The following is a 57,671-nucleotide window of genomic DNA, read 5'->3' as shown; positions in this document are numbered from 1 at the left end:
CGGGCCCCGGTCCGGCGGCGCGAGCGGCACCGGCGCCCGTGGCCGCGCGGGTGCGCACGGCCACCAGGCATCCCACTCTGGGTGGAGTCACGCACACTCGGAGTCAGGAGATCTCATGCGTCGTCCCATTGCCCGCGCTCTGGCGGGAGCGCTGACCCTGGCGGCGGGAGCGGCCGCAGCACCACTGGCCCAGGCGCCGCACGCGGCCGCGGACAGCGTGGTGATCGGCGGCAAGCCGGTCAAGGCCGGCGAGAGCCCCTGGGTCGTGGCCCTCGCCAGCCGTGACCGGTTCGGGGGTACGCGGGGCGGGCAGTTCTGCGGGGGTGTCGTCGTGGCCCCGGCGAAGGTGGTGACGGCGGCCCACTGCCTGGGCCGCGACGTGCTGGGCGGCCCGGTCGAGTCGGTCGGCGACTTCCGGGTGATCGCCGGGCGTACGGAGCTGCGGGCGACCGACGGCCGTGAGATCGCGGTGCGCGGAGCCCGGGTGAACCCGGATTACGACCCGGTCAGCAACGCCGGCGACCTCGCCGTCCTGGAACTCGCGGAATCCCTTCCGGCGCACTACGTCCTCCCCATGGCCGGAGCGGGCCACACCGCCTACGCCCCGGGAACCGAGGCGGCCGTGTACGGCTGGGGCGACACCAGCGGCTTCGGTGACTACGCGTACGCGCTGCGTGCCGCGCGGGTGGGCGTGCTGTCCGACGAGGCCTGCGAGCGGGCGTACCCGGGAGACGCGAACGGGCAGTACCGGGCGGAATCGATGGTGTGCGCCGGCGAAGGCGACGGGGGCAAGGACGCCTGCCAGGGGGACAGCGGCGGGCCGCTGGTGGCTCAGGGGCGGCTCATCGGCCTGGTGTCGTGGGGGCGCGGCTGCGGACGGGCCGACAGCCCGGGGGTCTACACTCGCATCGCTCCGCTGGTCGACTTCGTGACGGCGCCGGAGAGCGGCGCGCAGCCCGCCGGGGTCCGGGACTCCCACTCCGACGCCACGAGGGCCTCCGGGACGGGTGCAGGGCCCGTGCGGGGCATCGCACGGAGTAGGGCACGTAGCCGCCGACCGTGATGGAGCGGCCCCGGGCCCGGATGTGAGGACGGGCGGCACCCCTGGGTCTCAGGAGTGCCGCCCGTCGACCGGCCTGGCCGGTCCTGGCTCGTCGGATGCGAGGAACAGGCTGTGTCAGCGGTCCTCGGGCTCGGCATGGGCAGCCGGAGCGGACGTGAGCCGCTCGGTCTCATCCTGTATTTCCGCGGCGATCTTCTTGAGTTCCGGCTCGAACTTGCGACCGTGGTGGGCGCAGAAGAGCAGTTCACCGCCGCTCAGCAGGACGACGCGCAGATATGCCTGGGCGCCGCAACGGTCGCATCGGTCAGCGGCCGTCAGCGGGGTCGCGGGTGTCAGAACAGTAGTCACGTCGCCTCTTCTCTAGCTCGACGAGCTGTCGTACCAGGGTCAACATCCAACCAGGCCGAAAACGTTCCCGCTCGCGGCTTTTCCTCGAAACTTCCTTCCGAAGCTGGCCGGCTGTTGCCGGTTGGCGGCGAAGGAGCCGTATTGCGTTGCTTTACGGTTTCGCGTTGTCAGTCGTGCGCTTGTCGCAGTTCCATCCTCCCCCAGCGGGAGCGCCAGGTTGTTCATGAGGACGTGCCCGAACACTAAATGGTTCATGCGCGGAAGGGAACGTGATGTTTCCTTCACCCCCACGGGGGATCGAACATCCGTGCGGACCTGGACTAGGGTGAGCAACGCGCACGGGTGGCGTTGCATCGGCTCTACCTGGCCTCGGTACCCTTCGACCGGCAACCGAGCCACCCCTGCGCCCCAGCGGGCCAGAAAAGAAATTCAGCGAGGAGCGAACTGCGTGACCGCCGACACGTCCGTGCCTTCCAGCGCGCTGCTGTCCGGAGCAGACCGGGACGGTTCCAACTACACCGCGCGGCACCTGCTCGTCCTCGAAGGGCTGGAGGCCGTCCGCAAGCGCCCCGGCATGTATATCGGCTCGACCGACAGCCGGGGCCTCATGCACTGCCTCTGGGAGATCATCGACAATTCCGTCGACGAGGCCCTGGGCGGGTACTGCGACCACATCGAGGTGATCCTCCACGAGGACGCCTCCGTGGAGGTCCGGGACAACGGCCGCGGCATCCCCGTGGACGTCGAGCCCAAGACCGGCCTGTCCGGCGTCGAAGTCGTCATGACCAAGCTGCACGCCGGCGGCAAGTTCGGCGGCGGATCGTACGCGGCCTCCGGCGGCCTGCACGGCGTCGGCGCCTCCGTGGTCAACGCCCTCTCCGCCCGGCTGGACGTCGAGGTGGACCGGGGCAGCTCCACGCACGCGATCAGCTTCCGCCGCGGCGTCCCCGGGATGTTCATCGAGCAAGGCCCCGACAGCCCCTTCGACCCGGCGAACGGCCTGCGCAAGGTCAAGCGGATCCCCAAGGGCAGGACCGGCACCCGGGTCCGCTACTGGGCCGACCGGCAGATCTTCCTCAAGGACGCCCGGCTCAACCTGGAGACGCTCTACCAGCGCGCCCGCCAGACCGCCTTCCTCGTCCCCGGCCTGACCCTGGTCGTCCGCGACGAGCGGGGCATCGACGGGGCGGGCAAGACCGAGGAGATGTTCCGCTTCGACGGCGGCATCAGCGAGTTCTGCGAGTACCTCGCCCAGGACAAGGCCGTCTGCGACGTACTGCGCCTGACCGGCACGGGCACCTTCAAGGAGACCGTCCCGGTCCTCGACGACCGCGGCCACATGACGCCCACCGAGGTCACCCGCGAGCTCGGCGTGGACATCGCCCTGCGCTGGGGCACCGGGTACGAGACCAACGTCAAGTCCTTCGTGAACATCATCGCCACCCCCAAGGGCGGCACCCACGTCTCCGGCTTCGAGCGCTCGGTCGCCAAGACCGTGAACGAGGTGCTGCGCTCGGCGAAGCTGCTGCGCGTCGCCGAGGACGACGTGGTCAAGGACGACGCGATGGAGGGCATGACGGCCGTCGTCACCGTCCGCCTCGCCGAGCCCCAGTTCGAGGGCCAGACCAAGGAGGTCCTGGGCACCTCGGCGGCCACCCGGATCGTCGCCGCGGTCGTCGCCAAGGAGCTCAAGGCCTTCCTGACCTCGACCAAGCGCGACGACAAGCAGCAGGCGCGCTCGGTGATGGAGAAGATCGTCGCGGCGGCCCGGACCCGGATCGCCGCGCGCCAGCACAAGGAGGCGCAGCGCCGCAAGACCGCGCTGGAGTCCTCCTCGCTGCCCGCCAAGCTCGCCGACTGCCGCAGCGACGACGTGGACCGCAGCGAGCTCTTCATCGTCGAGGGCGACTCGGCCCTCGGCACCGCGAAGCTCGCCCGCAATTCCGAGTTCCAGGCGCTCCTGCCCATCCGGGGCAAGATCCTCAACGTCCAGAAGTCCTCGGTTTCGGACATGCTCAAGAACGCCGAGTGCGGGGCGATCATCCAGGTCATAGGAGCCGGCTCGGGCCGGACCTTCGACATCGACGCCGCCCGGTACGGGAAGATCGTCCTCCTCGTCGACGCCGATGTGGACGGCGCGCACATCCGCTGCCTGCTGCTCACGCTCTTCCAGCGGTACATGCGGCCGATGGTCGAGGCGGGCCGGGTGTTCGCGGCCGTGCCGCCGCTGCACCGGATCGAGCTGGTCCAGCCGAAGAAGGGCCAGGACAAGTACGTCTACACGTACTCGGACAACGAACTGCGCCAGACCCTGCTCGAGTACCAGCGCAAGAACATCCGGTACAAGGACTCGATCCAGCGCTACAAGGGCCTCGGCGAGATGGACGCGGACCAGCTGGCGGAGACCACCATGGACCCCCGCTTCCGGACCCTGCGCAGGATCAACATCGGCGACCTCGACTCCGCCGAGACGGTCTTCGACCTGCTCATGGGCAACGAAGTGGCCCCGCGCAAGGAGTTCATCACCAGCTCCGCGGCCACCCTGGACCGCTCGCGCATCGACGCCTGATCCGGCGGGTACGCCTCGCACACCGCCGCTCTTCGCTCCATCACCTGAAGGAGTGAAGAGCGACGGGACATCAGTCCGGAAAGCGACCATTGAGCACATCCTTGTGAACACGCGGCCAATGCGGCAGCGGACAAGGAGAGTTCGGTGGACAAGCACGCAGGTCGTGATGCCGGAACGATCCGGCTGGACGACCCCTGGTACGACGCGCTGGCCGTCGGCTGGGGCGAGGGAGCGGACGCCTCCCCGTCCCACCCGGCCCCCGGCGGCCACCCCGCGCACGGCGCATCCGACATCTACCTCGAAGTGCAGCGCAGTGCCGCCTTCCAGGAGGTCCGCAGCCGCTACCGCAGGTTCGTCGTCCCCGCGACCGCCGGTTTCCTCCTCTGGTACGTCGCCTACGTGGTCGCCGCCACCGCAGCCCCCGGCCTGATGGCCCGGCCCGTGGCGGGCGCGGTGAACGTGGCCATGCTGGCGGGGCTCGGCCAGTTCCTCAGCACCTTCCTGCTGACCTGGGCCTACGCCCGGCACGCGCGGCTGCGCCGGGACCGGGCCGCGCTCGACCTGCGCTGGACCGTCTTCGAGCAGGAGCGCGGCCAGGAGCGGAACAGGGCGAAGGGGGCCGGCCGGTGACCACCGAGCACCAGACCCTCGCGCTGATCCTGTTCAGCGTGTTCATCGCGGTGACCCTGGGCATCACCACCTGGGTCAGCCGCAACCGGCACGGGTCGGCGGAGGAGTTCTACGCCGGCGGGCGACTGTTCTCCCCGATGGAGAACGGTTTCGCCATCGCGGGCGACTACATGTCCGCCGCCTCCTTCCTCGGCATCTCCGGGCTGATCGCCCTCTTCGGCTACGACGGGATGCTGTACTCGATCGGGTTCCTGGTCGCCTGGCTGGTGGTGCTGTTCCTGGTCGCCGAACTCGTCCGCAACTGCGGGCGTTTCACCCTCGCGGACGTGGTCGCCGCCCGGATGAGCGAGCGGCCCGTGCGCATCGCGGCGGGCACCTCCTCGGTGGTCGTCTCCGTGCTCTACCTCGTCGCGCAGATGGTGGGCGCGGGCAGCCTGGTGGGACTGCTGCTGGGGAGTTCGAGCGCCGCGGCCCGGACGCTCACGGTGATCGGCGTGGGCGCCCTGATGGTGGTCTACGTGTCCTTCGGCGGGATGCGGGCCACGACGTGGATCCAGATCGTGAAGGCCGTGCTGCTGATGGGCGGGGCGATCACCCTGACCGTGCTCGTGCTCCTGCGCTTCCACGGGAACATCGACCAGCTGCTCACCACCGCCGCCGACCGCAGCGGGCACGGGCTGCGCTTCCTGAGCCCCGGCCTCAAGTACGGCGGGGACTGGACGGCCCGCTTCGACTTCATCAGCCTGGGCCTCGCGCTGGTGCTGGGCACCGCCGGGCTGCCGCACATCCTGTCGCGCTTCTACACCGTGCCCACGGCCCGGGCCGCCCGCCGGTCGGTGGTGTGGGCGATCGCCCTGATCGGCGGCTTCTACCTGATGACCATCGTGCTCGGCTTCGGAGCGGCCGCCCTGCTGGGCCCGGACCAGGTACGGGCCTCCAACGCCTCGGGGAACACGGCCGTTCCGCTGCTCGCCGCCTTCCTCGGCGGCGGCGCCGGTTCCACCGGGGGCGCGGTGCTGTTCGCCTTCGTGGCCGCCATCGCCTTCGCCACCATCCTGGCCGTGGTCGCCGGGATCACCCTCGCCTCCTCGGCCTCCGTGGCGCACGACCTGTACGCCTCCCTCAAGCGGCGGCACGCCAGGCAGCGCAGCGAGGTGTCCGTGGCCCGGGCCGCGGCCGTCGGCATCGGGGCGGTGGCGATCGCGCTGGGGCTGCTCGCGCAGAACCTCAACGTCGCCTTCCTGGTGGGACTGGCCTTCGCGGTGGCCGCCTCGGCCAATCTGCCGGTGCTGCTGTACTCGCTCTTCTGGCGCGACTTCACCACGCGGGGAGCCGTCTGGGCGGTGTACGGGGGCCTGGTCCCGGCGGTCCTGCTGGTCCTCCTGTCGCCCGTGGTCTCGGGAAGCCCCGAATCGCTCTTCCCGGGCGTGGACTTCCAGGTCTTCCCGTTGCAGAACCCGGGCATCGTCTCGATCCCGCTGGGCTTCCTGGCGGGCTGGCTCGGCACCGTCACCTCGGGTGAGGAAGCGGACGAGCGCAAGCACGCGGAGACCGAGGTGCGTTCGCTGACCGGGGCCGGCGCGGTCTGAGCGCGTTCACGAGGCGTCGGACGGCCGCCAGGTGTAGCGGTGTTCGGGGCGGCCGGTTTCGCCGTAGCGCAGGGCGAGCGTGACCCGGCCGGTGCGGTCCAGCAGCTTCAGGTAGCGCTGGGCGGTCTGGCGGCTGATGCCCGCGCGGTCGGCGATCTGCTGGGTGGAGAGCGGGCCTTCGGCCGAGAGCAGGACCTGGCGGACCACCTCCGCGGTGGTGGGGGAATGGCCCTTGGGGAGGTCGTTCGGGGACCCGGCGGTGGCCAGGGCGCCGAAGATCCGGTCCACCTCGGCCTGTTCGGCCTCGCCGCCGGTCTCCAGGGTGCGCCGGAGCGTCCCGTACGCCTCCAGCTTCGTCCGCAGGCCGGCGAAGGTGAAGGGCTTGACCAGGTACTGGAGGGCGCCGAGGCGCATGGCGGCCTGGACGGTGGCCAGGTCGCGGGCGGCCGTCACCATGATCACGTCGGTGCGCAGGCCCCGTTGGCGCAGGCGGCGCACCAGGTCCAGGCCGTTCTCGTCCGGGAGGTAGTGGTCGAGGAGTATCAGGTCCACGGGATGGGCGGTGAGGAAGTCGAGGGCCTCGGCCGCCGAATGGGCCTGGGACGCGACCCGGAAACCGGGAACCTTCGCCACGTACGCCGCGTTGATCCGGGCAACGCGCATGTCGTCGTCGACGACCAATACGCGGATCGGGGTCTCGTTCATCGCAGGGCCTCCGGGAGTACGACGGAGAACTCCGCCCCTCCGTCCGCTGCCTCGCCGGCCCGGGCGCTGCCGCCCTGCCGTTCCGCGAAACGGCGCACGAGGGCGAGGCCCAGCCCGCGCTCGCGGTGAGCCTCGGGCTGTTTGGTCGACCAGCCCTCCGTGAAGATCTCCTCGCGGCGGGCAGCGGGGACCCCGGGGCCGCTGTCGCGCACCCGCAGCACGGCTGTGCGGCCCTCGGCGCTCACCTCCACCTCGACCAGGGGCGCCGTCGAGCCGGCGGCGGCGTCCAGGGCGTTGTCCACCAGGTTGCCGAGGACGGTGACGAGGCCACCCGGGTCGACCACGCGGTCGGGGAGGAAGCTGGTTCCGGCCAGCCGCAGAGGGACGCCGCGCTCCGCCGCGACGGTCGCCTTGCCCACCAGGAGGGCCGCCAGCAGGGGATCGCGCACCTTCTCGGTGACCTGTTCGGCGGTGGTGCGGTGCACCCCGGCGACCTCGGTGACGAACTCCGCCGCCTCCTGGTGCAGGCCCAGCTCCAGCAGGCCGAGGAGGGTGTGGAGGCGGTTCGCGTGCTCGTGGTCCTGGGCGCGCAGGGCCTCGATCAGGCCCCGGGTCGAGTCGAGCTCGCGGCCCAGGCGCTCGAGCTCGGTGCGGTCGCGCAGCGTGGCGACGGCGCCGCCGTCCTCGGTGGGCATCCGGTTGGCGACCAGGACGCGCGGGCCTTGGACGGTGACCAGGTCCCGGCCGGTGACGCGGCCCGACAGGACGTCGGCGGTGCGCCCCGTGCCCAGTACGTCGTCCAGCGGACGTCCGGCGAGGGAGGCGGCGGAGTCCGGCGTGAGGCCGAGCAGGCGGGCGGCCTCGTCGTTGACCAGCCGGATCCGGCCCTGCCGGTCCAGGGCGATCACGCCTTCGCGGATGGAGTGCAGCATCGCCTCGCGCTCGGCGAGCAGGCCGGCGATGTCGGAGAAGGCGAGGTCCCGGGTCTGCCGGTGGATCCTGCGCGACAGCAGGTAGGCGGCGAGTGCGCCCGCCGCGAGGGCCCCGCCCGCGTAGGCCAGCAGGCCGGGGATGGCGCCGAGCAGCCGGTCCTGGACGCTGTCGTAGGCGATGCCGACCGAGACGGCGCCGACGATCTCGCCGTCGGCGGCCAGGAGCGGCACCTTGCCGCGGGCCGAGCGGCCCAGGGTGCCCTCGTCGATCTCCATGACCTCGCGGCCCGCCAGGGCGTCGCTGGGGTCGGTGGAGACGGGCAGCCCGATCCGGTCGGGGCTGGGGTGCGAGCGGCGGATGCCGTCCAGGTCGAGGACGACCACGTACTCGGCGCCGGTGGCCCGGCGGATCCGCTCGGCCGAGGCCTGCACGGGGCTGTCCGCCGAGGCCCCGGAGTCCAGCAGGCCGGCGGACAGCGAGGGGTCGGCCGCGGCGCTCTGGGCGATGGCCAGGGCGCGCCGCATGGCCTGGTCGTCGAGCTGTGCGCTCAGCGGGGCCAGGAACAGCCCGGTGGCCAGCACGAGGACCCCGGCGGCGATGGCCAGCTGGGTCAGCAGGATCTGGGAGACGGCCCGTCTGGGCAGCCCGAGGCGCCGAGCGCTCATGAGGAGGAACCGCATGAGGAGCAACGGTAGGTCGGTTCCGGCGTAAGCGGAATGTGCATCGTGTACACAATTGCTTGACCCGGACTCCATGCCGACCCGGCTGTGGACCCGATGCCGCGGCCCGACCGTCGAGCCGCGTCCGTTACGGGATCGGCTGCGGCGGGCGCGGTCCCTGGTACTGCCCGCTCGGCCGCATCCGCAGCGGCCGCTCCTGGTACTCCTCCAGCGCGTGCGCGATCCACCCCGCCGTGCGCGCCACCGCGAAGACCGTCTCCCCGGCCTCCGCCGCCATCCCGCACGACACCGTCAGCACGGCCAGCGCCAGGTCCACGTTCGCGTGCAGCCCGCCCTGGCGGCCCATCACCGCGGCCACCTCGCGCGCCGCGGCCAGCGCGGGAGCCGCCTGCGGCAGGCCCTCCAGGCGGTCGAACAGCGCCCCCGCCCGCGGGTCCTCCCCCTGGTACAGCCGGTGTCCGAGCCCCGGGACCCGGCGCCCGGCCCGCAGGTACTCCGCCACCACCGGCGCGGCCCCGCCCCGCTCCAGCACCTCCACCAGCATCCGGTGCGCGAGCCGTCCGGCCGCTCCGTGCAGCGGCCCCTCCAGCGCGCCGAGCCCGGCCGACACCGCGGCGTACGGATGGGCCCGGGCGGACGCTGCCACCCGTACGGCCAGGGTGGAGGCGGCCAGATCGTGGTCGACCAGCAGCGCCAGCGCCAGGTCGAGGGCGGCCAGCGCGTCCGGGTCGGGCTCCTGCCCGGTGAGCCGGGACCACAGCTGCCGGGCGATGCGGGCGTCCCCCGCCCAGCGGGCCGGGCCCAGCACCGGCAGCGCGCCGACCAGCGTGGGGATCAGGCAGCGCGCGGAGCCCAGTACGGCCTCCTCGGACAGGTCGAAGCGCAGCGGGTCCGCGACCGCGGCGGCGGCGACGGCCACCCGCAGCCGGTCGACCGGCCCGCTGTGCTCGGGCAGGGCCGCCACCGCCCGGCGGGCCGCGGCGAGCGGCTCCGGGGGAGCGGTGAACCGCGCCCCGTGGGCGAGGCTCCCCGTCCAGAGCCACTCCGCCACCTCCTCGTAGCGGTACCGCGAGGCCAGGGCCACGGCGTCCACGCCCCGGAAGTAGTAGCGGTCGGACTCGATGAGCGTGAGGGCGGTGCGTACGGAGAGCTCCCCGGCGGGCGGGGCCGCCGCCTCGCGGCGGCTGCGCCGGGCCAGTTCCTCCACTTCGGCGGCGTCGAAGGTGCTGCCGCGGCCGACCTGGTCGCGCCGGCTGGTGAGCTGGCCCCGGCTGACGTACGCGTACACCGTTGCGGGCTTCACACCGAGCAGTTCGGCGGCCTGCCGGGTGGTGAGCCGTCGCTCTTCGTTCATGCACGCCAGCTTACATATGTTGATTCAATCAATATTGACATGGACGTTCTCAATCATCGATGGTCGGTGCATGAACACCACCACCGCTGCAGTGCCCCGCGGTCTTGCGGGAGTCGTGGTCACCGAGACCGAACTCGGTGACGTCCGGGGGCGTGAGGGCTTCTACCACTACCGCCAGTACTCGGCCGTCGAGCTCGCCGAGAGCCGGAGCTTCGAGGACGTGTGGCACCTGATGTTCCGCGGCGCCCTGCCCGCGGACGCGGCCCGGCGCGCGGCCTTCGCCGCCGAGATCGCCCCGCTGCGACGACTGCCCGCCGACGTGCGCGACGCCCTCCCCGCCCTCGCCCGGGCCTCCGCGCTCTCCGGACCGCTCGCCGGACTGCGCACCGCGCTCTCGCTGCTCGGCGCGTCCGCAGGATTCCGCCCGGTCTACGACCTCGACCCGGGCCGCCGGGCCGCCGACGCCCTGGCCGCCTGCGCCGCCGTACCGACCCTGCTCACCGCGCTGCACCGGCTGGGGCAGGGGCTGGAGCCGGTGGAGCCGCGCGACGACCTCCCGTACGCCGCCAACTACCTGTACATGCTGACGGGTCAGGACCCGGACCCGGTCAAGGCCCGTGCGATAGAGCGGTACCTGATCTCCACCATCGACCACGGATTCAACGCCTCCACCTTCACCGCCCGCGTCATCGCCTCGACCGGCGCGGACGTCGCGGCCTGCCTGACCGGTGCGATCGGGGCGCTCTCCGGCCCGCTGCACGGCGGCGCCCCGAGCCGGGCCCTGGACACGCTGGACGCCATCGGCACCGTGGACCGGATCGGCCCGTGGATCCGCGAGCGGGTCCTGGCGGGAGAGCGGATCATGGGCTTCGGCCACCCCGTCTACCGCACCGAGGACCCCCGCTCACGGATGCTGAGGGGCATCGCCCGCGAGTTCGGCGGACCCCTGGTGGAGTTCGCCGTCGAGGTCGAGCGCCAGGTCGAGCAGATCCTCGCCGAGCTCAAGCCGGGCCGCGAACTGCACACCAACGTGGAGTTCTACGCGGGCGTGGTCATGGAACTGTGCGGGCTGCCGCGCGAGATGTTCACCCCCACCTTCTGCGCGGCCCGCGTGGTGGGCTGGAGCGCGAACATCCTGGAACAGGCCACCGACTCGAAGATCATCCGTCCGGCCGCCCGGTACACCGGGCCCACCCCGCCGCAGCCGGTGCCCGCGCCGGCCTGACTACGATCGACCGGGTGAACAGCAGGCAGCCCATCCCCGTCGTCGTCCTCGCCGGATTCCTCGGATCCGGCAAGACCACCGTGCTCAACCACCTCCTCGCCCACCGCGCCGGCACCCGGATCGGCGTCGTCGTCAACGACTTCGGGTCGATCGAGATCGACGCCATGTCCGTGGCCGGCCAGGTCGGCGACTCGATGGTCTCGCTCGGCGGCGGCTGCCTGTGCTGCGCCGTCGACGGCAGCGAGCTCGACGCGTACCTGGAGAAGCTCGCCGCCCCCGAGCACCGCATCGACGTGATCGTCATCGAGGCGAGCGGACTGGCCGAGCCCCAGGAAATGATCCGGATGCTCATCGCCAGCGAGAATCCCGCCATCCGCTACGGCGGGATGGTGGAGGTCGTGGACGCCGCGGAGTTCGACGCGACCCGGTCCCGGCACCCGGAGACCGACCGGTACCTCGCCGTCGCGGACCTGGTCGTCCTCAACAAGACCGACCGGGTGGACGCCGCGGAGCGGGCCCGGATCGAGGGCCTTGCGGCCGCGCTGTGCGCCCCCGGCACCCCGATCGTCGGAGCCGCCCACGGGCAGATCGACCCCGAGCTGCTCTTCGACCGGCGGCCGTGGACCGAGACCCGCGGACAGCTCTCCTTCGAGGACCTGCTCGCCGAGGCCGGCGACCACGACCACGACCACTGCTCCCACGCCCATGCGGCGTACGAGAGCCACGAGTTCGTCTCCGGGCAGGCCCTCTCGCCGCGCCGGTTCATCGACTTCCTCGACCGCCGCCCGGCCGGGCTCTACCGGATCAAGGGCTTCGTCTACTTCGGCGTCCCCGGGCACCAGGAGAAGTACGAGGTCCACGCGGTCGGCCGGTTCCTCCGCTTCGCCCCGCGGCCCTGGGGGCGGGGCGAGCCCCGGCTGACGCAGCTGGTCCTGATCGGCTCCGGCACCGACGGCCCGGGCCTGCTGCGCGAACTGGAGGCCTGCCGCGAGGGGGCACCGCACGAACTGGGCCCCGAGAGCATGTGGGGGGTGCTGCGGTACGTGGCCCAGCCCGCGGAGCCGGAGTCCCCGGATCTGGAGTCCGCGGCTCAGGAGTCCGTGGCTCCGGGGGCCTAGGCGACCTCGACGCCGTACTCGCGCAGCAGGTCCTCCAGGCCGCCCCGGTAGCCCTTGCCGCCCATCACGAAGTCCCAGTCGCCGTTCGCCCGGTGCCGGAAGGACCCGAGGACGAGGGCGGTCTCGCCGGCCCGGCCGTCGGAGACCTCCAGCTGCCCGAGCTCCGAGCCGGCCGCGTCGAGGAGCCGGATCCGGGCGTCCGTGAAACCGGCGAGGTCGGCGTGCGGATCGGCCTCCGGGTCGATCGCCGCCACCAGGACCAGCCGGTCGGCCTCGCGGGGCAGGGCCTCGAAGGTGACCTCGAGCGCGGCCTTGTCGGGCGCCGTGTGCGCGCGGGTCCGCACCGAACCGTCGGGCGTCCGCTGGTTGTTGAAGAAGACGAAGTGGTCCTCGCTCAGCACCCGGCTGCCCGTGCAGACCAGCGCGCACACGTCGAGTGCGACCGCGCCCGTCCAGGACATGCCGAGCACGTTGTGGTCCGGGGAAGGGGCGGGCTCGGGTGCCCGCTGCGCCGGGATGCCCGCGTGGGCGCCGCCCAGCCGGCCGCGCAGCCCGTACTGGTGCAGCAGCTCCACGAGCTTGGCGCCGGGAACCAACTCCAGCGGCTTGCCGTTGGCAAAGGTGTACGACCCCGGCCCGAAGGACGCGGTGGTGACCAGCACCCCCTTGTTCGCCCCCTTGTCCTGGACCGTGCCGTACAGATCCCGTACCGCCGTGGGCGATACGGTGTTCCGGTAGCGCTTGACCTGCACCACGATCCGTCCGCCCGTGATCGGGGAAGGGTCGTTCGCCTCGATGTCCACCCCGCCGTCGCCCGACCGCTGGGTGGTCAGCGCCTCCATGCCCATCGCCCGGAAGAGCTCCGCCACCAGGTTCTCGAAGGCGATCGGGTCCATCTCGAAGAGATCCGGCTCGTCCTGGTCGCCGCCCGCGTGCCCGCCGTGGCTGACGACCCCGCCGCCGACCTCGTCGGGCCTGCGCCCGGGCCGTACCGCGGTCAGCTGGTCGGGCCGCGCCGACAGCTGCCCGCGCAACCCCTCCACCAGGCAGTCCACCGCGCTGACCTGCTCCAGGCGCAGCCCTTCGAAGGCGGAGCGGGCCGTCGAGAGCGTCGCGAGCACGAGCTGTGCCTCCCGGCCCGTCACCGGATCGTGGCCGTCCACGAAGCCGTTGACCACCACCGAGTCCAATACGCCGAACTCGTCCGCCGCGTACAGCTCGCGCACCACCAGCAGCACGCACTGCGCCAGCAGGTCCCGGTAGATCGCGCGGCGCTGCGTGGCCGGGCGGGCCGTCTCCTTGTCCTGGCCCGTGCTCGGCACGTACCGCACCGACTTGGCCTCCGGCACCACCGCGTACCCCGGCAGCTCCCAGTCCAGCACCAACTGGCGCGCCCCCGGGTCGTACGCGGCCGCCACCTGCCTCGGCAGCTGCTCGGGCCAGGCCGTGGACGCGTACAGGGCGGCCGAGAAGTACTCCACCACGGCCTCGGCGTCGCCGGTGCGCAGGGCCCCGGCCAGCGCGGTCAGGCCGGAGTTGTGGGCGCGGATCCCGGCCAGCTGTTCCGCGGCCCAGCGGTCGTACTGCTGCCGGTACGCCGCCACCTGCTGCTGCCGCTGCGCTTCGGCGGCGTGCGCGGCCTGCCAGGCCTGCGTGTAGCGGGCGTGTGCCTCGCGCTCGGCCTGCGCCCGCCGGTTCGAGCCGAGCGTCCAGCCGGCGCTCTGCTGCTGGAACTGGTGCAGCTGCGGCATCGGCACGGGGTGCGCCAGCGTGCCCGGATCGAAGGCTTCCAGCTGCTCGGACCGGACCAGCCCGGCCATCCGGAACGCCGGTGCCCGGCACCCCGCGGCCAGCAGCCCCTGAAGGGCGGCCACTTCCGCCTCGATCTGCTCCGTACGCCGCCGGGCCTCGGCCTCGCGGTACTGCCGGTCGGCGGCCCGCTGCTCCCGCCGCCGGCGCTCCGCCTCTCGCTGCTGGATCAGCTGCGTCTGCTGCATCCGGCGCTGGGCCTCCGCCCAGTCCCCGATCACTCCGCCCGAGCGACGACTCATCAGCTCTGTTCTCCCCGCCCCGCCCACCAGTGCCAAGAGGGAAAACACTAGTCGCCCTTGAGGCGGTACGTCCCCCCGTGGGGCGTACCGCCTCAAGGGCGGCTCCGTCCTACAGCGCGCCCCCGGCCAGCGCCGCCACGGACGCCGGCAGCGCGGCCCCGGAGCCGTCGCGGCGCGGGTCCACGGCCGGCAGCTCGGCCGGAGTGCCGTTCGCCGTCGCCGCCCGGACCGGCGCATTGCCCGCCCAGGCCAGCACCAGCACGTCCTCGCCCTTCAGGAACCGCTGGCAGCGCACACCGCCGGTGGCGCGGCCCTTGCGCGGGTACTGGTCGAAGGGGGTCAGCTTCCCGGACAGCACCGAGTCGTCCAGCGTCCCGTGCGAGCCCGCGACCGTGAACACCATCGCGTCCCGGCCCGGGTCGACGGCCGAGAAGTGGATCACCTTGGCGTTCTCGGAGAGCTTGATGCCCGCCATACCGCCCGCCGGACGGCCCTGCGGGCGCACCTGCGAGGCCGGGTAGCGCAGCAGCTGGGCGTCGTCGGTGAGGAAGACCAGGTCCTCCTCGCCCGTGCGCAGCTCGACCGCGCCGACGATCCGGTCGCCCTCCTTGAGGGTGATGACCTCCAGCTCGTCCTTGTTGGCCGGGTAGTCCGGCACGACGCGCTTGACCACGCCCTGCTCCGTGCCCAGGGCCAGGCCCTGCGAGGCCTCGTCCAGCGAGGTCAGGCAGATCACCTTCTCGTCCGCCTCCAGTCCGGAGAGGAACTCCGAGACCGGGGCGCCGCCCGCCAGGTTCGGCGCGGCGTGCGTGTCCGGCAGCTGCGGCAGGTCGATCACCGAGAGCCGCAGCAGGCGCCCGTACGAGGTGACCACGCCGACCTCGGCCCGGGCCGTCGCCGTGACCTGCGAGACGATCAGGTCGTGCTTGGCGCGGGCGCCGCCCTCCGGCTCGGGCAGCGCTTCGCCGGTCACGGTGCGCGCCAGCAGGCCCGTGGAGGACAGCAGCACGCGGCAGGGGTCGTCGGCGACCTCGAGCGGGACCGCGCCGACCGCCGTGCCCGCCGACTCCAGCAGGACCGTACGGCGCTCGGTGCCGAACTTCTTGGCGACCGCGGCCAGTTCCGTGGAGACCAGCTTGCGCAGCTCGGTGTCGGAGTCCAGGATCCCGGTCAGCTCGTCGATCTCGCCGGTCAGCCGGTCGCGCTCGGACTCCAGCTCGATCCGGTCGAAGCGGGTGAGCCGGCGCAGCGGCGTGTCCAGGATGTACTGGGTCTGGATCTCGCTCAGCGAGAAGTGCTCGATCAGCCGCTCCTTGGCCTGCGCGGAGTTGTCGCTGTCCCGGATGAGCCGGATGACCTCGTCGATGTCGAGGAGCGCCACCAGCAGGCCCTCGACCAGGTGCAGCCGGTCGCGGCGCTTGCCGCGGCGGAACTCGCTGCGCCGCCGGACGACCTCGAAGCGGTGGTCGAGGTAGACCTCCAGCAGCTCCTTGAGGCCGAGCGTGAGCGGCTGCCCGTCCACGAGGGCCACGTTGTTGATGCCGAAGGACTCCTCCATCGGCGTCAGCTTGTACAGCTGCTCGAGCACGGCCTCGGGGTGGAAGCCGTTCTTGATCTCGATGACCAGGCGCAGGCCGTGCGAGCGGTCGGTGAGGTCCTTGACGTCCGCGATGCCCTGGAGCTTCTTCGAGCCGACCAGGTCCTTGATCTTCGCGATGACCTTCTCGGGGCCGACCGTGAAGGGCAGTTCCGTGACGACGAGGCCCTTGCGGCGCGCCGTCACGTTCTCCACCGCCACCGTCGCGCGGATCTTGAAGGTGCCGCGACCGTTCTCGTACGCGTCCTTGATCCCCGAGAGCCCGACGATCCGGCCGCCCGTGGGCAGGTCCGGACCCGGGACGAAGCGCATCAGCGCCTCCAGGTCCGCCTGCGGGTAGCGGATCAGGTGGCGGGCGGCTGCGATGACCTCGCCGAGGTTGTGCGGGGGCATGTTGGTGGCCATGCCGACCGCGATCCCGGACGCGCCGTTGACCAGCAGGTTCGGGTAGGCGGCGGGCAGGGCGACCGGCTCCCGCTCCTGGCCGTCGTAGTTGGCGGTGAAGTCGACGGTGTCCTCGTCGATCGACTCCGTCATCAGCGACGTGGCGTCGGCCATCTTGCACTCGGTGTAACGCATCGCGGCAGGCGGGTCGTCGTTGCCGAGCGAACCGAAGTTGCCGTGGCCGTCGACCAGCGGCAGCCGCATCGAGAAGGGCTGGGCCATGCGCACGAGGGCGTCGTAGATCGACGCGTCGCCGTGCGGGTGGAGCTTGCCCATGACCTCGCCGACGACACGGGCGCACTTCACGTAGCCGCGGTCGGGGCGCAGACCCATCTCGTTCATCTGGTACACGATGCGGCGGTGCACCGGCTTCATGCCGTCGCGGGCATCGGGCAGGGCACGGGAGTAGATCACCGAGTACGCGTACTCGAGGAAGGAGCCCTGCATTTCGTCGACGACGTCGATGTCGAGGATCTTCTCCTCGAAATCCTCCGGCGGCGGGGTCTTCGTGCTGCGGCGGGCCATCGCTGCGCGGCTCCTTAACCAAGAATGGGTGTGCTGGGGGTCTGACGCGGACCATTGTGGCCCGAGGCACCGACAACCCGGACTCCGACCCCAGGGGGTGACCCGGGAACTTATCCGGTCGCCGACGCGCTTGCATACAGTGGCAGGTCTGACGGAAATCTCTGCATCGCGTATCGAAGGGACCACATGCCCATGGGTCACACGGCCACAGCCCAGGCCGGCTCCGGCGGCCTGACAGCGACCGAGCACCGGCTGGCCAACGGCCTGCGCGTGGTGCTCTCCGAGGACCACCTGACCCCGGTCGCCGCGGTCTGCCTCTGGTACGACGTCGGCTCGCGGCACGAAGTCAAGGGGCGTACCGGCCTGGCTCACCTCTTCGAGCACCTGATGTTCCAGGGCTCGGCGAACGTACCGGGCAACGGGCACTTCGAGCTGGTCCAGGGAGCCGGAGGCTCCCTCAACGGCACCACCAGCTTCGAGCGCACCAACTACTTCGAGACGATGCCGACCCACCAGCTGGAGCTCGCGCTGTGGCTGGAGGCGGACCGGATGGGCTCGCTGCTGGCAGCCCTGGACGACGAGTCCATGGAGAACCAGCGCGACGTCGTCAAGAACGAGCGCCGCCAGCGGTACGACAACGTCCCGTACGGCACCGCTTTCGAGAAGCTGACCGCCCTCGCCTACCCCGAGGGCCACCCGTACCACCACACGCCGATCGGCTCCATGGCCGATCTCGACGCCGCGTCCCTGGAGGACGCGCGCGCCTTCTTCCGTACGTACTACGCGCCCAACAACGCGGTGCTGTCGATCGTCGGCGACATCGACCCGGCGCGCACGCTCGCGTGGGTCGAGAAGTACTTCGGCACCATCCCGTCGCACGACGGCAAGCAGCCGCCCCGGGACGGTTCGCTGCCCGACGTCATCGGCCGCGAGCTGCGCGAGGAGGTCGTCGAGGAGGTCCCGGCGCGTGCGCTGATGGCCGCCTACCGGCTCCCGCACGACGGCACGCGCGAGTGCGACGCCGCCGACGTGGCGCTGACCGTCCTGGGCGGCGGCGAGTCCTCGCGGCTCCACAACCGCCTGGTACGCCGCGACCAGACGGCCGTCGCGGCCGGGTTCGGCATGCTGCGGCTGGCCGGGGCGCCCTCGCTGGGCTGGCTGGACGTCAAGACGTCCGGCGGGGTCGAGGTCCCCGACATCGAGGCGGCCGTGGACGAGGAGCTCGCGCGGTTCGCCGCCGAGGGCCCGACGGCCGAGGAGATGGAGCGCGCCCAGGCGCAGCTCGAGCGCGAGTGGCTGGACCGGCTGAGCACGGTCGCGGGCCGGGCCGACGAGCTGTGCCGCTTCGCGGTGCTCTTCGGTGACCCGCAGCTGGCCCTGACCGCCGTGCAGCGCGTCCTCGACGTGACCGCCGAGGAGGTGCAGGCCGTGGCCGCGGCCCGGCTGCGCCCGGACAACCGCGCGGTGCTGGTCTACGAGCCGCTGGCCGGCTCCGACGAGTCCGCCGGCAACGACGACGAGAACGAGGGGGCGGAGCAGTGAGCGACACCGCAGCCGTCACGATGACCTTCCACCCGCGCCCGCAGGCCGGGGAACCGCAGCCGTGGGCCTTCCCGGCCCCCGACCGCTCGGTGCTGTCCAACGGCCTGACCCTGCTGCGCTGCCACCGCCCGGGCCAGCAGGTCATCGCGGTCGAGGTCAACCTCGCCGCCCCGCTGGACGCCGAGCCCGAGGGCCTGGACGGCGTGGCGACCATCATGGCCCGCGCCCTGTCCGAGGGCACCGACAAGCACTCCGCCGAGGAGTTCGCGGCCGAGCTGGAGCGCTGCGGCGCCACCCTGGACGCGCACGCCGACCACCCGGGCCTGCGGGTCTCCCTGGAGGTTCCGGCATCCCGGCTGCCCAAGGCCCTCGGCCTGCTCGCCGAGGCCCTGCGCGCGCCGGCCTTCGCCGACGCAGAGGTCGACCGGCTGGTGCGCAACCGGCTCGACGAGATCCCGCACGAGCTGGCCAACCCGCAGCGCCGCGCCGCCAAGCAGCTCTCCCAGGAGCTCTTTCCGGCCAGCCTGCGCATGTCCCGCCCGCGCCAGGGCACCGAGGAGACGGTCGCCCGGATCGACTCCGTGGCCGTACGCGCCTTCTACGAGGCCCACGTGCGCCCCGCCACGGCCACCGCGGTGGTCGTCGGCGACCTGACCGGCATCGACCTGGACGCGGTCCTGGCCGAGACCCTGGGCACGTGGACGGGCAACACCGCCGAGCCGCTCCCGGTGCCGCCGGTGACCGCCGACGACACCGGCCGCGTGGTCATCGTGGACCGGCCCGGCGCCGTCCAGACGCAGCTGCTGATCGGCCGGATCGGGCCGGACCGGCACGACCGGGTCTGGGCGGCGCAGGTGCTCGGCACGTACTGCCTGGGCGGCACCCTGACGTCCCGCCTGGACAAGGTGCTGCGCGAGGAGAAGGGGTACACGTACGGCGTGCGCGCCTTCGGCCAGGTGCTGCGCTCCACCGCCGACGGCAGGGGCGCCTCCATGCTCGCCATCAGCGGCTCGGTGGACACCCCGAACACCGCCCCGGCGCTGGAGGACCTCTGGAAGGTCCTGCGCACCCTGGCGGAGGGCGGCCTGACCGAGACCGAACGGGACGTGGCGGTGCAGAACTTGGTGGGCGTGGCCCCGCTCAAGTTCGAGACGGCGGCCTCGGTCGCGGGCACCCTGGCCGACCAGGTCGAGCAGGAGCTTCCGGACGACTACCAGGCGCAGTTGTACGCACAGCTCGCCGAAACCGGCACCGTGGAGGCGACGTCGGCGGTCGTGGAGGCCTTCCCCGCGGACCGGCTGGTCACCGTCCTGGTGGGCGACGCGGCGCAGATCGAGGAGCCGGTGCGGGCCTTGGGGATCGGCCCCGTGAGCGTCGTCACCAACTGACGGCCGCCGCGCGGCCAACTGACCGCACGACAAGGGGCCCTGGCGGGCTTGTCCGCCAGGGCCCCTTTTGTCCGTTTAGTGGAGAGGTTGCTTTTATGTGGTGTGGCGTACGCAACAAAAGGGCGTGTCTGTTTGGCGATTGACTGATGATCCGCCTAGCGTCACCCGTGCTGTCCGTCAGTTGTACCCGCCGCATCCGCGGCACCGGACAGCGATCGCCGAGTCCCCGTCAGGCGCGAGCCTGGGGAGCCGGGGACCCACATCAGTCCCTGGGGTGAATCGGACCGCCTCGCAAGAGGAGGCCCGTAGGAGACCTTCCTGCTCCGAACCCGTCAGCTAACCCGGTAGGCGAGAGGGAAGGAAAGGATCAGCCCCTTCATGGCGTTTGGCAGTCGTGCCGCCGGTAAGCACCGTGGTTCCAGTCGTCTGAGCCGCAAGACCGCCGGCTACGCCGGCATAGCCGCCCTCGCCACCACTGGTGTCGTCGGCTCCCTCGCCGCCCCGGCCTTCGCCGCGGACAACGGCAACACCCACTCCGCCCCGGACAACGCGCTCGGCGCGGTCGTCGTCTCCGACGACCTCGCGGGTGACATCGAGGACCAGGCCGAGTCCCAGCGGCGTGCCGCCGAGCACGCCGCCGCCAAGGCCCAGGCCGAGGCGGACGCGAAGCAGCGGGCCGCCGAGGCCAAGCGCCTCGCCGAGGCCAAGGCGAAGGCCGAGCGCGAGGCCGCCGAGCGCGCCGCCCGCGAGGAGGAGCGCAAGCGCCTCAACACCTTCGTCTCCCCGCTCGACAGCTCGTACGTCAGCACGCAGTACAAGGCGGGCGGCGGCATGTGGTCCTCCGGCAGCCACACCGGCATCGACTTCCACGCCGCCTCCGGCACCTCCGTGCGCGCGGTGGGCGTCGGCGTCGTGGTCGAGGCCGGCTGGGGCGGCGCCTACGGCAACAACGTCGTGATCAAGCACAACGACGGTACGTACACCCAGTACGGCCACCTGTCCTCGCTGCGCGTCTCCGTCGGCCAGCAGGTCACCCCCGGCCAGCAGATCGGCCTCTCGGGCTCCACGGGCAACTCCAGCGGCCCGCACCTGCACTTCGAGGCCCGCACCGGCGCCGACTACGGCTCGGACATCGACCCGATCGCGTACCTGCGCTCGCACGGCGTCAGCCTCTGACCGCGCCCCACCGCTTCACCGAAGGCCCCGGCTCCCCGAGCCGGGGCCTTCGTGCTGCTGCGCCGGAAACATGTTTGTCATTTCCGGCCGCTCTCGGAAATTATCGTGTGTTGCAATAGAGTCGCAGCACGCGCAGGCACGGCTTGTATGTGTGCGGCCTGATGGCGTGGCAGTCGAAATCGGAAATAGCGGAGGTCCGGTCTTGCGTATTCCCGCGCACGCGGTATGCACAGCGATCCGCGACGACATCGTCTCCGGGGTCTTCGAGCCGGGCGGCAGGCTGACCGAGGAGGTACTGGCCCGCCGGTACGGGGTCTCGCGGGTCCCCGTGCGCGAGGCGCTGCGGACCCTGGAGTCCGAGGGGTTCGTGACCACGCGGCGCCACGCGGGCGCCTGTGTGGCCGAGCCGACCGAGCAGGAGGCCGCCGACCTCCTCGAGCTGCGGATGCTGCTGGAGCCCCTGGCGGCGGCCAGGGCGGCCCGGCGGCGTACCGAGGCCCACCTCAAGGTGCTGCGCGGGCTGGTCAGGCTGGGCCAGGAGCGGGCCAGGCGGGGCCAGGGCGAGGACCTGCGCTCCCTGGGCGGCTGGTTCCACGAGACCCTCGCGCAGGCCTCCGGGAGCCCGGGCCTGATCGCGCTGCTCACGCAGATGCGGCACAAGCTGGCGTGGATGTACGTGGTGGAGGCGCCGGCCCGGCCGGTGGACTCCTGGGCGGAGCACGGGGCGATCGTGGACGCGGTGGCGCGGGGGGACGCGGAGCGGGCGCGGGCGCTGGCGTCCCTCCACGCCGACCGGGCGGCGGGCGCGCACCGGCCGCGGGCGCGGGCGGCCGTGAGCACTTCGCAACCTGCCGTAAACATGTCGAGCGGCCGTCATTAACAGGGCGCGTATACAAAGGGACGGCAGGAGCGGTATTCGTGCGCCGCGGCTGCCGATTTTCGCAATCAGCTCGGCCCGGGTGGCCTGAATTCGGTGCGCCGAATTCCTGTGAGCCGAATTCCCCTGCGTACACGCGAAAGCCGCGGCGCCCCGGATGGCGGGGGCCGCGGCTTTCGCGTGCGGACCGTGCGGACCGTGTGGGTCGCTGCGGTGTACCGGTCGACGGAGGTGTCGAACCCGAAGGGTCAGACGGTCTCGGGGAGCTCCTCGAGCCCCTCGGCGACCAGCTTCGCGAGGCGGTCCAGCGCCACCTCGGCGCCGTCGGCGTCGGACGCGAGGACGATCTCCTCGCCGCCCTGGGCGCCCAGGCCCAGAACCGCCAGCATGGAAGCGGCGTTGACGGGGTCGCCACCGGCCTTGGCGATGGTCACCGGGACGCCGGAAGCGGTCGTCGCACGGACGAAGATCGAGGCGGGACGAGCGTGCAGGCCCTCGGCCCAGCCGACGTTGACGCGGCGCTCTGCCATGGTGATGCCCTTCAGGTTCTTACGGTTGTCTAGACCAGTCTCTCACGGCACCCGGAATGCTCCGACCGACCTTCGGCCCGGATCCTCCGCCGTTCGACCTTCCCCAGCTTGCATCGTTTTGCCCTAGTCTGCCTGATGCGCCGCGCGCACACTGCAGGGCGGTTTCCGGCCGTAAGGTAGGCCCATGACCACCGAGTCGGACCCCTCGTACCCGGCCCACTGGGAGGCGGACGTCGTCCTGCGCGACGGCGGCACCGCCCGGATCAGGCCCATCACCCCCGCCGACGCGGGCCGACTGGTCAGTTTCTACGAGCAGGTCTCGGACGAGTCGAAGTACTACCGCTTCTTCGCCCCCTACCCCCGGCTCTCCGACCGCGACGTGCACCGGTTCACGCACCACGACTACGTCGACCGGGTCGGCCTCGCGGCAACCATCGGCGGGGAGTTCATCGGCACCGTCCGCTACGACCGCATCGGCGCCGACGGCCGGCCCGCCGCCGGCCCCTCCGACGAGGCCGAGGTCGCCTTCCTCGTCCAGGACGCCCACCAGGGCCGCGGGGTGGCCTCGGCCCTCCTCGAACACATCGGCGCGGTGGCCCGGGAGCGGGGCATCCGCCGGTTCGCCGCCGAGGTGCTGCCCGCCAACACCAAAATGATCAAGGTGTTCACGGACGTCGGCTACCAGCAGAAGCGCAGCTTCGAGGACGGCTCCGTCCACCTCACCCTCGACCTCGAACCCACCGCCGAATCCCTCGCCGTCCAGCGCGCCCGCGAACAGCGCGCCGAGGCCCGCTCGGTACAGCGGCTGCTCACCCCCCGCTCCGTCGCGGTGATCGGCGTCAGCCGCTCCGGCGCGGGCGTGGGCGCCGCCGCGCTGCGCAACCTGCGCGACAGCGGCTTCCACGGCCACCTCTACGCCCTCAACGAGGAGGTCACGCGCGACCTGCTCGACGGCGTACGGGCCTACCGCACGATCGGGGCCATCGGCGCGCCCGTCGACCTCGCGGTGATCGCGGTTCCGGCGGACCGGGTCCCCGAGGTGGTGGCGGCCTGCGGCGACCACGGGGTGCAGGGGCTCGTGGTGCTGTCCGCCGGATACGGGGAGAGCGGCCCGGCCGGACTCGCCCGCCAGCGCGAACTCGTGCGCCAGGTGCGCTCGTACGGGATGCGGCTGATCGGCCCGAACGCCTACGGGGTGATCAACACCGCGCCGGAGGTGGAGCTCAACGCCTCGCTGACGCCCGCGCCGATGCCGACGCGGGGCCGGATAGGCCTGTTCACGCAGTCCGGGGCGATCGGCATCGCCCTGCTCTCCGCCCTGGTGCGCCGCGGGGAGGGGCTGTCCTCCTTCGTCTCCGCAGGCAACCGCGCCGACGTCTCCGGCAACGACATCCTCCAGTACTGGTACGACGACGAGGCGACCGACGTCGCCCTGATGTACCTCGAAACCCTCGGCAACCCGCGCAAGTTCACCCGCCTCGCCCGCCGGACGGCAGCCGTCAAGCCGGTGGTCGTCGCGAAGGGCGGCCGCCACACCCCCGCCGGACACGTGGTCCCGGGCACCCGGCTGCCGGACGCCACCGTTTCCGACCTGCTGCGGCAGGCGGGCGTGATCCGGGTCGACACGGTGACGGAGCTGGTGGACGTCGGGCTGCTGCTGGCCTCGCAGCCGCTGCCCGCCGGACCGCGCGTCGCGATCCTCGGGAACTCCGAGTCCCTCGGGGTCCTCACCTACGACGCCTGCCTGACCCAGGGACTGCGGCCGCTGCCGCCGATCGACCTGACCACCGCGGCCTCGCCCGAGGACTTCCGTACGGCGCTGGCCGCGGCGCTGGCCTCCGACGCCAACGACGCGGTCGTGGTGACCGCGATCCCGTGGGTGAACGAGCAGGCTCCGGAGGACGACCTGGCCGAAGCCCTGCGGGAGGCCGTGGCCGAGACCCCGGGCAAGCCCGTGGCGGTCGTGCACGTGGAGCTCGGCGAACTGGTCGAGGCTCTCTCCGCCGAGTTCAGCGGCATTCCCGCCGCGCCGGCGGCCGAGCCCGCCGCGGGAGACCGGATCCCGAGCTATCCCGCCGCCGAGCGGGCCGTCAGGGCCCTCGCCGAAGCCGTCCGGTACGGGCAGTGGCGGCGGGCCGGCGCCGAGGCCGGGCACGTCCCCGAGTACGAGGACATCGACGAGCCCGGCGCCGCCGCCCAGCTGGCCCGGCTGCTGGCCGACGTCGACGGCGGAGCCGTCCTCACCCTGGCCGAGTGGGACGCCCGCGAGCTGCTCGCCCGGTACGGGATCCGCGTCCTGCCCGCCCTGCCCGCACCCAGCCCCGACGCGGCGGTCCGCGCCGCCGGGATCCTCGGCTACCCGGTCGCCCTCAAGACCACCGCCCCGCACCTGCGCCACCGCGCGGACCTGGGCGGCGTACGGCTCGACCTCCGGGACGAGGCCGAGCTGAGGCGCTCGTACGAGGACCTCACCGCGCTGCTCGGGAAGCCGGCGGAGCTCCAGCCGGTGGTCCAGGCGATGGTGCCCCGCGGGGTGGACACGGTCGTCCGCTCCGTCATCGACCCCGCCGCCGGCGCCGTCCTCTCCTTCGGGCTGGCCGGCGTCGCCTCGGAGCTGCTCGGGGACACCGCCCACCGCCTGGTCCCGGCCACCGACCGGGACGCCGCCGGACTGATCCGGTCCATCCGGACCGCACCCCTTCTCTTCGGCTGGCGCGGCAGCGACCCCGTCGACACCCCCGCCCTGGAGGACCTGCTCCTGAGGCTGTCCCGGCTCGTGGACGACCACCCCGAGGTGATCGGGGTCTCCCTGGAGCCCGTGGTCGTCGCCGCCGAGGGACTCTCCGTGCTGAGCGCCGCCGTCCGCGTCACGCATCCGCCCGCCCGCGGCGATCTCGGCCCCCGGACGCTCCCCAGTTACTGAGCGGCTCCGGGCGGCGGCCGGGATGCCCCGTTCGGGCCTTAGGATGGACCTCATGGCGAAATCCGGTACGACGACCCAGGGGCTGCGCACGGCGATCGAGCGCAGCGGCTACTACCCGGCCCTCGTGGCCGAGGCCGTGGAGGCCGCGGTGGGCGGCGAGCCGATTTCGTCGTACCTGGTCCACCAGGAGACGACCTTCGACTCCAACGAGGTCCGCCGCCACGTCACGGTGCTGGTCCTGACCGGCAACCGCTTCATCGTCAGCCACACCGACGAGCAGGCCGCGGACGCCGGGTCCCCGTCCCCGTACGCCACCACCTCCACCGAGTCGGTCAAGCTCTCCAGCATCTCCTCCGTGGTGCTCAGCCGCGTCGTCGCCAACCCGGAGTCGTACACCCCCGGCACCCTGCCCCGCGAGGTCGTCCTGACCATCGGCTGGGGCGCTGTCTCCCGGATCGACCTGGAGCCGGCCGCCTGCGGCGACCCGAACTGCGACTCCGACCACGGCTACACCGGCAACTCCACCGCCGACGACCTCAGCCTGCGGGTCAGCGAGGCGGGCGACGGCCCGGAGGCGGTGCGCCAGACCCTGGTCTTCGCGCAGGCGCTCTCCGAGGCCACGGCCGCCACGTCCGCCCCTTCCGCCCGCTGATGGCGTACCCCGCGGCGCAGAACTGGCAGGACGAGCCGGAGCTGCTGGACCTCGCGACCGCGCCCGTCCCCGAGTACGGCACGGGCTCGCTCGCCGACCTGCTGCCCACCCTCGTGGCCGGCCAGGGCGTCCCCGGCTTCTCCGCCGCCATCGCGGAGCTGGCCCCGGCCGACCGGAACTGCGTTTTCCTGGTCGACGGCATGGGGTGGGAGCAGATCAAGGCCCACCCGGACGAGGCCCCGTACCTGACCTCCCTGCTCGGCAGCTCGCGCGGCGGCACCGGCCGCCCGGTCACCGCGGGCTTCCCGGCGACCACCGCCACCTCGCTGGCCTCGGTCGGCACCGGCCTGCCGCCCGCGCGGCACGGCCTGCCCGGCTACGCCGTGCGCAATCCGGCCACCGGCCAGCTGATGAACCAGCTCCGCTGGCAGCCGTGGACCGCGCCGAAGCCCTGGCAGCCCTACCCGACCGTCTTCCAGCAGGCCGACAAGGCCGGGGTGCACACCGCGCAGGTGTCCTCGCCCGCGTTCCAGACCACCCCGCTCACCAAGATCGCGCTGTCCGGCGGCACCTTCCACGGGCGGATGACCGGTGAGGAGCGGATGGACCTCGCGGCGATCGAACTCGCGGCCGGCGACCGCTCGCTCGTGTACACGTACTTCAGCGAGCTCGACGGGGCCGGCCACCGCCACGGCGTGGACTCCGACGCCTGGCGCGGCCAGCTGATGCTGGTCGACCGGCTCGTCCAGCGCCTCGCCGAGCAACTGCCGCCCCGTGCCGCCCTGTACGTGACGGCGGACCACGGCATGGTCGACGTCCCCTTCGACGAGGACTCCCGGATCGACTTCGACGAGGACTGGGAGCTGGGCGCGGGCGTGGCCCTGCTCGGCGGCGAGGGCCGGGCCCGGCACGTCTACGCGGTGCCGGGCGCCGAGGCCGACGTGCTGACGGTGTGGCGCGAGGTGCTCGGCGACCGGTTCTGGGTCGCGAGCCGCGAAGAGGCCCTGGAACTGGGCTGGTTCGGGCGTCCGGGGGAGTGCGACGAGCGCGTGTTCGGCCGGATCGGCGACGTGGTCGCGGCAGCCCAGACCGATGCCGCGATCACCGCTTCCCGCAACGAGCCCAACGAGTCCGCCCTCGTCGGCATGCACGGCTCGATGACCGCGGCCGAGCAGCTCGTCCCGCTCATCGAGATCCGCACCTGACCGGGCTCCTGTTCCGCCCCCTTCCACCTCCCCCGCTGCCCACGACCGGAAAGGTCCCGTACTTCCCATGCCCGAGCTGGTGTTCTTCTCCGGAACGATGGACTGCGGAAAGAGCACTCTGGCGCTCCAGATCGCCCACAACCGCGACGCGCGCGGGCTCCAGGGCGTGATCTTCACCCGTGACGACCGGGCGGGCGAGGGCAAGCTGTCCTCCCGCCTGGGCCTGGTGACGGAGGCGATCGAGGCGCCGGAGGGCATGGACCTGTACGCGTACCTGGTCGCCCAGCTCTCGAAGGGCGGCAAGGCCGACTACGTGATCGTGGACGAGGCCCAGTTCCTGGCGCCCGAGCAGATCGACCAGCTCGCCCGCATCGTCGACGACCTCGACATGGACGTGTTCGCCTTCGGGATCACCACGGACTTCCGCACGAAGCTGTTCCCCGGCTCGCAGCGGCTGATCGAGCTGGCCGACCGCCTCGAACAGCTCCAGGTCGAGGCCCTGTGCTGGTGCGGAGCCCGCGCCACGCACAACGCCCGTACGGTGGGCGGGGAGATGGTGGTCGAGGGCGCCCAGGTCGTGGTCGGCGACGTCAACCGCCCCGCGGGGGAGATCGGCTACGAGGTCCTCTGCCGTCGCCACCACCGCCGCCGGATGACGAGCGGATCGGCCCACGCGGGCGCCCTTTCGCCGGACGTCCTCCCGGTCAACCACGCCTGACCCTCCGCCGTGCCGGCCCGGGACGACTACCCACGCTGGTGATGGTCCCGGCGCGCCCCGCGGGTGAGACTGATCGGACTTCAGACGTGCTGGGCGTCGGCCGCCGTGCCGGGCCTGTGTCCGGCCGACGGCTCCCGTAGCCGGGTCGTCTGTCAGGGCGATCGGGAAGAAAGGCTGGGGATGCCATGCGGCAACTTGAAGTAGCACTGATGGGCGCGGGACTGATCGCACGCTTTCACCTGGACGCGTGGACCACGGTCGGGGCGTCCGTGCGCGTCCACTCCACCGACGGCAGGGCCGACGACCTCGCGCGCGAGTTCGGCGCGAAGGTGGTCGGGTCCCTCGAGGAAGCGCTCGACGGCGCGGACGTCGTGGACATCTGCACCCCGACGAGCACCCACCACGAGATAGCCATGAAGGCCATCGCCGCGGGTGTGGGGGTGGTGTGCGAGAAGCCGCTGGCGACCAGCACCGCCGAGGCGGAGGAGATCGTCGCGGCGGCGGAGCAGGCCGGCGTACGGCTCTACCCCACCCACAACGTGCGTTTCGCCCCGGCGTACGGCCGGCTCCACGAACTGGTGGCGGCGGGCCGTGTGGGCACGGGCACGGTCGCCCGGTTCACCGTCGCCGGCTACCACCCGCGGCCCTGGTCCGGCAACGCGCCCGCGCGGACGGGCGGGATCGTGACCGACCAGATGCTGCACGGCGTCGACCTCGCCTATTGGGTCTTCGGGGACGTCGTGCGGGTGCACGCCTACTACCAGGGGGAGATCGCCGCACCGGCGCCCACCGGCGCCGTCGCGATCGGGACCGTCGTGCTCACCCATGCCAGTGGCGCGATCAGCCAGGTCGTCAGCCGGTGGATGGCGACGCCGGTGCCGCCCTACCGCCTGACGTGTCACGTCTCGGGTACGGGCGGGACGGTGCTGTACGACTCCGAATGGCCCCAGGAGATCCAGGTGTTCGGCGGTACGGGCACGGACTTCGGTCACTTCGGGGAGACGCCGTTCGTGTCCATGATCCGCGAGTTCGCCCAGGGGTTCATGGGCGGTCCCGAGCCGCGGCTGGGGCCGCGGGACGGGCTGGCTGCCATCCGTATCACCCAAGCCGCGGCGGAGTCCGCGTGGACAGGACGTGCCGTGGAACTGACCGCGCAGGGGGTCGCCGCATGAAGGTCGCCGTGTTGTCGTTCGCCCATGAGCGCGCCGCGACGTACGCCAGGCTCTTGCACGGCATGCCCGGTGTCGACCTGATCATCGCGGACCCCGACGGTTCGCCGGGCGATCCGGCCCGGGGCCGGGCCGTGGCCGCGGATCTGGACGTGTCGTACGCGGGCAGCTGGGACGAGGTGTTCGCGCTGCGCCCCGAGGCCGTGCTGGTCACGAGCGAGGTCGCCCGCCGGCGCGAACTGGTCGAGCGGGCGGCCGCGGCCGGGGCGCAGGTGCTCTGCGTGCAGCCGATGGCGGCCACCGAGACGGACGCCCAGGCCATGGTGCGCGCCTGTGAGGACGCCGGGGTGCGGCTGATCCTCGCGTCGCCGGTGTGCTTCAGCCCGGCGTTCACCGCCGTGCGCGACGGGCTCGCCGAGGGTGAGCCCCTCGGCAGGCTGACGACCATTCACGGGTCGTACAACAGCCCTGCGACCGGGAAGCCGGAGGACGGCGGGGCGCTGGGTGCCAACGCGGCGGTCCTGCTCGACATGGTGGACGCGGTGCTCGGCGGGGAGCCGGCGGAGCAGGTGTACGCGCAGACGAACAGCGTCCTGAGCGGGGATCCCGGCGTCGAGAGCGCGGCGCTCGTCTCCGTGCGCTACGCGAGCGGCACGGTCCTGTCCATCGACTGCAGTTGGTGGGGGCCCCTCCCAGCGGTAGCTGGGGGACTGTCGGCGAACCAGCCGGCGGCAGGCGGACCGGCGATGACGTTCATCGGCGAGCGGGCCAGCGTCGAGTTCAATGCCCGCCCGAGGCTGCTCGGTGTGTTCGACGCCGCCACGGGCAGTGAGCGGTGGGAGGCCGGCGGGGGCGACCTGGACGCGGTGATGCTCGGCGCGTTCGTCGCCGCCGTCGGCACGGGGCAGGGCGCCGGCCCGGACGGCGCGGCCGGGGTCCGTACGCTGCGGATCATCCGGGCGGCCCACGCATCGGTGCGCACGGGCCAGCCCGTCGATCCCGCTTCTGCCTGACCGTTCGACCCGGCCATTCCGCCGGGCCCTGCCGAGCCGCCGCCGCTTTCCGAAGAGGCGGCGGCTTCCGGCATTTCAGCGGTGTTGAATTCCCGCGGTGCAAGAGTGATTTCCCAGAAGGGCTCAAGCCCCGCTATCAAGGCGCTCGACGTGCGCCGCGTTACCGGCCAGGCCCTACCAGGCTGAGGGATGCCGTGCCGACATGGCCGGATCTAGTGTGGGTTCCGAGGATCAAAGACCGCACCGTCGCGACGAATTCGACGAATCGAAAAACTGTCGCGGGACGCGTAGACCTACATTTCTTCTTCGATCGGTAAGGGGACCCGGGATGTCGCACCTCCTGCACATTGACTCGAGCATCGGCACTGAATCCGTATCGCGGCAGCTGTCGGCCTATTTCGCCGAGGAGTGGCGCAGCAGCCACCCCGGCGGCGGGTACACCTATCGCGACGTCGTGGCTCACCCGATTCCGCACATCACGCACCCCGTGCACCAGTCCCTCGTCTACCCCGACGGCGAGCACGGCCAGAGTGCGGACGAGCGGGAGCTCACCGAGGCGATCACCAACGAGCTGCTCGCGGCGTCCGCGGTGGTGCTCGGGGTTCCCATGCACAACTTCTCGATCCCGTCGACCTTCAAGGCGTGGCTGGACCGTGTCGTCCACCCGGCCCACATGTCCATGCCGGGGAAGACCAGTCCGCTCAGCGGGAAGTCGGTCGTGGTCATTCAGGCGCGCGGCGGTTCGTACGCGCCCGGCACCCCCCGCGAGTCCTTCGACTTCCAGGAGCCGTACCTGCGGGCGGTCCTGGAGTCGGTCGGTCTCGGGGAGAACCTGACGTTCGTGACCGCCGAGCTGACGATGGCTGCCTCCGTTCCGCAGATGGAGCAGTTCAAGCCGCTGGCCGAAGCCTCCCTGGCGACCGCGTACGAGACCCTCAAGAAGCTGGCCGAATAGGCCCGGCCGGGTCACACGGGGCTACCGACACTATCTCGAGTGAGAAGGATTCCATGAGCGACGCAATTTCCTTCGAGGACCATTGGGCGCGGACCCATCAGTTCGATCCTCCTGCGATATTCGACTCGCTGCGTGAAGAACGTCCGCTCGCGAGAATGGTCTACCCCGACGAGCACGTCGGCTGGCTCACCACCAGCCACGAGCTGGCGCGCAAGGTCCTCAGTGACCCGAGGTTCAGCCACAACATGGAAACCTGTCACTTCCCGACGACGCACTGGGGAGAGCTGACGCCGAACTCCCCGGAGATTCCGGGGATGTTCATCTACATGGACCCGCCCAACCAGACCCGGTACCGGCGTCTGCTGACGGGCGAGTTCACCGGCCGCCGGGCGAGCCAGATGACATCGCGCGTCGAGGTGATGGCCGACGAGCAGATCAAGGTCATGCGCGAGCACGGGGGGACCGCGGACCTGGTGGAGGACTTCGCCGAGCCGCTGGCCCTGCGGGTGGTGTGCGAGGTGATCGGCCTGCCCTACGACGAGCGCGACCGGTACGCGCACGCGCCGAAGATCCTCCACGACCCGGAATCGAAGATGGAGGACGTCGGCCCCGCCTACGAGCAGGCCCTCACCTACTTCTTCGAGCTCATCGAGAGGAAGCGGAAGCAGCCTGAGGACGACATCCTCAGCCGCCTCATCGCCGACGGGCAGCTGACCGACGAAGAACTGTGCAACATGGTCGCCCTGCTGCTGTTCGCGGGCTTCGGAACCACGGGGCCGGCGCTGGCCGTGAGCACGTTCGCCCTGCTGCACCACGAGGACCAGATGGCGGAGCTCCGCGCGGACCCGTCCAAGCTCGACGGCGCCGTCGAGGAACTCCTGCGCTACATCACCATCAACCAGTACGAGATCTTCCGTACCGCGCTGGAAGACGTCGAGCTGAACGGCGAACTGGTCAAGAAGGGCGACACCGTCACGGTGTCGCTGCCCGCGGCCAACCGCGACCCGGCCAAGTTCGAGTGCCCCGCGAAGCTGGACATCGACCGCGACACCTCCGGCCACATGTCGTTCGGCTACGGCGTCCACCAGTGCCTGGGCCAGAACCTGGCGCGCGTCGCCCTGCGCGTCGGCCTGTCGGCTCTCCTCCGGGAGTTCCCCGACCTGCGGCTGGCCGTCGAGTTCGACGAGGTACCGCTGAGCCTCAAGGGCTCTGTCTTCGGGCTGAAGAGCCTGCCCGTCTCCTGGTAACCCTTCTTTCTTTTCCCCGAAAGGAACTGCGGCATAGTGCGCACCGACCTGATCAAGCCACTTCCTGTCGCAGTCATGGAGAACGCGACCCGCTTCCCCGACAAGGTCGCCTTCGCGGATGACCGGCGGGCGGTCACCTATGGTGACCTGGAGGCGCGGACGCGCCGGCTCGCCGGACATCTGGCGGACCTCGGCGTCCAGCGCGGGGACCGGGTCGCGATCTGCCTCGGCAACACCGTCTCCACGGTGGAGAGCTACCTGGCGATCGTCCGCGCCTGCGGTATCGGGGTGCCGCTCAACCCCGCCTCGGCCCTCGCCGAGCTGGAGTACCTGCTGACCGACAGCGGGGCCACGGTGGTCATCACCGATTCCGTGCAGGCGGAGCGGCTCCGGCGCTCGCCGGCCGTGGCGGCCGGCCTCACGCTGCTGGTGACGGGCGATGTCCCGGCGCAGGCGGGTGCCCACTCGTACGACGAGCTCGCCGTCAGCGAGCCGGCCGGTCCCGCCCGGGACGACCTCGGCCTCGACGACGCGGCCTGGATGTTCTACACGTCGGGGACGACCGGCCGGCCCAAGGGCGTCCTGTCCACGCAGCGCAACTGCCTCTGGTCCGTCGCCTCCTGCTACGTGCCGATTCCGGGGCTGACCGAGCAGGACCGGGTCCTGTGGCCCCTCCCGCTGTTCCACAGCCTCTCGCACATCGCGTGCGTGCTGTCCGTCACCGTGGTCGGCGCCACTGCCCGGATCATGGACGGGAGTTCCGCCGAGGACGTGATCACGGCGCTCCGCGAGGACGACGCGACCTTCCTGGCCGGCGTTCCCACCACCTACCACCACCTGGTGACGGCCGCGCAGCAGAACGGATTCTCCGCACCCGCCCTGCGGATCGGCCTGGTCGGCGGAGCGGTCACCGGATCCCGGCTGCGCCAGGACTTCGAGGAGGTCTTCGGGGTCCCGCTGGTCGACGCCTACGGCAGCACCGAGACCTGCGGCGCCATCACCATCAACCCGCCGGACGGCGCCCGGGTCGACGGCTCCTGCGGCCTGCCCGTGCCGGGCGTCGGAGTGCGCATCGTCAACCCCGCCACCGGGCTCGACGTACCCGTCGGCCAGGAGGGGGAGGTGTGGGTCAGCGGACCGAACGTCATGGTCGGCTACCACAACAGCCCGGAGGCGACCGCCGCGGCGCTGCAGGACGGCTGGTACCGGACCGGCGACCTGGCCCGGCGTGACGACGCCGGCTACTTCACCATCTGCGGCCGGATCAAGGAACTCGTCATCCGCGGCGGGGAGAACATCCACCCCGAGGAAGTCGAGGCGGTACTGCGCACCGTCGAGGGCGTCGCCGACGCGGCGGTCGCCGGCGCGCCGCACGACACGCTCGGCGAGGTGCCGGTCGCCTACGTGATCCCCGGCCCCTCCGGATTCGACACCGCGGCGCTGATCGCCCGGTGCCGCGAGCAGCTCTCCGCCTACAAGGTGCCGGAGCAGGTCCGCGAGGTCACTGCCATACCCCGGACCGCGTCGGGCAAGACCAAGCGGCGGCTCCTGGCCGAGCAGCCGAGCCGGCTGCGGTACGCGGCCGGCGGACACCACGACGGGCTGCTGAGCCTCGACTGGATTCCGGCGGCGGCACCGACCGCCCCCGTCTCCCCGGCCCGCACCTGGGCGGTGGCCGGTACGGGTGCCCCGGCGGCCGGCCTCGTCACGGCCCTGCAAGCGGCGGGCGCCGAGGTGCGCCAGTACCCGGACCTCGCGGCGGTGCACACCGCGGTGGCCGAGGGTGATGCGGCTCCCGAGGTGACGGTCCTCGTTCAGCCGCCGGTGCCCGCGGACGCCCAGGACCCGATCGCTGCGGGACGGGCCGGCGCCCGGCTCCTGGCGGAGCACGTGCAGGACTGGCTGGCACGCCCCGAGTCGGAGGCTTCCCGCGTGGTGGTCCTCACGCGCGGTGCGGTCGCGGCCGCCGCGGAGGACGGCGCGCAGCAGCTGGCCGACGCTCCGGTCTGGGCTGTCGTCCGGTCCTTCCAGGAGGCCCGTCCGGCAGCGCTCACCGTCCTCGACCTCGACACCGGCGACCTCGGCCTGGACGCCCTCCAGGCCGCGATCGCGTCCGGCGAGCCGCAGATCGCGGTGCGGTCGGGCGCCCTGCTGGCCCCCCGCCTGCACCGCCTGCCCGTCGTCGACGCGCCGCAGGCGGAATCCTCGCCGGGCGCCACGGGCACCGTGGTGGTCACCGGAGCGGACACCGCGCACGGCGCGGCGATCGCGCACCGGCTGGTCACGGCCCACGGCGTGGACAGCCTGCTGCTCGTCACGTCCCCCAGCGGCACGGGCTCGGCCGTATCCGGTGCCGACCTGGGTCTCCCCGAGACCGGCGTCATCCGGGTGACGGCGGACGGAGCGGACCCGGAGCCGCTGCGGAACGCGCTGGCCGGCCTGCCGCGCCCGGTGACCGCCGTGGTCCACGCGGCCGATGATCTCGAACTGGCCCTGCGGCTTGACGACATGACCGCCGAGGACGCGCTCGCCTCCTTCGTCGTGGTCTCCGACGTCGCCGGGCTGCTGGGTGCGTCCGACAACCCGGGCGAGGCCGTCGACGGCGTCCTGGCCGATGCGGTGGTGCGCAACCGCCGGCTGCGGAACCTGCCCGGCTCCTTCCTCGCCTGGGGCGCATGGCCCGGCGGCCGCGACGCGGCGGACGACGAGAGCGGCCGGCTGCGCCAGCTGCTCCTCTCCGCCTTCGACCTCGTCATGACGACGGACCGCCCCTCGCTGCTGGCGGTGAAGGTGGCCGCGCCGACTGCCGGTACCACCGAAGTTCCCGCGCTCCTGAGCGCCTTGGTCGAGGACCCGGCGCGGCAGAGCACGCCCGACACGGCCGTCACGGCAGTCCTGCGCGACCGGCTGTCCGGCCTGGACGAGCGGGCGCAGCTGGCGCTGCTGGAAGACCTGGTCCGTACGCAGGCCGCCGCCGTGCTGCAGCAGACGGGGCCCGAACTGGTCCCGTCCGACCGTGCGTTCCGTGACATGGGCTTCACCTCGATGGCGATCGTCCAGTTGCGCAACCGGCTGTCGGAGGGCACCGGACTGCGCCTGGCCACCACCGTCGTCTTCGACCACCCCACTCCGGCGGCGCTGGCGGCCTGCCTGCGGGCCGAGGTCCTCGGCATCACCCGAGCCGTATCGGAATCCGTCATGGCGGCCGACCCCGATGAGCCCCTCGCGATCGTGGGCATGGCGTGCCGGCTGCCGGGCGGCGTGGCCGGGCCGGAGGACCTGTGGCGGTTGGTCTCCGAGGGCCGGGACGCCCTGTCGTCCTTCCCCGAGGACCGCGGCTGGGACCTGGAGGGTCTCTTCGACCCGGATCCGGACCGGGTGGGCACGTCCTACACCGATCAGGGCGGGTTCCTCCACGAGGCGGGGCTCTTCGACGCCGGCTTCTTCGGGATCTCGCCGCGCGAGGCCCTCGCCATGGACCCCCAGCAGCGGCTGCTGCTGGAGACCTCCTGGGAAGCGCTGGAACGGGCGGGCATCGACCCGGTCGCGCTGAAGGGCACCGACGTCGGGGTGTTCTCCGGGCTCTTCGGCCAGGGATACGGGACCGGCGCCGCCGCGGCCGCGCCGGAGCTGGAAGGCTTCACGACCACCGGACTGGCGCCGAGCGTGGCGTCCGGCCGGGTGTCGTACGTGCTCGGCCTCGAGGGACCGGCGGTGTCGGTGGACACGGCCTGTTCCTCCTCGCTGGTGGCGATGCACCTGGCGGCGCAGGCGCTGCGCCAGGGCGAGTGCTCGATGGCGCTGGCCGGCGGCGTGTCGGTGATGGCCACGCCGGGCCACTTCGTGGAGTTCTCCCGGCAGCGGGCTCTGGCCGCTGACGGGCGCTGCAAGGCCTTCGCCGACGGCGCGGACGGCACCGGCTGGGCCGAGGGCGTCGGCGTCGTGGTGCTGGAGCGGCTGTCGGTGGCGCGCGAGCGCGGCCACCGGGTGCTGGCGGTGCTGCGCGGCAGCGCCGTGAACCAGGACGGCGCGTCGAACGGCCTGACCGCGCCGAACGGGCTGTCGCAGCAGCGGGTGATCCGCAGGGCGCTGGCCGGCGCCGGGCTGGGGCCGGCGGACGTGGATGTGGTGGAGGCCCACGGGACCGGTACGTCCCTGGGCGACCCGATCGAGGCGCAGGCGCTGCTGGCCACGTACGGCCAGGGCCGGGAGCCGGAGCAGCCGCTGTGGCTGGGCTCCCTGAAGTCGAACATCGGTCACACGCAGGCCGCCGCGGGTGTGGCCGGCGTGATCAAGATGGTGCAGGCGCTGCGGCACGGGGTGCTCCCGGCGACGCTGCACGTGGATGCGCCCACCACGCAGGTGGAGTGGTCCGCGGGTGCGGTGGAGCTGCTGACCGAGGCGCGGGAGTGGCCGCGCAACGGGCGTCCGCGCCGGGCCGGTGTGTCCTCGTTCGGCGTCAGCGGGACGAACGCACACCTGATCCTGGAAGAGGCGCCCGCCGAAGAGGCGCAGCAGCCGGTGCAGTCCGCTGGGGCGGTGCCGCTGGTCGTGTCGGCGGGGACCGCCGGTTCCTTGGCCGGTCAGGCCGGTCGCCTGGCTTCGTACCTGGAGTCCGCTGCCGACGGGGTGTCGCTGGCGGCTGTGGCCGGGGCACTGGTGTCGAGCCGTGCGGTCCTCGGTGAGCGTGCGGTGGTCGTGGCCGACTCGGCTGAGGAAGCGCTGACGGGGCTCGGGGCGCTGGCCCGGGGCGAGAGCGCGCCCGGTGTGGTGTCCGGCAGTGCCGGTTCCCCGGGCAAGGTCGTGTGGGTGTTCCCGGGTCAGGGCTCGCAGTGGGCGGGCATGGGCCGTGAACTGCTCGACTCCTCGCCGGTGTTCGCGGAGCGGATCGCGGAGTGCGCGGCTGCTCTGGAGCCGTGGACGGACTGGTCGCTGATGGCGGTGCTGCGGGGTGAGACCGAGCCCGAGCTGATGGAGCGGGTCGACGTACTCCAGCCGGCGAGCTTCGCCGTGATGGTCGGTCTGGCGGCCGTCTGGGCCTCGGTCGGTGTCAAGCCGGACGCGGTGCTCGGTCACTCGCAGGGTGAGATCGCCGCCGCGTGCGTCTCGGGTGCGCTGTCCCTGGAGGACGCGGCGCGGGTGGTGGCGCTGCGCAGCCAGGCGATTGCCGAGGACTTGGCCGGGCGTGGCGGTATGGCGTCGGTCGCGCTGAGCGAGGCCGAGGCGGTCGCGCGGATCCAGCCGTGGGCGGATCGTGTGGAGGTTGCCGCGGTCAACGGGCCGTCGTCGGTGGTGATCGCGGGTGACGCGGAGGCGCTGGACGAGGCGCTGGAGGCGCTGTCCGGCGAAGGCGTCCGCGTGCGACGCGTTGCGGTGGACTACGCCTCGCACACCCGGCACGTGGAGGACATCCGAGACGCCCTCGCCGAGACGCTCGCCGGAATCGGCGCGCAGGCGCCCAAGGTTCCGTTCTACTCGACCGTCACCGGCAGCTGGGTGAAGGACGCAGGCGTCCTCGACGGCGATTACTGGTACCGGAACCTGCGCGGCCAGGTCGGCTTCGGCCCGGGCGTCGCGGACCTTCTGGCCCAGGGCCATGGCGTGTTCGTGGAGGTCAGTGCCCATCCGGTGCTGGTCCAGCCGATCACCGAGACCGTCGACACCACCGGCACCGATGCCCTGGTGACGGGCTCGCTGCGGCGCGAGGACGGTGGCCTGCGACGGCTGATGGCCTCGATGGCCGAGCTGTTCGTCCGCGGTGTGGCCCTGGACTGGGCCCAGGTGCTGCCCGCCGGAGCGGCGGCCGCGCGCGTGGATCTGCCGACCTACGCCTTCGAGCACCAGCACTACTGGCTGCAGGCGGCCGACTCGGCCACCGACGCGGCCTCGCTGGGACTGGCCGCGGCCGGTCACCCGCTGCTGGGCGCGGTCGTCAGCATGCCGAACTCGGCCGGCCTCATGGCCACGTCGAGCTGGTCCCTCCGGTCGCACCCCTGGCTCGCGGACCACCAGGTGGCCGATTCCGTCGTGGTCCCCAACGCGGCTCTGGTCGAGTTGTCCATCCGGCTCGGTGACCTGGCCGCCACCCCCGTACTCGACGAACTGACCGTCGACGCGCCCGTGGTCATGCCGCAGCGCGGCAGCCGCAGCATCCAGGTGGTCGTCGGCGAGCCCGACGCGGCGCGGCGGCGTTCGGTGGAGATCTACTCCCGCGCCGCGGACGCCCCGCTGGACGCGCCGTGGACGCGCCACGCGCACGGCGCGCTGGCGCCCACCGCCACCAGGGTGATGCCCCCGGGCACCGGGCCCGCCACCGAAGTCGCCCTGGACGGCGCCGCCCTCCGTGACGCGGGCCGCTACGGGGTGCACCCCGCCCTGCTGGACGCCGCCGTCCGCACGGTCCTCTCCGACGGCATGCTCCCGTCCGTGTGGACCGGGGTCTCCCTGCTGGCATCCGGCGCCACCGCACTGCACGTGCGAGCGGACGGAACGTCGGCGGAGGGCACCGGTCTGCAGCTGACCGACCCGACGGGGCAGCCCGTCATGACCGTCGAAACGGTGCTCGGAACTCCGTTCTCCCCCGAACAGGCCGGGATCACCGGCGCGTTGACGCACGACGTCCTGTTCCGCGTCGACTGGACGGAGTGTGCGCTTCCGGCCGTGGAGCGCCCTCTCGACATCGTGACCGTCGCGACCGCCGCGGATGTCGCCGCTTCGGCCCGTACGGCCGCCTCGACCCCGGACGTCCTGCGGTACGAGGCCAAGGCCGGCAGCGCACCGGCCGACGCCGACCCCCGTGCCTCGGTCAACGCGGCGCTGGCCGTACTCCAGGCCTGGCTGGCGGAACCCGCTCTGGCGGAGACCCGGTTGGCCGTGGTCACCGGGGACTGCGACGCCGACCTCGACGCGGCCGCGGTATGGGGCCTGGTGCGCTCGGCGCAGTCGGAGCACCCGGACCGGATCGTGCTGGCCGACCTCGACGACGCCTCCCGGTCCGCCCTGTCGGCCGTGGTGCTGAGCGGCGAACCGCAGATGAGGGTGCGCGGCGGCGTGGCGGAGGTGCCCCGGCTGGTCCGCGTGCCCGTCTCGCCGGGCGGACCGCTTCCCGACGCCGGGCAGCACCCGCGTCCGCTCGACGCCGAAGGCACCGTACTGATCACCGGTGGCACCGGAACGCTGGGTGCGATGACAGCGCGGCACCTGGTCACCGAGTACGGCATCAGGCACCTGGTCCTCGCCGGCCGCCGCGGCCATGCCCCGGAGCTCCACGACGAGCTGACCGCGCTGGGCGCGTCCGTCACCATCGCCGCGTGCGACACGGCGGACCGGGCCCAACTCGAGGCGCTCCTGAGGGAGATACCGGCCGAGCACCCGCTCACCGCCGTGGTGCACTCCGCCGGTGTCCTGGACGACGGGGTGCTCACCGAGCTGACCCCGGAACGTGTCGACACCGTGCTGCGCCCGAAGGCGGACGCGGCGCTGCACCTGCACGAGCTGACCCGCGACCTGGACCTCGCCGCGTTCGTGCTGTTCTCCTCGGCGGCGGGCGTGCTGGGCAACCCCGGTCAGGCCAACTACGCCGCGGCGAACGCCTGGCTCGACGCGCTGGCACGCCGGCGGCACGCTCTCGGTCTGCCGGCCGTCTCCCTCGCCTGGGGCTACTGGGCGACGGTCAGCTCCATGACCGAGCACCTGAGCGCCGCCGACCTGCGACGCAACAAGCGCATCGGGATGAGCGGCCTCTCCGGCACCGAGGGAATGGCCCTCCTGGACGCCGCCCTGGGCGGCGCGGGCACGGCCGGCGCCCTGGTGGCCGCGAAGTTCGACGTGTCCGCTCTGCGGGCGGCCGCGGCCGACGCCCCGGTCCCGCCGCTGCTGCGGGGTCTGGCCCCGTCGCCGCGGCCGGCGGCGCGGGCTGCCGCTCCGTCGGGGCCCGCGTCCCTGCGGGAGCGCATCGCCGGCCTGGGCGATGCCGAGCAGACCGAGACCCTGGTCGAGCTGGTACGGCGCAATGCCGCCGAGGTGCTGGGACACGCCACTGCCGACGCCGTCCACGCCGACCGGACCTTCAAGGAGGCCGGATTCGACTCGCTGATGGCGGTGGAGCTGCGCAACCGGCTCGCCGCCGCGACGGGCCTCACCCTCTCCCCGGTGATGATCTTCGACTATCCGAAGCCGACGACGCTCGCCGAGCACCTGCGCACCAAGCTCTTCGGCGGCACGCCGCAGCGTCCGTCCGAGCCCGCCGCCCCCGTCGGCACGGAGGACGAGCCGATCGCGATCGTGGCGATGGCGTGCCGCTTCCCCGCGGGCGTGAACAGCCCGGAGGACCTCTGGCGCGTGGTGGCCGACGGGATCGACGCCGTCACCGAGTTCCCCGACGACCGCGGCTGGGACATCGACCGGCTCTTCCACGCCGACCCCGACCACGCCGGCACCACGTACGTACGCCACGGCGCCTTCCTCGATGACGCCGCCGGGTTCGACGCCGCGTTCTTCGGCATCTCGCCGAACGAGGCGCTCGCCATGGACCCGCAGCAGCGACTGCTGCTGGAGACGTCCTGGGAAGCGTTCGAACGGGCCGCGATCGACCCGACCACGCTGGCCGGAGAGGACGTCGGCGTCTTCGTCGGCGTCAACAGCCACGACTACAGCATGCGGATGCACCAGGCGTCCGGCGTCGAGGGATTCCGCCTCACCGGCGGTTCGGGCAGCGTCACCTCCGGCCGTATCGCCTACCACCTCGGCTTCGAGGGTCCCGCCCTCACGGTCGACACGGCCTGCTCCTCCTCGCTGGTGGCCCTGCACCTCGCGGCGCAGGCGCTGAACCGGGGCGAGTGCACGATGGCGCTGGCCGGCGGTGTGATGGTGATGGGCACCGTGGAGACGTTCGTCGAGTTCTCCCGGCAGCGCGGACTGGCCCCCGACGGCCGGTGCAAGGCGTTCGCGGACGGCGCGGACGGCACCGGCTGGTCCGAGGGCGCGGGGCTGCTCCTGGTGGAGCGGCTGTCCGACGCCCGCCGCCGGGGCCACCAGGTGCTCGCCGTGGTCCGCGGCTCGGCCGTGAACCAGGACGGCGCGTCGAACGGTCTGACCGCGCCGAACGGTCCCGCGCAGCAGCGGGTGATCCGCAAGGCCCTGGCCGGTGCCGGGCTCTCCCCGTCCGACGTGGACGTGGTGGAGGCGCACGGCACGGGCACCACCCTCGGCGACCCGATCGAGGCGGAGGCGCTCCTGGCGACCTACGGCCAGGACCGGCAGGGCGACGAGCCGCTGTGGCTCGGATCCGTGAAGTCCAACATCGGTCACACCCAGGGTGCGGCGGGTGTCGCGGGCGTGATCAAGATGGTCATGGCCATGCGGCACAGCGTCCTCCCCAAGACGCTGCACGTGGACCGTCCGTCGACCCACGTCGACTGGTCCGCGGGCGCCGTGGAACTGCTGACCGAGGCCCGCGACTGGCCGAAGAACGGCCGGCCCCGTCGGGCCGGCGTGTCCTCCTTCGGCATCGGCGGCACCAACGCGCACGTCGTCCTCGAAGAGGCCCCCGAGCAGCCGGTCGCGTCGGAGCCCGTGCCGGAACCCGGGCCCACGGGCGTCCCCGTACCGGTACCCGTATCGGCGCGGACCCCGGCCGGACTGCGCGGCCAGGCCGAGCGGCTCGCCCGCTTCCTCGACGACCGGCCCGGCCTGAGCCTCACCGACGCCGCCCATGCCCTGGCCACCACGCGTGCCCAGCTCGACCACCGTGCCGTCGTCCTGGCGTCCGACCGGGACCGGCTCTGCGCGGACCTGAGCGCCTTCGGGCGCGGTGACGCGAGCCCCGCGGTCGTCACCGGAACCCCGGCCACGGGCAAGCTGGCCCTCCTCTTCACCGGGCAGGGCAGCCAGTGGGCCGGCATGGGCCGCGAACTCGCCGAGACCTTCCCGGTCTTCCGCGAGGCCTTCACCGCAGCCTGCGCCGCCGTCGAGGAGCACCTGCGCGACCACGCGGCGCGCCCGCTGCGCGAGGTGGTCTTCGCCGCCCCCGGGTCGCCCGACAGCGAACTGCTCGACCGGACGATGTACACGCAGGGCGCCCTGTTCGCCCTGGAGACCGCGCTGTTCCGGCTCTTCGAGTCCTGGGGGGTCCGACCCGACCTCCTCGCCGGTCACTCGATCGGCGAGATCACTGCCGCGCACGTCTCCGGCGTGCTCGGACTCGCCGAGGCGGGCAGGCTGGTCGCCGCGCGCGGCCGGCTGATGCAGGCCCTTCCCGAAGGCGGCGCCATGGTGGCCGTCCAGGCGACCGAGACCGACGTCGCGCCCCTGCTGGCGCGGGCGGAAGGCGCGGTGTGCGTCGCCGCCGTGAACGGCCCCGACTCGCTGGTGCTCTCCGGAGTCGAGGACGCCGTGCTCGCCCTCGCCGGGGAACTGGCGAGCCAGGGGCGCAAGACGCGCAGGCTGCAGGTCAGCCACGCCTTCCACTCCCAGCTCATGGAGCCCATGCTCGACGAGTTCCGCACGGTCGCGGAGAGCCTCTCCTACGGGCCGGGCGCCCTTCCGGTCGTCTCGACCCTGACGGGCGAACTCGTCCGGGACGGGCAGCTGAGCAGCCCCGCGTACTGGGTCGACCAGGTACGCAACGCGGTGCGGTTCAGCGACGCCGTCACCTCGCTGAGCGGCCAGGGAGCGACGACGTTCCTCGAGATCGGCCCAGGAGGCGCCCTCGCCGCGATGGCGCTCGGCACGCTCGGCGCGCCGGAGCAGAGCTGCATCGCCACCCTGCGCAAGAACGGCGCCGAGGCCACCGACGTCGTGACCGCGCTCGCGGAACTGCACGTACGCGGTGTGGCCCTGGACTGGGCGACCGTCCTCGACCGCCCGGTCACGGCGGCCGGAACCGACCTGCCCACCTACGCGTTCCAGCACCAGCGGTACTGGGTCGAGTCCGACGAGACCCCGGCCGGCGGCGCCGAAGCGCTCGGCGCCACCAGCGCCCGGCACCCGCTGCTCGGCACCGTCATCGACATGCCGGGCGACGACGGCGACCACGGCGTCGTGCTCACCGGGCAGCTGTCGCCGCGCAGCCTGGGCCGGTTCCCCGGCCGGGTGACAACGGACGGCACGACCGGGATCCCGGCCGCCGCGCTCCTGGAGATGATCGGCCGGGCCGCCGACGAGGTGGGCTGCGGAAGCTTCGAACAGATCGTCGTCGAGGCGCCTTTGACGGTGCCGGAGCACGGAAACTCCCAGGTGCGGGTGTCGGTGGACGGCCCCGGCCCCGACGGGCGCCGCCGGGCCGCCGTCTACTCGCGGGCCATCGACCCCGAGCAGGGATCCTGGACCTGCCACGCACGAGCCGTGCTGGTTCCCGGAATGCCCCAGCCGGCCTTCGACCTGCGGACCTGGTCGCCGCCCGCGGACGGTGACGCACTCCTCCCGGGGGCGCACCGCGTGTGGCAGCAGGACGGACAGATCTTCGCGGAGATCGCGCTTCCGGACGAACTGGCGGACCACGCAGCGGAGTTCACCCTCCACCCGGCACTCGTCGACACCGCACTGCGCGTCCTGGACGCCCGTACCGCCGCGGACCTGCCGACCGCCGAAGACCGTGCCCCTGACCGCGACCTGTCCGCGTGCACCGGCTTGGCCGTGTACGCGGAAGGCGCCGCCTCGCTGCGGCTGCGGATCACGCCGGCCGAGGGCGGGGGCCACCTGCTCGAGCTCGCGGACGCGGCCGGCGAACCCGTCGCGGTCCTCGGCCCGTTGACCCTGGCCGCCCTCCCCGGAGACGGCGCCGACGGGACCGTCGACGCTCCCGCCGAGCCCGTCGGCCCCGCTGCCGACGCGCAGACGCAGACCGGCGCCCTCACCCGGCGCGTGGTGTCGCGCAGCGAAGGAGCGGGCGAGGCGATCGCCGGCCGGCTGGCCGGGCTGTCGGCCGCGGAGCAGCACCAGGTGCTGATGGACATGGTCCAGGAGAGCACGGCGGTCGTACTCGGCCACCGCGACGCGGACGGCTTCGACTCGGAGCAGTCCTTCAAGAGCCTCGGCTTCGACTCCCTCAGCGCGGTCAAGTTCTGCAACCGCCTGCGCGACCTCACCGGGGCGAACCTGCCCAGCACGCTGGTCTTCGACTACCCGACACCGGCCGTCCTCGCGGACCACCTGCGGGCCGAACTGCTCGGCGAGGGCGTCACGCTGCCCGCCCGGGCCACGGCGGCGGCGTCGGTCTCCGACGAGCCCATCGCGATCGTCGCGATGAGCACGCGCCTGCCGGGCGGAGCGGACAGTCCCGAGGAACTGTGGAAGCTGGTGGTGGAGCAGCGGGACGCGGTGTCCGGGTTCCCGCTCGACCGCGACTGGGACCTCGAAGGGCTCTACCACCCGGACCCGGCTCACCCGGGTACCAGCTACACCCGCTCGGGCGGGTTCCTCCACGAGGCCGCGCAGTTCGACGCCGGACTCTTCGGCATCTCCCCGCGCGAGGCCCTCGCCATGGACCCCCAGCAGCGGCTGCTGCTGGAGACCTCCTGGGAGGCGCTGGAACGGGCCGGCATCGACCCGCTGTCCGTCAGGGGCCGTGACATCGGCGTCTTCACCGGAATCGTCCACCACGACTACGTGACCCGCCTCCGGCAGGTACCCGAAGACGTCCAGGGCTACCTCATGACCGGTACGGCGGCCAGCGTGGCCTCGGGCCGTGTGTCGTACGTGTTCGGTTTCGAGGGCCCGGCGGTCACCGTGGACACGGCGTGCTCCTCGTCCCTGGTGGCGATGCACCTGGCGGCGCAGGCGCTGCGGCAGGGCGAGTGCTCCATGGCACTCGCCGGCGGCGCGACGGTCATGGCCAGCCCGGACGCCTTCATGGAGTTCTCGCGGCAGCGGGGCCTGTCCGCCGACGGGCGCTGCAAGGCGTTCTCCTCGGCGGCGGACGGCACCGGCTGGGCCGAGGGCGTCGGCGTGGTGGTGCTGGAGCGGCTGTCGGTGGCGCGGGAACGCGGCCACCGGGTCCTCGCGGTGCTGCGCGGCAGCGCGGTCAACCAGGACGGCGCTTCCAACGGCCTGACCGCGCCGAACGGCCCCTCGCAGCAGCGGGTGATCCGCAGGGCGCTGGACACGGCGGGCCTCACTCCGGCGGACGTCGACGTCGTGGAGGCCCACGGGACCGGTACGGCCCTGGGCGACCCGATCGAAGCCCAGGCGCTGCTGGCCACGTACGGCCAGGGCCGCGACCCGCAGCAGCCGCTGTGGCTCGGTTCGTTGAAGTCCAACATCGGTCACACGCAGGCGGCAGCCGGCGTGGCCGGTGTGATCAAGATGGTCATGGCCATGCAGCACGGCATCATGCCCGCCACGCTCCATGTGGACGAGCCCACGAGCCAGGTCGACTGGTCGGCCGGTGCGGTGGAGTTGCTGACCGAGGCCCGGGAGTGGGCGCGGGGCGGCCGTCCGCGCCGGGCCGCCGTCTCCTCGTTCGGAGCCAGCGGGACGAACGCGCACCTGATCCTGGAGGAAGCGCCCGCCGAGGAGGCGGACCCCGTCTCCGAGGCGGCGGCGCCCGCCGGTGTGGTGCCGCTGGTGGTGTCGGCGCGCAGCGCCGGTTCCCTGGCCGGTCAGGCCGGGCGGCTGGCGGCGTTCGTCGAAGGCGCCGACGCGGTGCCGCTGGCGGACGTGGCCGGATCGCTGGTGTCGAGCCGTGCGGTGCTGGCCGAGCGTGCGGTCGTGGTGGCCGGCACGGCCGAGGAGGCCCTCTCCGGACTGCAGGCGCTGGCCCGGGGCGAGAGCGCGCCCGGCGTGGTGTCCGGCAGTGCCGCATCGAGCAAGCCGGGCAAGGTCGTGTGGGTGTTCCCCGGCCAGGGCTCCCAGTGGGCCGGTATGGGCCGTGAACTGCTCGACTCCTCCCCGGTCTTCGCCGAGCGGATCGCGGAGTGTGCTGCCGCGCTCGAGCGGTGGGTGGACTGGTCGCTGATCGACGTCCTGCGCGGCGAGACCGAACCCGAGCTCATCGAACGGGTCGACGTCCTGCAGCCGGCGAGCTTCGCCGTGATGGTGGGCCTGGCGGCCGTCTGGGCCTCGGCCGGTGTCAAGCCGGACGCGGTGCTCGGCCACTCGCAGGGCGAGATCGCCGCCGCCTGTGTCGCGGGGGCGCTGTCCCTGGACGACGCGGCGCGCGTGGTGGCACTGCGCAGCCAGGTCATCGCGAAGGACCTGGCCGGGCGGGGCGGGATGGCGTCGGTCGCGCTGAGCGCGGACGAAGCGGTCGCGCGGCTCGAGCCGTGGGCGGACCGGGTCGAGGTCGCCGCGGTCAACGGCCCCTCGTCGGTGGTCGTCGCCGGCGACGCCCGGGCACTGGACGAGGCGTTGGACGCGCTTTCGGGTCAGGGCGTCCGGGTCCGGCGGGTCGCGGTGGACTACGCCTCGCACACCCGGCACGTGGAGGACGTGCGCGACACCCTGGCCGAGGCGCTGGCCGGGATCGACGCGCAGGCGCCGAAGGTGCCGTTCTACTCCACCGCGACCGGCGGCTGGGTGGCGGACGCCGGCGTCCTCGACGGCGACTACTGGTACCGGAACCTGCGCGGCCAGGTGGGCTTCGGTCCCGCCGTGGCCGAGCTGATGGGCCAGGGCCACGGGGTGTTCGTGGAGGTCAGCGCCCACCCGGTGCTGGTCCAGCCGATCACCGAGACCGCCGACGACACCGAGACCGATGCGGTGGTGACCGGGTCGCTGCGGCGCCAGGACGGCGGCCTGCGACGGCTGCTGGCCTCGATGGGCGAGCTGTTCGTCCGCGGTGTCGCGCTCGACTGGAACGGGATGCTGCCGCAGACGGCGCCGTCGCGGCGCGTGGACCTGCCGACCTACGCCTTCGACCACCAGCGCTACTGGCTGCAGGAGGCGGAAGGTGCCGCCGAAGCCGCCGACGCGGCCGAAGGCGCGGACTCCGACTTCTGGGCCGCGGTCGAGCAGGCCGACCTGGACTCCCTCGGCGCGCTGCTCGAGACGGCCTCGGCCGACGAGCGCAGCGCCCTCGGCACCGTCGTGCCCGTGCTGGCGCAATGGCGGGGGAAGCGCCGCGAGCGGTCGACGGCGGAGAAGCTGCGCTACCACGTCACCTGGCAGCCGCTCGAACGCGAAGCGGCCGGCGTACCCGGCGGCCGCTGGCTGGTCGTCGTACCGTCCGGACGCCCGGACGGCAGCGCGACCGACGCCCTCCTGGAGGAGCTGACCGGTCTCGGACTGGGCACCGTCCTGATGGAGGTCGGCGAGAGCGAGCGCACCCGCAAGCAGCTCGCCGAGCGGCTGGCCGCAATCCTGTCCGAACACGACCTGACCGGCGTGCTGTCCCTGCTCGCCGTGGACCAGCAGACGGGCAGCGGTCCCCAGGACCCGACCGCGGCCACGGCGCCGACGCTCGCGCTGATCCAGGCCCTGGGCGACAACAACGCCACGCAGCCCCTGTGGTGCCTGACCAGGGGAGCCGTGAACATCGGCATCCACGACACCCTCACCTCACCGGCGCAGGCGTCGCTGTGGGGCCTCGGCCGCGCCGCCGCGCTGGAACGGCTCGACCGCTGGGGCGGTCTGGTCGACCTGCCCGGCGTGACCGACCCGCGCACGGCCCAGTACCTGCTCGGAGTGCTCAACTCCGCCGCCGGTGAGGACCAGCTCGCGGTCCGGCGATCGGGCGTGTACACCCGACGGCTGGTGCGCAAGCCCGTGCCCGAATCCACTGGGGACACCGGCTGGCATCCCCGCGGCACGGTCCTGGTGACCGGCGGCGCCGAAGGACTCGGCAAGCACGTCTCGGTCTGGCTCGCCCAGGCCGGCGCCGACCGCCTCGTCATCACGACCACCGCGCACGCACCCGACCGGAGCGTGTCGGAACTGCGTGCCGAACTGGCCGGGCTGGGCCTCGCCACCACGGTGGAGTCCTGCGAGGACGCCGACCGGGACGCGATCGCGCGGCTGGTCTCCGCGACGGACCCGGAGCAGCCGCTCACGGCCGTGGTGCACGCCGCCGACATCCAGCAGACCAGTTCCATCGACGACACCGGCGCGGACGACCTCGCCGAGGTGTTCGCGGCCAAGGTGGACACGGCCGTATGGCTGGACGAGCTGTTCGAGAGCACACCGCTCGACGCGTTCGTCGTGTTCTCCTCGATCGCCGGCGTGTGGGGCGGCGGCGGCCAGGGCCCGTCGGGAGCGGCGAACGCCGTCCTCGACGCCCTGATCGAGTGGCGCCGCGCCCGCGGACTGCGGGCGACGTCGATCGCCTGGGGAGCACTGGACCAGATCGGCGTGGGCATGGACGAGGCAGCCCTCGCCCAGCTCCGCCGCCGCGGTGTCCTGCCGATGGGCCCCCAGCTGGCGGTGACCGCGATGGTGCAGGCGGTACAGGGCAACGAGAAGTTCGTGGCCGTGGCCGACATGGACTGGGGCGCGTTCATTCCCGCGTTCACCTCGGTCCGTACCAGCCCGCTGTTCGCCGACCTGCCCGAGGCGAAGCAAGCCCTTCAGGCCCTGCAGGGCGACGGCGAGAACAGCGAGGCCGCCTCGTCCCTGGCGGACTCCCTGCGGGCGGTCGCGGAAACCGAGCAGAACCGCATCCTGCTCCGCCTGGTCCGCGGCCACGCCTCGACGGTCCTCGGCCACAGCGGGGCGGACGGCATCGGCCCGCGCCAGGCGTTCCAGGAGGTCGGCTTCGACTCGCTCGCCGCCGTCAACCTGCGCAACAGCCTGAACGCGGCCACCGGACTGCGCCTGCCCGCGACGCTGATCTTCGACTACCCCACGCCGGAAGCGCTGGTCGGCTACCTGCGCTCCGAGCTTCTCCGGGAGACCGACGACGGCCTGGACGAGCGGGAGGACGAACTCCGGAACGTCCTGGCGTCCGTGCCGTTCGCCCGGTTCAAGGAGGCCGGCGTACTGGACACCCTCCTCGGCCTCGCCGAGGCCGACGCGGACGCGGATGCGGACGCCCTGGAAGCGGAACCGTCGGCGGCCGCCGCCGACGTGGAACTGATCGATGCCATGGACGTTGCCGATCTGGTGCAACGGGCCCTGGGCAAGACGAGCTGATCGCCTGTGAACGAATCGTGGAGGATGGATATGTCGGCGCCCGACCAGCAGGTCGTTGAGGCACTGCGTGCCTCGCTGAAGGAGAACGCCCGGCTTCAGCAGGAGAACAGCACACTCGTCGCGGCTGCCTCGGAGCCCATCGCGATCGTGTCCATGGCCTGCCGGTACGCCGGCGGGATCCGCGGACCGGAGGACTTCTGGCGGGTGGTGTCCGAGGGCACCGACGTCTACTCCACGTTCCCCGAGGACCGCGGCTGGGACGTCGAGGGCCTCTACCACCCGGACCCCGACAACCCCGGTACGACGTACGTCCGGGAGGGCGCGTTCCTGCACGACGCGGCCCAGTTCGACGCCGGGTTCTTCGGGATCTCGCCGCGCGAGGCCCTGGCCATGGACCCCCAGCAGCGACAGCTGCTCGAGGTGTCCTGGGAGACCTTCGAGCGGGCCGGCATCGACCCCCACTCCGTGCGGGGCAGCGACATCGGCGTGTTCGCCGGAGTCGTGCACCAGGACTACGCGCCGGACCTCAGCGGTTTCGAGGGCTACCTCAGCCTGGAGCGGGCCCTGGGCACCGCGGGCGGTGTCGCCTCCGGGCGCGTCTCCTACACCCTCGGGCTCGAGGGCCCCGCGGTGACGGTCGACACCATGTGCTCCTCCTCGCTCGTCGCGATCCACCTCGCCGCTCAGGCGCTGCGCCGGGGCGAGTGCTCGATGGCGCTCGCGGGCGGCTCGACGGTGATGGCAACGCCGGGCGGCTTCGTCGGCTTCGCACGTCAGCGCGCCCTCGCCTTCGACGGGCGCTGCAAGTCCTACGCCGCCGGCGCCGACGGCTCCGGTTGGGCCGAGGGCGTGGGCGTGGTCCTGCTGGAGCGCCTGTCGGTGGCGCAGGAGCGCGGCCACCAGGTGCTGGCCGTCATCCGCGGCAGCGCGGTGAACCAGGACGGTGCGTCGAACGGTCTGACCGCGCCGAACGGTCCCGCGCAGCAGCGGGTGATCCGCAAGGCCCTGGACAGCGCGGGCCTCTCCCCGGCCGATGTGGACGCGGTCGAGGGCCACGGCACGGGCACCGTGCTCGGTGACCCGATCGAGGCGCAGGCGCTGCTCGCCACGTACGGCCAGGGCCGCGACCCGCAGCAGCCGCTGTGGCTCGGATCGGTCAAGTCCGTCATCGGGCACACCCAGGCGGCGTCCGGCGTGGCCGCCGTGATCAACATGGTCCAGGCGCTGCGGCACAAGACCCTCCCGGCGACCCGGAACATGGACGCGCCCACGCCCCAGGTCGACTGGTCCGCGGGCGCCGTGGAGCTGCTCACCGAGGCGCGGGAGTGGCCGGAGAACGGCCGTCCGCGCCGCGCCGGTGTCTCCGCTTTCGGAGCCAGCGGTACGAACGCGCACATGATCCTGGAGGAGGCGCCCGCCGAGGAGGCGCAGCCCGCCGCGGACGAGGCGCAGCCTGCCGCAGTGGTGCCGCTGGTGGTGTCGGCGGGGACCGCCGCTTCGCTGGCGGCCCAGGCCGGGCGGCTCGCGGAGTTCGTCGCGGGTGCCGACGAGGTGCCGCTCGCGGACGTGGCCGGAACGCTGGTGTCGGGCCGTGCCGTGCTCGCCGAGCGCGCGGTGGTGCTCGCGGGCTCGAACGAAGAGGCACTGGCCGGGCTGCAGGCGCTCGCGCGCGGCGACAACGCGGCCGGTGTGGTGACCGGTTCGGGCACGCCGGGCAAGGTCGTGTGGGTGTTCCCGGGCCAGGGCTCGCAGTGGGCGGGCATGGGCCGTGAACTCCTGGACTCCTCCCCGGTCTTCGCCGAGCGGATCGCGGAGTGTGCTGCCGCGCTCGAGCGGTGGGTGGACTGGTCGCTGATCGACGTCCTGCGCGGCGATGCCGAGCCCGGGCTCATGGAGCGGGTCGACGTCCTGCAGCCGGCCAGCTTCGCCGTGATGGTCGGTCTGGCCGCGGTGTGGCAGTCCGTGGGCGTCGAGCCCGACGCGGTGCTCGGCCACTCGCAGGGTGAGATAGCCGCCGCGTGTGTGGCCGGGGCGCTGTCCCTGGAGGACGCGGCGCGCGTGGTGGCGCTGCGCAGCCAGGCCATCGCCAAGCAGCTGGCCGGGCGCGGCGGCATGGCGTCCGTCGCGCTGAGCGAGGCCGAGGCCGTCGCACGACTCGAGCGCTGGGCGGACCGCGTGGAGGTCGCCGCGGTCAACGGGCCGTCCTCCGTGGTCATCGCCGGTGACGCCGAGGCGCTGGACGACGCGCTGGACGCGCTGGAGGACCAGGGCGTCCGGATCCGGCGGGTGGCCGTGGACTACGCCTCGCACACCCGGCACGTGGAGGACATCCGCGACGCCCTCGCCGAGGCGCTGGCCGGAGTCGGCGCGCAGGCCCCGAAGGTGCCGTTCTACTCCACCGTCACCGGCAGCTGGGTCGAGGACGCCGACGTACTCGACGCCGGGTACTGGTACCGCAACCTGCGCGGCCAGGTCGGCTTCGGCCCGGCCGTCGCCGACCTGCTCGAGCAGGGCCACGGCGTGTTCGTCGAGGTCAGCGCCCACCCGGTGCTGGTCCAGCCGATCACCGAGACCGTCGACACGACCGACACCGACGTGGTCGTGACCGGCTCGCTGCGGCGAGGCGACGGCGGACTGCGACGGCTGATGGCCTCGATGGCCGAGCTGTTCGTCCGCGGCGTTGCCCTGGACTGGGCCGAGGTGCTGCCCGCCGGAGCGGCGGCCGCGCGCGTGGACCTGCCGACCTACGCCTTCGACCACCAGCACTACTGGATCGAGATGGCCGGATCGGCCACGGACGCGGCGTCGTTGGGCCTGACCGGGGCCGATCACCCGCTGCTGGGCGCGGTGGTGCAGCTGCCGCAGTCCGACGGGCTGGTCTTCACCTCGCGGCTGTCGCTGCGCACGCACCCCTGGCTGGCCGGTCACGCCATCGGCGGCGTGGTGATCATCCCCGGCACGATGTACGTCGACCTCGCGGTGCGGGCCGGCGACGAGTTCGGCTACGGCGTCCTGGAAGAACTCGTGATCGAGGCGCCGCTGGTGCTGCCCGAGCAGGGCGGCGTGCGGCTGCAGGTCGCGGTCGGCGCACCCAACGCGACCGGCTCGCGCTCGGTGGACGTGTACTCCCAGCGCGAGGACGCCGACGGCGAGGGCGGCACGAGCGAATGGACGCGGCACGCCACCGGACTCCTGGCGGAGTCGTCGGCGACACGCGGAACGGGACAGCGATTCGACTTCGCCGCGTGGCCGCCGCAGGGTGCCGAGCCGATCGAGGTCGGGACCTTCTACACCGACCTGCTCGAGCGGGGCTACGCGTACGGTTCGGCGTTCCAGGGCCTGCGGGCGGTGTGGCGGCGCGGTGACGAGGTCTTCGCCGAGGCCGTCCTGCCCGACGAACAGCGGGACGAGGCCGGCAAGTACGGCATGCACCCGGCACTCCTGGACGCCGCCCTCCACACCAACGCCTTCGCCAACCCGGACGACGACCGCCAGGTGCTGCCGTTCGCGTGGAACGGGCTCGTCCTGCACGCCGTGGGTGCCTCGGCACTGCGGGTACGGGTCGCCCCGTGCGGTCCGGACGCGCTGTCGTTCCAGGCCGCCGACGAGACCGGCGACATGGTCCTGACCATGGACTCCCTGGTCTCCCTGCCCGTATCCACCGACCAGTTGGGCGCCGCGGCGGGCGACGAGAGCCGCGACTCGCTGTTCGGGGTCGAGTGGACCGAACTGTCCGCGCCGCAGGGCGCGGAGCCGGCGCCCGCGTGGGTTCCGGTCTCCGGCGCCGACGACGTGGTGGCTCTGGCCGGAAGCGCTGGAGTCCCGGCGGTGGCCGTCCTGCAGGCGGTGGGCGGTGCCGACGGCGAGGACGCCGTACTGGCTGCCACCTCCCGCGTGCTGGAGGTCGTCCAGGCCTGGCTGTCCGGGACCGGACTGGAGGAGTCGCGGCTCGTCGTGCTGACCCGGGGCGCGGTCCCCGCCGGCGACGGCACCGTGACCGACCCGGCCGGATCGGCCGTGTGGGGTCTGGTCCGTGCCGCCCAGGCCGAGAACCCCGACCGGATCGTCCTCATCGACACCGACCCCGCCTCCGGCGACGCGGCGGAATCCGTACTGCGTACGGTGCTGGGTCCGGTCCTGGCCGGCGGTGAGCCGCAGGTCGCCGTGCGCGGAACGGCCCTCTCCGCCCCCCGGCTCGTCCGGGCCGGCGGCGAGGTCCCGGAGGTACCCGCGGTGTTCGACGCCGAAGGGACCGTCCTGGTCACGGGTGGCACCGGCGCCCTGGGCGGTCTGGTGGCCCGCCACCTGGTCACCCGGCACGGGGTCCGGCACCTGATGCTGGCCAGCCGCCGGGGTTCGGACGCCGAGGGCGTGGCGGAACTCGTCGCCGACCTGACCGAGCAGGGTGCCGCGGTGTCGGTCGTCGCCTGCGACGTGTCCGACCGCGGCCAGGTCGAGGCCATGCTGGCCTCGGTCCCGGCCGAGCACCGCCTGACCGGTGTGGTGCACATGGCCGGCGTGCTGGACGACGGAGTGATCGCGACCCTCACCCCGGAGCGGCTCGCCGGGGTGTTCGCGCCGAAGGTGGACGCCGTACGCCACCTCGACGAGCTGACCCGCGGCCTGGACCTCGACGCGTTCGTCGTGTTCTCGTCCGCCGCCTCGCTCATGGGGTCGGCCGGCCAGGGCAACTACGCGGCGGCGAACGCCTTCCTCGACGGACTGATGGCCGGCCGCCGGGCGGCGGGCCTGCCGGGTCTCTCGCTCGCCTGGGGCCTGTGGGAGCAGACCAACGGCCTGACCGCCCACCTCAGCGCCGTCGACCAGGCCCGAATGAGCCGTGGTGGCGTACTGGCCATGACGCCGTCCGAAGGCCTGCACATCCTCGACATCGGCCTGCACGCCGACCAGGCGCTGCTGGTGCCGATCAAGCTGGACCTGAAGACCATGCGGAGCCAGGCCGCGGCCGGCGGGGGAGTCCCGCACCTGCTGCGCGGTCTGGTCCGCGCGGGCCGGCGACTGGCGCGGGCGGCGGCCGGCGACAGCAGCGGACTGGTCCGCCGCCTCGCCGGGCTGGCTCCGGCCGAGCAGGAGAGCATCCTGCTGACCATCGTCCAGGACGAGGCGAGCGCCGTACTGGGCTTCAGCGGACCCGAACTGGCGCAGGGCACGCGCGGCTTCAGCGACATCGGGTTCGACTCCTTGACCGCGGTCGAGCTGCGGAACCGGCTGAGCGCGGCGACCGGCGTGAAGCTGCCCGCCACGCTGATCTTCGACTACCCCACCCCGGTGGTCCTCGCCCGACACCTGCGCGAGGAGCTCGGTGAGGCGGCCGACGGCAGCCCCGCCGCGGCTGTCGCCGTCGTCGCGGACCCCGACGAGCCGATCGCCATCGTCGGGATGGCCTGCCGGCTGCCCGGCGGTGTCGCGGGTCCCGAGGACCTGTGGCGGCTGGTGCAGGAGCGCCGCGAGGGCATGACGACCTTCCCCGATGACCGCGGCTGGGACCTGGAGGGCCTGTACGACCCGAACCCGGACAGCGCGGGCACCTCGTACACCAGCAAGGGCGGCTTCCTCCACGAGGCGGCGCAGTTCGACGCCGGGTTCTTCGGCATCTCGCCGAACGAGGCCCTCGCCATGGACCCGCAGCAGCGGCTGCTGCTGGAAGCCTCCTGGGAGGCGCTGGAGCGGGCGGGCATCGACCCGACCACGGCCCAGGGCGGCAACATCGGCGTCTTCTCCGGCGTCTCCATCCACGACTACCTCGAGTCCCTCACCGACATGCCGGCGGAACTCGAAGGCTTCGTCACCACCGCCACGGCGGGAAGCGTGGCCTCGGGCCGTGTCTCGTACACCTTCGGCTTCGAGGGCCCGGCGGTCACGGTGGACACGGCGTGTTCCTCGTCCCTCGTGGCGATGCACCTGGCCGCGCAGGCGCTGCGGCAGGGCGAGTGCTCGATGGCTCTCGCCGGCGGTGTCGCCGTGATGGGATCGCCGATCGGCGTCCTCGGCATGTCGCGGCAGCGGGGCCTGGCCACCGACGGGCGGGTCAAGGCGTACGGGGACGGCGCGGACGGCACGGTGCTGTCCGAGGGCGTCGCCCTGGTGGTGCTCGAGCGGCTGTCGGTGGCGCGTGAGCGCGGTCACCGGGTCCTCGCGGTGCTGCGCGGCAGCGCCGTGAACCAGGACGGCGCGTCGAACGGTCTGACGGCGCCGAACGGTCCTTCGCAGCAGCGGGTGATCCGCAGGGCGCTGGACAGCGCGGGCCTCACCCCGTCCGATGTGGACGTGGTCGAGGGTCACGGAACCGGTACGGCTCTGGGCGACCCGATCGAGGCGCAGGCCCTGCTCGCCACGTACGGGCGGGACCGGGACCCGGAGCAGCCGCTGTGGCTCGGCTCCCTGAAGTCGAACATCGGTCACACGCAGGCCGCGGCAGGCGCGGCCGGTGTCATCAAGATGGTGCAGGCACTGCGACACGGCGTCATGCCCGCCACCCTGCACGCGGACGAGCCCTCGACGAAGGTGGACTGGTCGGAGGGCGCCATCGAGCTGCTCACCGAGGCCCGGGAGTGGCAGCGGGGCGGCCGCCCGCGCCGGGCCGGTGTGTCCTCGTTCGGCATCAGCGGGACGAACGCGCACCTGATCCTGGAGGAGGCGCCGCCGGAGGCGGCCGAGAACGTCTCCGAGGAGCAGGCGCCTGCGGGTGTCGTGCCGCTGGTGGTGTCGGCGCGCAGCGCCGCCTCCCTGGCGGGTCAGGCCGAGCGGCTGGCGGCGTTCGTCGAGAACGCCGCCGACGGGGTGCCGCTGGCGGACGTGGCCGGGACGCTGCTGTCGGCCCGCGCGGTCTTCAACGAGCGCGCGGTGGTCGTCGCCGGTTCGAGCGACGAGGCGCTGGCCGGGCTGCAGGCACTGGCCCGGGGCGAGAGCGCGCCCGGTGTCGTATCCGGCAGCACGGGTTCTGGTGCGCCCGGCAAGGTGGTGTGGGTGTTCCCGGGTCAGGGCTCGCAGTGGGCGGGCATGGGCCGTGAACTGCTCGACTCCTCACCGGTGTTCGCGGAGCGGATCGCGGAGTGCGCGGCTGCTCTGGAGCCGTGGGTGGACTGGTCGCTGATGGCCGTGCTGCGGGGTGAGACCGAGCCCGAGCTGATGGAGCGGGTCGATGTCCTGCAGCCGGCGAGCTTTGCGGTGATGGTGGGTCTGGCGGCGGTGTGGGAATCGGTCGGGGTCAGGGCCGATGCGGTGCTGGGTCACTCGCAGGGTGAGATCGCGGCCGCGTGCGTCTCGGGTGCGCTGTCGCTGGAGGATGCGGCGCGGGTGGTGGCGCTGCGCAGCCAGGCGATTGCCAAGGACTTGGCCGGGCGTGGCGGTATGGCGTCGGTTGCGCTGAGCGAGGCTGACGCGGTCGCGCGGATCCAGCCGTGGGCGGATCGTGTGGAGGTTGCCGCGGTCAACGGGCCGTCCTCCGTGGTCATCGCCGGTGACGCCGAGGCGCTGGACGAGGCCCTGGAGGCCCTGTCCGGCGAAGGTGTCCGGGTCCGTCGCGTTGCGGTCGACTATGCCTCGCACACCCGGCACGTGGAGGACATCCGCGAGGCCCTCGCCGAGACGCTCGCCGGAATCGAGGCGCAGGCGCCCAAGGTGCCGTTCTACTCGACCGTAACGGGCGGCTGGGTGGCTGACGCCGGGGTGCTGGACGGCGGGTACTGGTACCGGAACCTCCGTGCGCAGGTGGGCTTCGGTCCGGCCGTGGCGGAGCTGCTGGGTCAGGGCCACGGCGTGTTCGTCGAGGTCAGTGCCCACCCGGTGCTGGTCCAGCCGATCACCGAGACCGTCGACAGCACCGATGCCGATGTCGTGGTGACGGGTTCGCTGCGGCGCGAGGACGGTGGCCTGCGACGGCTGATGGCCTCGATGGCCGAGCTGTTCGTCCGGGGTATCGCGCTCGACTGGAACCGCGTACTGCCGCGGACGTCGGCACGTGTGGACCTGCCGACCTACGCCTTCGACCACCAGCCCTACTGGCTGCAGTTGGCCGAGTCGGCCACCGATGCCGCCTCGCTGGGGCAGATGACGGCCGACCACCCGCTGCTGGGCGCTGTGGTGCAGCTGCCGCAGTCGGACGGGCTGGTCTTCACCTCGCGGCTGTCGCTGCGCACGCACCCCTGGCTGGCCGATCACAGGGTCGGCGGCGTGGTCCTCCTGCCGGGCACCGCCCTCGTGGAACTGGCGGTTCGGGCCGGTGACGAGGCCGGATGCGGCGTGCTGGAAGAGCTGGTGATCGAGTCGCCGCTGGTGGTGCCCGAGCAGGGCGGGGTGCGTGTCCAGGTCGCGGTGGGTGGTCCGGGTGAGTCCGGCTCGCGGACGGTGGAGGTGTACTC

At 72.8% G+C, this 57,671-nt stretch carries 27 protein-coding genes and 1 riboswitch; of the genes, 20 read left to right on the top strand and 7 right to left on the bottom strand.

Translation table 11 applies throughout. The features are described 5' to 3' along the window. The first annotated feature begins 115 nt into the window (after positions 1-115). The gene (locus ACIPUC_RS35505) at positions 116-1,063 is read left to right on the top strand and encodes a serine protease (protein WP_446594513.1); all 948 of its coding nucleotides are present in this window, start codon (positions 116-118) and stop codon (positions 1,061-1,063) included. Between the two features lie 114 nt (positions 1,064-1,177). On the opposite strand, the gene ACIPUC_RS35500 is transcribed toward ACIPUC_RS35505, so the two are convergent. After that, a complete protein-coding gene (locus ACIPUC_RS35500) occupies positions 1,178-1,411 on the bottom strand; it encodes a DUF7455 domain-containing protein (RefSeq protein WP_030028922.1) in 234 nt (77 codons plus the stop codon). Between the two features lie 448 nt (positions 1,412-1,859). Here ACIPUC_RS35500 and ACIPUC_RS35495 point away from each other — a divergent pair, with 448 nt between their 5' ends. The 3 genes from ACIPUC_RS35495 to ACIPUC_RS35485 all read left to right on the top strand — a co-directional run bounded on the left by ACIPUC_RS35495 (position 1,860) and on the right by ACIPUC_RS35485 (position 6,199). Continuing rightward, positions 1,860-3,980 carry a DNA gyrase/topoisomerase IV subunit B gene (locus ACIPUC_RS35495; RefSeq protein ID WP_446594512.1) on the top strand — a complete coding sequence of 707 codons (2,121 nt, stop codon included), beginning with the start codon at positions 1,860-1,862 and terminating at the stop codon, positions 3,978-3,980. 144 nt (positions 3,981-4,124) lie between these two features. Next, positions 4,125-4,610: a DUF485 domain-containing protein gene (locus ACIPUC_RS35490; RefSeq protein ID WP_446594511.1), complete on the top strand. Its 486-nt coding sequence runs from the start codon at positions 4,125-4,127 to the stop codon at positions 4,608-4,610. Further along, a complete protein-coding gene (locus ACIPUC_RS35485; protein ID WP_446594510.1) occupies positions 4,607-6,199 on the top strand; it encodes a solute symporter family protein in 1,593 nt (530 codons plus the stop codon). Before ACIPUC_RS35490 ends, ACIPUC_RS35485 begins: the two co-directional genes overlap by 4 nt. Positions 6,200-6,205: 6 nt before the next feature. Here ACIPUC_RS35485 and ACIPUC_RS35480 read toward each other — a convergent pair whose 3' ends face one another. From ACIPUC_RS35480 to ACIPUC_RS35470, 3 genes are all read right to left on the bottom strand, one after another. Further along, positions 6,206-6,904, bottom strand: a complete 699-nt coding sequence (locus ACIPUC_RS35480; RefSeq protein ID WP_446594509.1) for a DUF7342 family protein — start codon at positions 6,902-6,904, stop codon at positions 6,206-6,208. Continuing rightward, positions 6,901-8,517: an ATP-binding protein gene (locus tag ACIPUC_RS35475; RefSeq protein ID WP_446594508.1), complete on the bottom strand. Its 1,617-nt coding sequence runs from the start codon at positions 8,515-8,517 to the stop codon at positions 6,901-6,903. The genes ACIPUC_RS35480 and ACIPUC_RS35475 overlap by 4 nt, the downstream gene beginning before the upstream one ends. 127 nt (positions 8,518-8,644) lie before the next feature. Then, positions 8,645-9,871: a citrate synthase gene (locus tag ACIPUC_RS35470; RefSeq protein ID WP_446594507.1), complete on the bottom strand. Its 1,227-nt coding sequence runs from the start codon at positions 9,869-9,871 to the stop codon at positions 8,645-8,647. Positions 9,872-9,941: 70 nt separating this feature from the next. Between ACIPUC_RS35470 and ACIPUC_RS35465 the strand changes: the two genes are divergently transcribed. Both ACIPUC_RS35465 and ACIPUC_RS35460 read left to right on the top strand, forming a co-directional pair. Continuing rightward, entirely contained in the window at positions 9,942-11,096 is a 1,155-nt protein-coding gene (locus tag ACIPUC_RS35465; protein ID WP_446594506.1) for a citrate synthase/methylcitrate synthase, read from the top strand. 14 nt (positions 11,097-11,110) lie between these two features. Continuing rightward, positions 11,111-12,214 (top strand): CobW family GTP-binding protein, encoded by a 1,104-nt coding sequence (locus ACIPUC_RS35460; protein ID WP_446594505.1) that lies wholly within the window; start codon positions 11,111-11,113, stop codon positions 12,212-12,214. On the opposite strand, the gene ACIPUC_RS35455 is transcribed toward ACIPUC_RS35460, so the two are convergent. Next, positions 12,211-14,265 carry a restriction endonuclease gene (locus ACIPUC_RS35455; protein ID WP_446594504.1) on the bottom strand — a complete coding sequence of 685 codons (2,055 nt, stop codon included), beginning with the start codon at positions 14,263-14,265 and terminating at the stop codon, positions 12,211-12,213. The genes ACIPUC_RS35460 and ACIPUC_RS35455 overlap by 4 nt on opposite strands. Positions 14,266-14,374: 109 nt before the next feature. Further along, positions 14,375-16,831: a DNA gyrase/topoisomerase IV subunit A gene (locus tag ACIPUC_RS35450; protein ID WP_446594503.1), complete on the bottom strand. Its 2,457-nt coding sequence runs from the start codon at positions 16,829-16,831 to the stop codon at positions 14,375-14,377. A 186-nt stretch (positions 16,832-17,017) separates the two neighbouring features. Here ACIPUC_RS35450 and ACIPUC_RS35445 point away from each other — a divergent pair, with 186 nt between their 5' ends. The 4 genes from ACIPUC_RS35445 to ACIPUC_RS35430 all read left to right on the top strand — a co-directional run bounded on the left by ACIPUC_RS35445 (position 17,018) and on the right by ACIPUC_RS35430 (position 21,817). Further along, positions 17,018-18,373 (top strand): M16 family metallopeptidase, encoded by a 1,356-nt coding sequence (locus tag ACIPUC_RS35445; RefSeq protein ID WP_446594502.1) that lies wholly within the window; start codon positions 17,018-17,020, stop codon positions 18,371-18,373. 20 nt (positions 18,374-18,393) lie between these two features. Next, entirely contained in the window at positions 18,394-19,761 is a 1,368-nt protein-coding gene (locus ACIPUC_RS35440; protein ID WP_446594540.1) for a M16 family metallopeptidase, read from the top strand. Between the two features lie 206 nt (positions 19,762-19,967). Beyond that, a riboswitch (cyclic di-AMP (ydaO/yuaA leader) is annotated at positions 19,968-20,127 on the top strand. 12 nt (positions 20,128-20,139) lie between these two features. Further along, complete coding sequence (locus tag ACIPUC_RS35435; RefSeq protein ID WP_446594501.1) at positions 20,140-20,937, top strand: M23 family metallopeptidase; 798 nt, start codon at positions 20,140-20,142, stop codon at positions 20,935-20,937. A gap of 202 nt (positions 20,938-21,139) precedes the next feature. Beyond that, positions 21,140-21,817: a GntR family transcriptional regulator gene (locus ACIPUC_RS35430; RefSeq protein WP_446594500.1), complete on the top strand. Its 678-nt coding sequence runs from the start codon at positions 21,140-21,142 to the stop codon at positions 21,815-21,817. 245 nt (positions 21,818-22,062) lie between these two features. Here ACIPUC_RS35430 and ACIPUC_RS35425 read toward each other — a convergent pair whose 3' ends face one another. Beyond that, positions 22,063-22,344 carry an HPr family phosphocarrier protein gene (locus tag ACIPUC_RS35425; RefSeq protein ID WP_362584986.1) on the bottom strand — a complete coding sequence of 94 codons (282 nt, stop codon included), beginning with the start codon at positions 22,342-22,344 and terminating at the stop codon, positions 22,063-22,065. Positions 22,345-22,528: 184 nt separating this feature from the next. On the opposite strand from ACIPUC_RS35425, the gene ACIPUC_RS35420 reads away from it, so the two are divergent. The 10 genes from ACIPUC_RS35420 to ACIPUC_RS35375 all read left to right on the top strand — a co-directional run. Beyond that, a complete protein-coding gene (locus tag ACIPUC_RS35420) occupies positions 22,529-25,267 on the top strand; it encodes a bifunctional acetate--CoA ligase family protein/GNAT family N-acetyltransferase (RefSeq protein ID WP_446594499.1) in 2,739 nt (912 codons plus the stop codon). Between the two features lie 52 nt (positions 25,268-25,319). Next, complete coding sequence (locus tag ACIPUC_RS35415) at positions 25,320-25,919, top strand: DUF5998 family protein (RefSeq protein WP_362294668.1); 600 nt, start codon at positions 25,320-25,322, stop codon at positions 25,917-25,919. Further along, a complete protein-coding gene (locus ACIPUC_RS35410) occupies positions 25,919-27,124 on the top strand; it encodes an alkaline phosphatase family protein (protein WP_446594498.1) in 1,206 nt (401 codons plus the stop codon). The genes ACIPUC_RS35415 and ACIPUC_RS35410 overlap by 1 nt, the downstream gene beginning before the upstream one ends. A 67-nt stretch (positions 27,125-27,191) precedes the next feature. Further along, the gene (locus ACIPUC_RS35405; RefSeq protein WP_446594497.1) at positions 27,192-27,842 is read left to right on the top strand and encodes a thymidine kinase; all 651 of its coding nucleotides are present in this window, start codon (positions 27,192-27,194) and stop codon (positions 27,840-27,842) included. A gap of 209 nt (positions 27,843-28,051) precedes the next feature. Continuing rightward, the gene (locus tag ACIPUC_RS35400; RefSeq protein ID WP_446594496.1) at positions 28,052-29,014 is read left to right on the top strand and encodes a Gfo/Idh/MocA family protein; all 963 of its coding nucleotides are present in this window, start codon (positions 28,052-28,054) and stop codon (positions 29,012-29,014) included. Continuing rightward, positions 29,011-30,024 (top strand): Gfo/Idh/MocA family protein, encoded by a 1,014-nt coding sequence (locus ACIPUC_RS35395; RefSeq protein WP_446594495.1) that lies wholly within the window; start codon positions 29,011-29,013, stop codon positions 30,022-30,024. The genes ACIPUC_RS35400 and ACIPUC_RS35395 overlap by 4 nt, the downstream gene beginning before the upstream one ends. A gap of 328 nt (positions 30,025-30,352) precedes the next feature. Next, positions 30,353-30,979 carry an FMN-dependent NADH-azoreductase gene (locus ACIPUC_RS35390; protein WP_446594494.1) on the top strand — a complete coding sequence of 209 codons (627 nt, stop codon included), beginning with the start codon at positions 30,353-30,355 and terminating at the stop codon, positions 30,977-30,979. Positions 30,980-31,032: 53 nt separating this feature from the next. Next, entirely contained in the window at positions 31,033-32,226 is a 1,194-nt protein-coding gene (locus ACIPUC_RS35385; RefSeq protein WP_446594493.1) for a cytochrome P450, read from the top strand. Between the two features lie 75 nt (positions 32,227-32,301). Next, the gene (locus ACIPUC_RS35380) at positions 32,302-49,290 is read left to right on the top strand and encodes a type I polyketide synthase (RefSeq protein WP_446594492.1); all 16,989 of its coding nucleotides are present in this window, start codon (positions 32,302-32,304) and stop codon (positions 49,288-49,290) included. A gap of 30 nt (positions 49,291-49,320) precedes the next feature. Continuing rightward, the coding region (locus ACIPUC_RS35375; RefSeq protein WP_446594491.1) for a type I polyketide synthase at positions 49,321-57,671 on the top strand (8,351 nt) is incomplete at its 3' end.

It is taken from the genome of Streptomyces sp. LARHCF249 (assembly GCF_052871255.1).
This window is presented reverse-complemented; position numbering and strand designations above follow the sequence as displayed.

What these genes read in the sequence shown, in the direction of transcription:
- ACIPUC_RS35475 (WP_446594508.1), bottom strand. Translation starts at nt 8,517, where the DNA reads ATGCGGTTCCTCCTCATGAGCGCTCGGCGCCTCGGGCTGCCCAGACGG.
- ACIPUC_RS35395 (WP_446594495.1), top strand. Translation starts at nt 29,011, where the DNA reads ATGAAGGTCGCCGTGTTGTCGTTCGCCCATGAGCGCGCCGCGACGTAC.
- ACIPUC_RS35380 (WP_446594492.1), top strand. Translation starts at nt 32,302, where the DNA reads ATGGAGAACGCGACCCGCTTCCCCGACAAGGTCGCCTTCGCGGATGAC.
- ACIPUC_RS35440 (WP_446594540.1), top strand. Translation starts at nt 18,394, where the DNA reads ATGACCTTCCACCCGCGCCCGCAGGCCGGGGAACCGCAGCCGTGGGCC.
- ACIPUC_RS35425 (WP_362584986.1), bottom strand. Translation starts at nt 22,344, where the DNA reads ATGGCAGAGCGCCGCGTCAACGTCGGCTGGGCCGAGGGCCTGCACGCT.
- ACIPUC_RS35505 (WP_446594513.1), top strand. Translation starts at nt 116, where the DNA reads ATGCGTCGTCCCATTGCCCGCGCTCTGGCGGGAGCGCTGACCCTGGCG.
- ACIPUC_RS35435 (WP_446594501.1), top strand. Translation starts at nt 20,140, where the DNA reads ATGGCGTTTGGCAGTCGTGCCGCCGGTAAGCACCGTGGTTCCAGTCGT.
- ACIPUC_RS35480 (WP_446594509.1), bottom strand. Translation starts at nt 6,904, where the DNA reads ATGAACGAGACCCCGATCCGCGTATTGGTCGTCGACGACGACATGCGC.
- ACIPUC_RS35390 (WP_446594494.1), top strand. Translation starts at nt 30,353, where the DNA reads ATGTCGCACCTCCTGCACATTGACTCGAGCATCGGCACTGAATCCGTA.
- ACIPUC_RS35415 (WP_362294668.1), top strand. Translation starts at nt 25,320, where the DNA reads ATGGCGAAATCCGGTACGACGACCCAGGGGCTGCGCACGGCGATCGAG.
- ACIPUC_RS35410 (WP_446594498.1), top strand. Translation starts at nt 25,919, where the DNA reads ATGGCGTACCCCGCGGCGCAGAACTGGCAGGACGAGCCGGAGCTGCTG.
- ACIPUC_RS35465 (WP_446594506.1), top strand. Translation starts at nt 9,942, where the DNA reads ATGAACACCACCACCGCTGCAGTGCCCCGCGGTCTTGCGGGAGTCGTG.
- ACIPUC_RS35405 (WP_446594497.1), top strand. Translation starts at nt 27,192, where the DNA reads ATGCCCGAGCTGGTGTTCTTCTCCGGAACGATGGACTGCGGAAAGAGC.
- ACIPUC_RS35400 (WP_446594496.1), top strand. Translation starts at nt 28,052, where the DNA reads ATGGGCGCGGGACTGATCGCACGCTTTCACCTGGACGCGTGGACCACG.
- ACIPUC_RS35420 (WP_446594499.1), top strand. Translation starts at nt 22,529, where the DNA reads ATGACCACCGAGTCGGACCCCTCGTACCCGGCCCACTGGGAGGCGGAC.
- ACIPUC_RS35385 (WP_446594493.1), top strand. Translation starts at nt 31,033, where the DNA reads ATGAGCGACGCAATTTCCTTCGAGGACCATTGGGCGCGGACCCATCAG.
- ACIPUC_RS35450 (WP_446594503.1), bottom strand. Translation starts at nt 16,831, where the DNA reads ATGGCCCGCCGCAGCACGAAGACCCCGCCGCCGGAGGATTTCGAGGAG.
- ACIPUC_RS35470 (WP_446594507.1), bottom strand. Translation starts at nt 9,871, where the DNA reads ATGAACGAAGAGCGACGGCTCACCACCCGGCAGGCCGCCGAACTGCTC.
- ACIPUC_RS35445 (WP_446594502.1), top strand. Translation starts at nt 17,018, where the DNA reads ATGCCCATGGGTCACACGGCCACAGCCCAGGCCGGCTCCGGCGGCCTG.
- ACIPUC_RS35455 (WP_446594504.1), bottom strand. Translation starts at nt 14,265, where the DNA reads ATGAGTCGTCGCTCGGGCGGAGTGATCGGGGACTGGGCGGAGGCCCAG.